The organism is Acinetobacter sp. NigerLNRRAM0016 (assembly GCF_054112845.1).
This window is the reverse complement of record NZ_JBSYVT010000007.1, coordinates 1-55,837: the sequence shown is the minus strand read 5'-3', so window position 1 is coordinate 55,837 and position 55,837 is coordinate 1. Positions and strand designations below refer to the sequence as shown.

Sequence of the window (55,837 nt, the reverse complement as noted above, 5' to 3'; positions counted from 1 at the left end):
GCAATGCTGTAATGGGGGTATAAGTTCTATTCAAGGATTGGTTATTCGTATTCTTTACCAGCCATATAGATCCTTCGCAATATGCAGCCAAAGGATGACTAAAAGATAGAAGTTTATCAGGCACAAAAATGACTGAGATGTTAGATGCAACAAATCAGTCAGATTATGCAGATTGGTGAATCGATATCCTTAAGCGTATTTTGAATTAGTTAAACTGATAGGTGTACGATAAAATTAAGCGTTCATCAGGATTGTTTAAATAGGTATTGTTATCCATCATGAAAGCCATGGCGTTGAATGAATGACGCTTTTGGACTAAATAACCCAGACCTAAACCAGCAAAGTAACCTTTATGGTTTTCACCTGCATCATTTTCTGAGCCATAGCTACCCACGGCAAAGCCCATCATCGTGAGCTCTGGGGTAAATGGTTTTAAAGCAAAAACACCTAAATAGCCGCTACTGCCAGAAACTTCCACCATGCTAAAGCCACTTTCTGCATTCGGCATGCTGGCTAAATCAGACAAATTAGCACACTCACCATTCGGGTTGGTACAGCGTGGGGATTCACCATCATTATAGGTATAACCTGCTGTAGGAAATATTTGAATCCCAGCAGGCTCAAAGCCAAAATAGCTTAAGGGCATAAATGTACCAATACTGTAATTGGTCTGGTTTGCGCCATTGATATATTCGCTTTTACCAAAGTTAAAATTCACAATACCAATTGGAAAGAGCCACGAGCCACCTATGCGCCATTCGCTGGCATCACTATTAATACGAGCATTGAGTTTTTTTGCCTGACCGATGGCATAAGAGCCAGAAAATGAATAATTATCATCATTAAAATCGAAATTGTTGGCATAGGAGACACCAAGTTTGGTAGTGACTTTGGTGGGGTCGTCCGCTAGTTTTTCAGTATTGCTATTTAGTGGTTGCTTCTGCTGCCATCACACTGCCTGCGAACATGAATATGGCGATGGCATAAAGGGGAGTTAATCTCATAAAAACCTCTAGTGTTATATCGTTATCGGGCTATTTATTGATTCTCATGCGGGATGAGAGTGTCATTTTTTATACTTAATGGAAATATACTACAGAATCAGGTTGTTGATGAATTCATCAAACTGCAAATTGCTAAAAACATTTTGATCCTAAAATGATGAAAAGATGCTGGATTACTTGCGCTTACGATTAGGGATTTTGGATTATGTAGCACTTTACGCGAGTGATTTTATTCAAACCTAGTGATTGCCTGCACTTGAATTGATGCTTATTGAAACGCTCATTAAAACATGGTTTAAAATTTTATTTTGTAGCTATGTATTGAACTGCATTCAATTCAAGATATTGATGTGGAAGCAGTGATTTAGCTTTTCGCGGGTCAGACACAATGGATGTTGTGTTGAATTGGATGATTAATCAAGAAAGATAAGCGTGTCCCTAAAAATCAAAACTTAAAATAACCCTGCCTGCAAGTCCACATAAGTAGCAATTAGTAGGGAAAAATTGTGTATAAGGCTTTACCCACTCCGCTTTTTTTAAGACAATAGTGCCTAGTTTTGAATGTGATATTCATCTTCTTTAAATTGTTTTAATTGGACTCTGATCTATGACAACCCCTTTGAACGAACGTCGTGTTGCAAATGCAATTCGTGTATTGGCTATGGATGCTGTGCAAAAAGCCAACTCAGGACATCCAGGTGCACCAATGGGGATGGCAGATATTGCAGACGTCGTTTGGCGCGAATTCCTAAACCATAATCCGACGAATCCACAATGGGCGAACCGTGACCGTTTTGTATTGTCGAATGGTCACGGCTCAATGCTTCAGTATGCATTGTTACATTTAACGGGTTATGAGCTTTCAATTGAAGATTTAAAAGCATTCCGTCAACTTCATTCAAAAACTCCAGGTCACCCTGAATTAGGCTATGCACCTGGTATTGAAACTACAACTGGTCCATTGGGTCAGGGTATTGCAAATGCTGTAGGCTTTGCATTGGCTGAAAAAACTTTAGCGGCGCAGTTCAACAAAGAAGACCTCACAGTTGTTGATCACTTCACTTACTGTTTCTTGGGTGATGGCTGTTTAATGGAAGGTGTTTCACACGAAGTGTGTTCACTTGCAGGTACTTTAGGTCTAGGTAAGTTAATTGCTTACTATGACGACAACGGCATTTCAATTGACGGTGAAGTAGAAGGCTGGTTCTCTGACGATACAGAACAACGTTTCAAATCTTACGGCTGGCAAGTGCTTCGCGTGGATGGTCATGATAACGATGCGATTCGCGCTGCAACTTTAGAAGCGAAAGCGGAAACTCAAAAACCGACCATCATTATTTGTAAAACAATTATTGGTTTAGGTTCGCCTAACAAGCAAGGTAAAGAAGACTGTCACGGTGCACCACTTGGTAATGATGAAATTGCATTAACACGTGAAGCATTAGGCTGGACTGAAGGTCCATTTGAAATTCCTGCTGATGTTTATGCAGCTTGGGATGCGAAAGCGAAAGGTGCTGAATCTGAAGCGGCTTGGGATGCGTTGTTTGCTCAATATGCAGCTAAATATCCAACTGAAGCAGCGGAGTTAAAACGTCGCCTTTCAGGTGAATTACCAGCTGAATTCCTTGCACAAGCAGATGCGTTCATTGCTGAAACCAATGCTAAAGCAGAAACAATTGCAACGCGTAAAGCAAGCCAAAACACTTTACAAGCATTTGGTCCATTATTGCCTGAATTATTGGGTGGTTCTGCTGACTTGGCGGGTTCTAACTTAACGCTTTGGAAAGGTTGCCAAGGTGTTCAAGATAACCCTGCTGGTAACTATGTACACTATGGCGTACGTGAATTCGGTATGACTGCAATGGCGAATGGCGTTGCTTTACACGGTGGTTTCATTCCTTACGTTGCAACATTCCTTATGTTTATGGAATATGCACGTAATGCGGTGCGCATGTCTGCACTCATGAAACAACGCGTAATTCATGTGTATACGCATGACTCAATTGGTTTAGGTGAAGATGGTCCAACGCACCAACCAGTTGAACAAATTGCATCTTTACGTGGTACACCAAACCTAAATACATGGCGTCCAGCAGACACTGTTGAAACTGCCGTTTCTTGGAAGTCTGCATTGTCTCGTCAAGAAGGTCCTTCGGCGTTAATCTTCTCTCGTCAAAACTTGCCATTCCAAACACGTACTCAAGCGCAAATTGAGAACGTGGCAAAAGGTGGTTATGTATTGGCTGAAGAAAAAGGTGAATTAAAAGCGATTATTATTGCAACAGGTTCTGAAGTATCTTTAGCGATGGAAGCTTACGCGCAATTAGAAGGTGTGCGTGTCGTTTCTATGCCATGTGCTGAAGAGTTCATAAAGCAAGATGCTGCGTACCGTGAAGCTGTTTTACCTGCTCATATCCGTGCACGTGTAGCGGTAGAAGCTGCGCATGTTGATTACTGGTGGAAATTTGTTGGTCTAGACGGCAAAGTGATCGGTATGACTACTTATGGTGAATCTGCACCTGCGAAAGACTTGTTCCAATTCTTCGGTATTACGACTGAAGCGGTTGTGAATGCGGTTAAAGAATTGACTGCTTAATCGGTCATTTCTAAATAAAAAAACGCCTCACAATGAGGCGTTTTTTTATGCGCTTAAAGTTTATAAATCATAACAATAAGAACAGATAAAACTTTATTAGAGATGGATCGCACTGCTAAAAGCCTTAGGGTTTTATATTTCTTAAAGTAAATAGTTCTAGCTTTATTGGAGAGATGCTGAATTGGCATGCAAGCGATTCATTTACTGTGTAATTTGTCACAATCGTTCTACTAAAATTGAGAATCATATTAATTCGTTAAACTGTTCTAAATTTGAAACATATCGTCTTATACATAACAGTGAATTATAATTTCAAAGGTATACACTAATAATCATTCTGAAACGAGATACAATCACATGAACTTAAAAACATTAACTTTGGGTTTGGCCGTTGCTTCAGTTGCAACATTCTCTATGGCAAAACCTGTTGCATATCAAATTGATCCAACACACACGGCAACTGTGTTCTCTTGGAGTCACTTTGGTTTCTCTACGCCATCTGCAAACTTTAGCGATATTCAAGGAACAATTAATGTTGACAATGACAAGCCAGCAAATTCTTCAGTAAATGTGACAATTCCATTGGCAAGCTTAAACACCAATGTAAAAGCATTAGATGAGCATTTGAAAAAAGCTGAATTCTTTGATGCCATCAATTATCCAAACATTACCTTCAAAAGTACGAAAGTAGAATCTTTAGGTAATAATCAATATAAAATTACAGGTAACTTAACGGTTAAAGATGTGACTAAACCTGTTGTGCTTGATGCGGTGATGAACAAGCAGGGTGAGCATCCGATGACTAAACTTCAGTCAATTGGCTTCAATGCGACGACTTCTTTTGACCGTTCAGCATTTGGTGTTGGTGCTTATGTACCGAATGTAGGTGACAAGATTACAGTCAATATTACGACTGAAGCATCAGTTCCTGCGAAGAAATAATCTCCCCACGATTTCTTCGGGAAAGTAAAAGGCACTCATTGGGAGTGCATTTTTTATATCCGTTACTTTTGGAGAAATATAGCGGATCGATCAGATTAAGCGTTCTTATTCAATATGTTGCATGAAAAACTGTAAGACTTGCGGGGAATGTTGTTCTAAGGTTGGTGCAAAGCGTTGGTTATCTGCACGTAGGCTAGGAATATCAATCTTGGCGTGGCGGAGTTCACTGGTATGCCCAATCAACCATTTTTCCATTGCATCTGCGGCAACCTCAATATGAAATTGTAATGCCAAAATGTTGTTACCCAGCTTAAATGCTTGATGTGGGTAAAGGTCAGAGCTTGCCAAAAGTTCAGCCTGTTCAGGTAAATCGAAGGTATCGCCGTGCCAGTGTAAAACTGGAGTCTCCTGAAGTGATGCAAGCGGGTTCTGGGCGACAGGTTTAATCTCCAAACTGCTCCAGCCTATTTCTTTTTGTGCGCCAGCATAGACTTTGGCACCGAGCGCATGCGCAATCAATTGTGCGCCTAAACAAATCCCGAGCGTGGGTAAATTACGCGCGAGTCGCTGCTTGAGCAGTTCAATCTCTTGGGTAAGAAATGGGTAGTCTGCCGTTTCATAGACTCCAATTGGACCGCCTAAAATGACCGTGAGCCCTTCATGTTCAAGTGCTTTACGTAAATCATCAACTCCTGCCTCTACGTAACGCACACGAAAGCCCAGTTGATAGAAAGTATCTTCTAATGCACCAAGGTCTTCAAAAGCAAGATGCTGAATGGCATAAATCGTTTCAGGGAAATCGGGAGCTGTTGTTTTCATACGCTTTAAATTGTGATGAATAAACGAAATAGTTTTGAATATATACCAAAATTATAACGCTTCGTAAGTAATTAAAGTTAAACCGTCAGACTTGCCTTCAAAAATACCTTGCTAGCCTCAATCACTTGTTTTTGTATATTTTCATCAGTCATACCGCGTGCGAGGGTTATTGCACCTACCAGTTGGCAAAGTACGCCCCATGCTTTGATTTCACAGCCTAAATGCTGAGTAAAAAGTGCATGACCCCGTAATAACTCTTGCTGATAAAGCTGTTTGACATCGTCTTCTGAGCGGGCAACTTCACTGGCAAGTGCAGGTAATATACAGCCCCGGTCGGCATGCTGAACATGAGACAGATTTAAATAACGATTCAACTCAAACTCAATCCAGTCCGCAGGATCATCATGCGGATTTTCTTGCCACATGGCCAAACTCTGTTGCAGTTCAGCTTCTACCAGTGCTTTTAACAGTTCATGTTTAGAAGAAAAATGCGAATAAAAGGCACCACTGGTCACGCCAGCCGCTTTCATAAAGCCATCAACACCAGTCGCAGCAAAGCCTTGTTGTTTGGCGAGTTGACCACTAATCTGAAGTAGTTCTTTGCGTTTTTCTTGTTTGTAGCCTGGCTTGTATCGCATAACGAGGACTCATGAATGAGGTTTGACGATTTGAAAATTATAACATAGTATTCGTTATGGTAACGATCGTTATTTAAAAAGAGAACTACAATGAGTCAAGGAAATGAACAGGGAAGCACACATAAAGGCGTCGCTTTAATCATTGGTGCAGGTGATGCAACAGGCGGTGAAATTGCCAAACGCTTTGCACGTGGCGGCTATATCGCATGTATGACCAGACGCAATGCGGCAAAGTTGCAGCCGTTAATTAATGAAATTGAGCAAAATGGCGGTACAGCATATGGTTTTGCTTCCGATGCACGAAAAGAAGAACAAGTGATCGCGCTGATTGAACAGATTGAAAGTCGCATAGGACCCATTGAAGTGATGGTCTTCAATATTGGGGCAAATGTGCCGTGTAGCATCTTAGAGGAAACTGCACGTAAATACTTTAAAATTTGGGAAATGGCATGCTTTAGTGCTTTTCTAGTCGGGCGTGAGGTTGCCAAACGTATGGTCCAACGCGAACGGGGCAGCATTATTTTTACAGGCGCTACCGCTGGCGTGCGCGGAGCTGCCAACTTTGCTGCGTTTGCAGGGGCGAAGCATGCTTTACGTGCATTGGCACAAAGTATGGCGCGTGAATTGGGGCCAAAGAATATTCATGTTGCACATGTGGTGGTGGATGGGGCAATTGATACCGATTTTATTGAAACGACCTTCCCTGAAATCTATGCGCTAAAAGAGCAGGATGGAATCTTAAATCCAGCCCACATCGCTGAAAATTATTGGCATCTGGCGCATCAGCCGCGTGATGCATGGACACATGAGTTAGATTTAAGACCATGGATTGAGCGTTGGTAATATTGGACTTTTAAAATGATAAAGAGGGAGTTTTTAATGCAAAGTATTGAGTTTTATTTTGATTTAGGCAGTCCATATAGTTATATGGGTTTTCATCGAATTCAGAAAATCGCAGCTGAAAAGCATGCCAAAATTATCTGGAAACCGATGCTTTTGGGTGGCGTATTTAAAGCAACAGGGAATAGTAGTCCAATGACGGTGCCTGCCAAGGCACAGTATGCTATGAATGATTTAAAGCGTTGGTCAAAACTCTGGCAAATTCCAATGCAGATGAATCCTTATTTTCCAATTAATACCCTGCAACTGATGCGTTTGGTGACGGCTGTACAGCGCTATCAACCAGATCAATTTCTGGCTGTACTGACTGGTGTGTTTGATGCCATGTTTGGCGAACCTTGTAATCTGAATGATCCGCATGAATTTAAACAACTGATGCTTGATTTAGGTTTGGATGTTGCACAAGTCCAAACATGGCTGGATGATGAGCAAGTGAAGCAGCAATTAAAGTCCGTCACCGAAGAAGCCGTGCAACGTGGAGTGTTTGGTGCGCCAACGTGGTTTAATCAAAATGAAATTTACTGGGGAATCGATCATCTGCACTTTTTAGAGCGGGCCTTAACTTCAGCTTAAATGATATGTATCTTTTAAAAACAATCTCTTGTATGAAAGTACGGGAGATTTTCTCTTAGAAATTTCTTCATAGCTAGCCCTTTTGAGCAGTAATACCTTTCTAAGATATAAAGTTTCAATTGCAATTTCATACTCATTTTTATAAATTAGGTAGATCGGTATACCTATTTAGATAATTGGCATGAGTAATAAGTCCGCAAAGGAAAAAATTTTAGATGCAGCAGCAACTTTGTTTTATAACGATGGAATTGCCAATACGGGGATCAATGCCATTACTGATCGGGCAGGTGTGGCTAAAATGTCACTCTACAATAATTTCCCGACCAAATCTGATTTGATTGCTACTTACATCCAAGCCAGACATCAGGAATGGCTAGACTTGTATGCCAAGCGTTTAGTGCATGCAGATACTCCATTTGAGCGGATTCTGGCAGTCTTTGATGCTTATCAAGACCATGCTGAATATGCCTACGAAAAAGGGTTTAGAGGCTGTGGTTTATTGAATGCAGCGGCAGAATTTCCTGCTGCAAGCCCAGAAAGACTGGCGGTGAAGCAACATAAAGATGAAGTTGAGCAGATTTTGGTAGAACATTTGAATGCAATGTTTCAGGAGCAAATTAAAGCCCAAGAATTGGCATTATTTATTTCCTTTGTTTTAGAAGGCTCGATTGCCCGTGCGGGTCTGGATGGTAATGGAACGAAGGTGCATGCCGCGAAACAAATGATAGAGCACCTGTTACAGCAGGAGTTAAATGGGTGAGTCAGAAATTAGATTTAAGTGCGTATTATGGTTTTATCGCGGTACTGATTGCCTCGGTATTATGGGGAACCACGGGTACGGCTGCTTCCTTTGCACCCAATTTAAGTCCATTGGCCATTGGGGCGCTGGCAATGGGTGGTGGCGGGCTATTACAAGCACTCTTAGCCAGAAAGAAAATTGCGAAGCATTTGAATGATATTCCACGCAACAAAGGTATCTTGTTGCTTGGTGCGCTTTCAGTTGCCATTTATCCCTTAGCATTTTATAGCTCTATGCATTTGGCAGGTATTACCATTGGTACGGTCATTTCTATTGGTACAGCACCGTTATTTACTGCCTTACTGGAGCGTTTCTTGGATCAGAAGCAATTATCTAAGCGTTGGTTTTTAAGTTGTTGCTTCGGTGTTTTAGGGGTGTTGTTACTTTCACTGGGTGAGTCACATGCAACCAGTCAGCTACAACAGCATTCAACCGATCAGAAAGTTTTAGGTGTCATTCTAGGCTTGGTTGCTGGACTAACCTATTCACTGTATTCATGGGCTGCCAAAAAGATGATTGACCGTGGGGTGGATGCCAAAGCCTCAATTGGTCTGATTTTTGGATTTGGGGCTATGTTATTGTTGCCGACTGCCTTGTATACGGGTAGTAATCTATTTGATGAGGCCATCCATGTCTATGTGGTGGGCTATATGATGCTCATCCCCATGTTTTTGGGCTATTTATTATTTGGCTATGGACTTAGAACTGTGCCTGCGAGTCGTGCAGTGACTTTAACCTTGTTTGAACCGTTTATGGCGGCTGTTTTTGCCATGCTGATCGTGGGTGAGCAATTGGATGGATTGGGCTGGCTGGGCATGGGACTTATTTTTGTGTGTTTGATAATTCTGTTTAAAGTTGAGGATCAACCCAAGACTGAAGCCGAAATGCTTCCAAGCACTGAAATTTAAAAAGCGGATCGCAAAAATACATTGTCAAAATAAATAAAAGATAAAAAGGAAAACAGCGAACCGAGGTTCGCTGTTTTCAGTTTTCTTGCAAAGGAAACAAGTTTCAAGAGAGGGAATTAGAAGAAACCTGCTGGTTTAGTTGAGTAGCTTACTAACAAGTTTTTAGTTTGTTGGTAGTGATCAAGCATCATTTTGTGGTTCTCACGTCCGATACCTGATTTTTTATAGCCACCGAATGCCGCATGTGCAGGGTATACGTGGTAACAGTTGGTCCAAACACGACCAGCTTCAATCGCGCGGCCAGCACGGTAAGAAGTATGTGCTGAACGAGACCAAACACCAGCACCTAGACCATAAATGGTGTCATTGGCAATTTTGATTGCTTCATCAAAATCTTTGAACGTTGTTACAGACAAGACTGGTCCAAAAATTTCTTCTTGGAAAATTTTCATGTCGTTGTTGCCTTTGAAGACAGTCGGTTCAATATAGAAACCGCTACCCACTTCTTGACGAGCACCACCGCCCATAAGTACTTCAGCACCTTCGCCACGACCTGTAGCAATACAGCTTAAGATTTTGTCTTGTTGCTCTTGCGAAGCTTGCGCACCAATCATGGTTTCTGTATCTAATGGGTGACCTGTCTTAATGCGTTTAACACGCTCAATTGCTTTTTCAAGGAATTTGTCTGCAATGCTTTCTTGAACAAGGGCACGTGAAGGGCAAGTACATACTTCACCTTGGTTCAAGGCAAACATGGCAAAACCTTCAAGCGCTTTTTCAAGGTAGTCATCTTCACGATCCATCACATCTTCAAAGAAAATGTTCGGAGATTTACCACCAAGTTCTAGCGTTACAGGAATAATGTTTTCAGTAGCATATTGCATAATCAACTGACCCACTTGCGTAGAGCCTGTGAATGCAATTTTTGCAATACGTGGACTAGTTGCCAGTGGACGACCCACTTCAGCCCCAAAACCGTTTACGATGTTCAAGATGCCTTCTGGCAGTAAGTCTTGAATGAGTTCAACTAATACGAGAATGCTGACAGGCGTTTGTTCAGCTGGTTTAAGCACGATACAGTTACCCGCAGCTAATGCTGGAGCAAGTTTCCATGCCGCCATAAGAATTGGGAAGTTCCATGGGATAATTTGACCCACAACACCCAATGGCTCATGGAAATGGTAAGCAATTGTGTCTTCGTCAATCTCAGAAATGCCACCTTCTTGTGCACGGATACAGCCTGCGAAATAACGGAAGTGATCGATGGCAAGCGGAATATCTGCTGCAAGGGTTTCACGGATCGGTTTACCGTTGTCCCAAGTTTCTGCAACTGCGAGTAATTCAAGGTTTTGTTCTAAACGATCTGCAATTTTAAGGAGCAGGTTTGAACGTGTAGTAGGAGAGGATTTGTTCCATTGAGCCTTAGCTTTGTGCGCTGCATCAAGCGCAAGTTCGATATCTTCAACCGTTGAGCGAGGAACTTTAGTGAATACTTTGCCATCGACAGGCGATAGGTTTTCAAAGTATTCTCCTTTAACAGGTGCTACCCATTGGCCACCGATAAAGTTTTCGTATTGAGCTTTAAATTGAACCTTAGAACCAGGTTGATTAGGATCGACGTAACGCATATATAATTTCCTTTGCTTGTTGTTTGTCTAAGCATCTACAGCTTTGGTATAAGGTACATGAGTACATTATTTGTTTAGCATAGCTAGCATAAGGTTGGAGAAAGGTTGGAATGTAGAAGGTTTACAACAGGACGACAAATGCTTACAAAAACAGTTAAGTACAGGACGTCAGATCATTAGTTTTGAGAGAAAGCAATGATGAATAAGCAGGCATTATTAGAAAAAAGACAAAGGATTGATCAGTTCCGCCAAAGTAGTAGTCTTTCGCCTTTACATGCAGAACAATTAGGGCAAAGTATTGCAAGCTCATGGCAACGTTCAGCTTCGGCAGCCATTCCTAAAGACCGTATGGCAGCACCGATCAATCATCAGCATCACCGTGGTCAGAACAGTGCATTAGAGCATGCCTTACAGCTCTGCACGGAAGATCTTAAACACATTGCCCAGCAATCCTCTATGGTGGTTGCGGTTGGTGATATTGGCAGTACCATCGTTTGGTCAGCATCGAGTCATCAAATGCAAAGTGCAGCAGAAAGTGTGCATTTTGTGGCAGGTGGTCAATGGCGTGAAGAATTGGTCGGAACCAATGCGCTGGCATTGTCCTTAAAAACCCAGCAATCCAGTTGTGTGTTCTCCAATGAGCATTACATGACCTCGATTCAGGATTGGGTCTGTTATGCGGCTCCGATTATTGATCCATATTCAAAACAAGTCTTAGGGGTGATTGATCTCTCGACTACGTGGAAAAATCACAACAGTTTGGGCTTATTGGCAGCGGAGCGCTGTTCTTCCATTATTCAAACCGCTTTATTAGAGCATCAGAAACAGCAGTTGTTTATTCGTGCTTTTGCCATTCCGCAAATTTTGTTTAATGGCAAGGTATTGGTGCTGACACCGCGTCAAATCGAAATTTTGGCGATCTTGGCACTTTGCCCGCAAGGTTTGACTTTAGATACCTTGCATCAAGCCTTATATGGTGAGCGTAAAGTCAGTATTGGGACTTTAAAAGCAGAAATGTCGCAGTTGCGTGATATTTTGGGTGGTATGCTCGGTTCACGACCATATCGTTTATTGGTCAATGTGGATGCAGATTTCTTACAAGCCGAACAGGCATTGGATGCAGGCTATCTGGAAACAGCGTTAAAGCTGTACACAGGCGTGTTTCTTGCCAAGACCGAAAGTCCGTTCTTGTGTGCATGGCGAGACTGTTTGGAATCACGCTTAAGTGACGCGATTTTTAAAGCCAACGAAACCGATGTATTGCTCAAGCATGTGGCACATTTCCCTGAAGCCATCGATGCTGTTGAGCGTTTGATTGAACTGATGCCGAAATCACATCCTGTGCATCAAACGCTACTCAAACTGAAAGACAGAGAGGATCTTTAATCAGATTCCTTTCTCTTTAATCCATGCGAACAGGGCATGATAAACCTGTTCGCGGGTTTTCTTGTTGGATAACACCAAATCATGCAAACCGTTTTCAAAACTTCGAATACGGACATCACCGTGTATTTTCTCAGCATTTTTCTGAATATCATCCACGTTTAAAATGACGTCACTGGTTTGTGCTTCAATTCCCCATTTTTTCGGGTTGGTGGTTTGATGCGAATGCATGACCAGCGTAGGTACCGTCACGGTTACACCTGCATGGATTTCTTTTTGTGCCTCATGAATTGCCCGTATAAAACTCAGTTTCACCATTGAGTATTTCGGTAATTTCCATTCCAGATTAAAGTTCCATTCGCCAGAATAGTGACAATGAATGCTCGGTACATACCATGGGTTGAGACCACTCGGCACGGGAAGGTTGGGCAAGAGGCGTCCGAGCTTGCTCAGTTGTGGCAGGGCTTTGTTTTTCTCAAATTCACTCATGTTGAAATCGTAAAACGGACTATTTAGCCATAAACCCTTAATCAGCGGATGCTGCGGATAATGTGCAGCATATAGGGTGCAAATCAGTCCACCTGTAGAATGACCACTCAATAATACCGCTTCATGTCCTTCTGCTTGAATGACCTCTAAGGCTTTGGTGATTTCGGCATCATATTCACGTAAGTCACGCACGTTATACAGTTGTTGATGCCCCAATCGTGAACGCCCGTATTTACGTAAATCGAGTGCATAAAAGTCGAAGCCATGCTGATTGAACTGGTCTGCCATTTCCGTTTGGAAGAAGTAATCAATAAAGCCATGGATATATAAAACAGCTTTGGTACTGGCTTGCGCTGCTTTTTTACGGACTAATGTGGCAATGACCTTACCTTCATAGTCATCAGGAAGTTCGAGTACAAGTTGCTGATAATCTGAACCCAATATATCGGCTTGATAGGTGTTTGGAATTTTAAGCGATGTCATTGTTATACTCATCAAGATTTATTATGTGTTTAATCCTTGATGATGTTGCTGCATTTGTCAAATTGAATTAAAAAATAGGCAAAAAAATGCAACCCAGTGCCTTCTTCTGTAGAGAATCTAGTGTGCAGTCACTGGTTAGTCAACAGTGACTGCACTCCATGCCTGATTCAGCCAGAACTGGGTTGCCAAAAGCAAAAAGTAAGAGATTGGAGAGACTTACACCGCTGCTTTAAAATCTACAACTGAGGCACCGCTTTTCAACGCTGCTTTGAAGATGTCGACCACTTGCGCATGAGTCGCTTTACGTGGGTTCGTCAACATGCAGGCATCTTTTTGCGCATTCTCAGACATAATACCGAGGTCTTGTTCTTTCACACCCAACTCAGCAAGGCTAGATGGGATACCAATTGACGCAGATAATTCACGAATCGCATCAATAGCAGCATAAGCAGCTTCAGTGACTGTTAAACCGTTGGTGTTCACACCCATTAACTCTGCAATGCGTGCATAGCGGTCAGGGCATGCAATTAAGTTGAACTCACACACGTGTGGCAGTAAGACTGCGTTACATACGCCGTGTGGCAGGTTGTAGAAACCGCCAAGTTGATGTGCCATGGCGTGGACATAACCTAATGATGCATTGTTAAATGCCATACCAGCAAGGTACTGTGCATAGCTCATGGCATCACGTGCTTCTAGGTTTTCACCGTTTGCTACTGCAGGGCTTAACCATTGGCTGATCATGGAAATTGCTTTTTCTGCACACGCATCTGTGATTGGGTTTGCTGCTGTAGAAACATAAGCTTCAACGGCATGTGTTAATGCATCCATACCTGTTGCAGCAGTTAAGCTTGCAGGTTTAGCAATCATCAGTTTAGGATCATCAATTGCAATGAGTGGAGTACAACGCCAGTCTACAATTGCCATTTTCACGTGAGTGTCTGTATTGGTAATAATACAGAAGCGCGTCATTTCAGAGGCAGTACCCGCAGTTGTGTTCACTGCAATAAGTGGTGTCATTGGTACAGAGCTTTTGTCGATACCTTCGTAATCACGAATATGACCACCGCCCGCAGTTACCAGACCAATACCTTTGGCACAGTCATGCGATGAACCACCACCAAGTGATACAATGAAGTCACAGCCTTCATCATTGTAGGCTTGTACACCATTATGTACGTTAACATCTGTTGGGTTTGGTTCTGCACCTGGGAAGATGTGGCTATCAACACCAGCATCTTTAAGATAACTTGCGATGGTGTCAGCTACGCCAAATTTGAATAAACCTGCATCGGTGACAATCAGTGCTTTCTTAGCACCTAAATTTTGAGCTTTGGTTCCAATTTCTTTGGCACAGCCTGGTCCAAAAAGTGAAACACATGGAATATAAAAACCGTTGGTTTGATCTGCAATATTTTTAAAAGCCATGGTGCGATTCCTTCTACCATTGTTATGTTCTGAGCGGTGACCCTCACCGTGGTTTGAGTATTGTATGAAGACAAAATTAAGCCTACCTACCAAATACCTACCATAGAATTGAAGGCATACTTTTTTTAAGACTTTTGATGGCAAGATAGCGGTTACAGTTTTTGGTATCTATAAGATAAATAAAAATAAAATGAACTAAACGGCAAAAGGTGATTTTTTTAAAAATTTGATTAAAATAATAAGTAGCATTATACAAAAGTAGAATGAGGGGCGCGTATGGAACAAGAACGTTTAATACCGCAACATCGTCAAATTGCTCAAATGATGTTGAGTTTTTCTCCTGACCTGACTGCCATGCAACAGCAACAATGGCAGATTTTGGGGAATTTGAATGCGCAAAATATGTTTCGCATAGACCAAGAAAAACATACGATTTTTATTATGAATGAGATGTTTTATCTCAGCTTCCATTTGGTTCAAAACAACAATACGCCCTTGTTACAGCATGATTTTAGCTATCAAGGGCAACATGCCGAATTACTTGAAGATTTCTTTTTGCATGATGTCGGTTTTCTGACAGATCATTTGAATGAACAGCACTCCCTATTTTTAAAAAATAAAGTGCAACAATTACGTGAAATTATTGCAAAGCAAGTTTATCAATGGGTGGGTGGACCAGCGCGTGTACTGGCTTTTTTGAATCAAATGACCTTGGCGCAAGCAGAATTATTAGATCGGCGTTTGATTGCGCTCGGTATGTTGAAATATGCCTGTTTTGTAGAAGCGCTACAAACGGGAGCGGCTTTAGATCCCGCATTAAAACAACACTTTAGTCAACTTTGTGCTTTGCATATCGTCAATGGAGAAGACTTTTTACCCTTACAGGGACTGATGGATAGCTATGACGAGCTTTGCCATAGCGCAGCGCAATTTCTACCGACCGCTTTGTATCGCATTGCGACCTTAACTTTTGAGCAAAAATTTAATTTGGATGAATTGCTGGATCATCAAGCAGATTTTGCTTTGTTACAGCCCTATGCCATACAACAAAGTCATGTTTTGTCCTTTGTTAGGTTGATGAATCGTGAGCTGTGGCATAAAGATGATTTATTGGCAAAGCAAAACTTTTTACAAGCGCACAGTCCAATCTGGCAAAAAAAAGTCGCCCGACTGCCGATATTTGATTACTCACGTACGGTGAATTGGCTATTTAAGCAAGATGCGATGGTGCTAGATTGGTTGAGTAGCCATATTCAACATAGCCATGTGCGTGTCGCGGTGACTGCGTTGAGTTTTGTCGATACCAGTCAAATTCACCCCAGTATCATATTACTGACCTTGCAGTATTTCCAGCATACTTGTGCGCGTATGTTTATTCAGAGTTGTGATATACACGCCACAGCAGAACAATGGTTTGAGCATCAAAATAATCAAACTGTAGTACTTAAAGGTCAACAACAGACTGCGGAAGATCAACGGATTGCCATCAGTCCTTCCATTTTGTATTTAGATGAATGGATGAATTTGCTGCGTAATGTCTCTAGTAAGAACGAAGCGACAGTCAAGCAGGTGTATAAAAAGATTAGTCGGGTGATGCAGGCTTACATGCTGCACTTACATCATATCGTGCAAGATCTGCCGCAAGAACTGTTAAGTTATGTCCATCCAAGTACCCATCAAAATCGGGGCTTTTATCGAACCTTACGCCGTCATCATGTGCCAGTAAATGAGTTTCGTGCCTTGTTCTATCTACGTTATCAAAATTTAAGGGTATCGGTCTTTGATGCCTATGTGCGCGATTACTTAATTTATTGTTTTAATGAAAATCGTGATATTGCGAAAAATACAACGTGGTTGGGCTTATTTCATCATGCAGTGGAATGGCATCGGCAGTTACATAAAGATGAAATTTTGGCGCGGCTGAAACAGAGTTTTGCGGTCAATACTTGGAATGCCGTTTCACCAGAGACGATTTTGCAATATTCGGGCTGGACTTTTGAAGAATTGCATCATATCGAACGCATTATTGAAGAGTCGAATATATTTCACCATTGTCTTGCGGTGAGTTATGCGGAACGGATTATGCAGGGCGAATATGTCGCTTTTCATATGTCTGCTCCACATTACACGCAGTCACTGACTTTGGGGTGTCATATTCAGGCAGGCAAGTTGTTGTTTGATCAATTGGAATATCCGAACAATCAAAAAGCCGAGCAGCTCTTGGTCACAATCGCAGAACAATTTATTCAATGGTTCAATGATAAATATTCACCCTAATTAAAAACAGACAGGTTTTTTGCTCGACAGATACAACTTAAAAATATTGAAGTGCTATTATTTTTTATGTTTTAAATTTTGCTGGAAATATATAATACAGATTATTGATATTCATTAATTTTTAGTAAAGATAAGTGGCAGTTAAGCGGCGAGATTTTGGGTCTGCGCTTAACTTTTCAGGCAAAAATCGTTAGGCTATAGCCGTTCTTTAATGGTTATCGGTCTTATGAAACAAGAAACTGCACTCAAGCTGCTCAAAGCGGGCGAAAATGTCTTCCTTACAGGTTCGGCTGGTGCGGGAAAAACCTATACCTTAAATCAGTACATCAATTACTTAAAAGCACGTAAAGTGCCTGTTGCCATTACCGCGTCAACAGGTATTGCTGCAACTCATATGAACGGCATGACCATTCACACTTGGGCGGGCATTGGCATTAAAGATAGCCTAAGCGATGATGATCTGAAGCGTATGAAAGAACGCAAATACCTGAAAGAGCATTTGGAAAATGCACAGGTATTGATCATAGATGAAATTTCAATGTTACATGCCAAGCAGCTGAATTTGGTCAATCAGGTGCTGAAATACTTTAAAGAAAGTGAGGATGCATTTGGCGGTATTCAGGTGATTGTGGCGGGGGATTTTTTCCAGTTACCGCCAGTCGGGAAAAAAGAAGAACAAAATCGGGATAAATTCTGCTTTATGTCTGAGGCTTGGGTTGAAGCCAAGTTCCGTGTTTGCTATCTCACCGAGCAACATCGTCAAGGCAATGATTATTTGAATGATATTTTGAATGCGATTCGTAGCCAGAGCATCACTCAAGAACATTTACATGCCTTAGAGCAGACCCGTACCCAAGATATCGGTGAAACCTTCACACGATTGTATACGCATAATATGGACGTTGATTCTATTAATTATCAACATTTGAATGCCATTGAGCAGCAAGGTCATGAATTTATGGCAGTCTGTGATGGGAATGATAAATTAATTGAAACCTTAAAATCGTCGGTACGTGCGCCCGAAGCTTTAACTCTCAAGAAAAATGCCAAAGTCATGTTTGTCAAAAATAACTTTGATATGGGGTATATCAATGGCAGCTTGGGTGAAGTGATTGGTTTTGAAGAAGATGATGATCATGGCATTCTGCCAAAAGTGAAACTCACTGATGGTTCGGTGTTGTTAGTCGAGCCTGAAACTTGGTCAGTCGATAATGAAGCGGGTAAGAGTATTGCCAGTTTGCAGCAGATTCCATTACGTTTGGCGTGGGCAATCACCATTCATAAATCACAAGGCATGACCTTGGCAGCGGCAGAAATCAACTTAAGCCATACCTTTGAAAAAGGGCAAGGTTATGTGGCATTGTCACGGTTAAAATCCTTACAAGGCTTAAAGCTGTTAGGTTTTAACATGCAAGCTTTAGAACTGGATAGTTTGGCTATTAAAGCCGATCGACGCTTCCAAGAGTTGTCGCAAGAAGCCGAGCACAATTTTGCAGATCAGGATTTAACAGTTCAACACAAAGCCTTTATTCGTCATTGTGGTGGAACGTTAAATGAAGTTGAAATTGAACGCAACGAAAAGAAAATTGCGCGTAATGCAGGCAAGCAAAACTATGCGTCTGCGACCCTAGATGAAACCCGTGAACTCTTTGAGTCAGGCTATGAGATTGAAGATATTGCAACTGAACGAGGTTTAACACCCGCCACGATCATTAATCATCTTGGACGTTTGCATAAAGAGCAAGGTTTGGATATTTCGGTTGCCCATCCTGGGGATGAAGTGGTCGAAGAAGTGCGTAAAATTTATAAACGTTTGCAAAAGCGGCAAAATTCAGATCATTTTGCAGATGATGGTGCCATTAAACTGCGTCCAATTGTGGAAGCCACCAACCCAAGAATGGGCTATGATCAAGTGCGTTTAGCTTTGCTTTATATCAAATAAAACTGTTGTAAAAGAGAAGCGTAGGCAAGTGCAATTCTTGCTTACTTTCTTAAAAACTTGCGCTACACTGCGATTTATCGGATAAGAATAAATTAGAAAAGCAATGAAATTTACGGCATGGTATACGCTACGCAAGTTTGTCTACAATAATTTGCACAATGATGATTATGAAACTCGGTTTAGTCGTGGGTTGAATATTTTTCTGATTGCATTAATTATGAGTAATGCGGCAGCGGTCTTAATTGAATCCATTCAAAAATACTATGTGCAGTACCACGATTTTTTTTACTATTTTGAGCTGTTCTCAATTTTTGTATTTACCTTAGAGTACATATTGCGCTTTTGGTCAATTGCTGAAGCGGATAGCTTTGAATCACCGTGGACAAACCGTATGAAGTGGGTGACCAGTGGTGGTGCGATTATTGATTTGCTTGCGATTTTACCTGCTTATCTGAATTTCTTTGTCCATTTCGACCTGCGTTTCCTCCGAATTGTACGATTACTCCGATTATTAAAACTGACCCGTTATTTTGTCTCACTGCAAATTCTGTTGCGTGTGATTGAGCGTGAAAAAGGCTCGTTCCAAGCTGTGATTTTTATCTTGGTGATTATGATCATCATGGCTGCGGCAGGTGTATATCTGATTGAAAGTCGGGTACAACCTGAGGTCTTTAGTTCTATTCCTGCCTCCATGTGGTGGGCAGTGGTGACACTGACCACGGTCGGTTATGGAGATGTGACGCCTGTAACCCCATTGGGACGTTTCCTTGGCGCCTTAATTACTATTTTGGGCGTGGGCTTGGCTGCTTTACCTGCGGGTATTTTGGCAAATGGTTTGGCGAATGAACTTGAATTACGTAAGCAAGAACTTGAACTCAGATTTCGCGAATTGATTCAAAATAGCGAGATCGATTTTGTTTTAGAAAAAGAGAAGATTGAGGAAATTCGTAAAGAGGTCGGACTGACCAATGAGCAAACCCAAGATATTATTCTGCAATTGATTCGCGAGCAAAAGGAAGAATCGCTGAAACAGGAACGGGATCAATATGCCTATTGTCCACATTGCGGTAAAAAGTTACCTGAATAAAGATTAAAAAAACATAAGTAAAAGCCCTAGAAGTTCGATGACTTTTAGGGCTTTTATTTGAAATGGATTAAAAATACCTAACTTGTTTCCTGACAGGTTTGACTATCCAGTTGCTGATTCTTTTCATGCTGAAAGGCGACTAAGAGAATGACTAATCCACCAAGACTTAAGAGTACACCCACCCAAATTGGCGCTAACCAGCCCATGCCATGACTGATGAGCCAACCCCCCAGAAAAGCACCAAGGGCATTGGCAATATTAAAAGCAGAATGATTCAGCGAAGCCGCCAAACTTTGCGCATCGCCAGCGACATCCATAAGCCGAGTTTGCAGTAATGGTCCTAAACCAGCAATACTAAAACTGACCAAGAATAATGCTGAAAAAGCGGTGCATAGATTCCCAATAAATAATGCACAAATTACATAAGAACAGGCATTGGACAGCAAGACCAAAATAATGGCTTTATTCAGATTTTTATCAGCAAAATGTCCTGCAACCAAGCCCCCAATGACCAGTCCCAGACCAATACTGGCAAGTGCAAAAGGCACAACCTGAATGCTGGCATGGGTGTATTCGGTCAGGATTGGGGAAACATAACTATAGACTGAGAATAGCCCGCCAAAACCAATGGCTCCCACTGCAAGAGTGAGCCACATTTGGGTGTTCTTTAAGCCACGTAATTCATTTTGAATACTGGCCGTTTGCTTTTGCTGCATTTGTGGTACAAAAAAGCAAATCGTCACAACGGTTAATAATGCGATGGATGCGGAGAACTCAAAGCCCGCACGCCAGCCATAGTTTTGCCCTAGCCATGTTGCAAAAGGCACGCCTATCACGGTTGCGACATTTAAACCCATCATCAATTTTGCCACAGCAGAAGCACGCTTTTGTTTCCCTGCAAATTCAGCAACAACTAAGGCAGCAATCCCGAAATAGGCGCCGTGTGGTAATCCTGCAATAAAGCGTGAAATCAACATACTCTCATAAGTATGGGTGAGTGCTGTTACACCATTGGCTATGCCATAAAATAGCATCAGCCCAATCAACAGGGTTTTACGAGGTACTTTCGCTGCAAGGATCGCAATAATCGGTGCGCCAATGGTGACACCTAATGCGTAGGCACTAATGAAATGCCCAGCCACAGGAATGCTGACATGAAGATTATGAGAAATTTCCTGAATTAGCCCCATAGCGACAAATTCAGTCGTACCAATACAAAAGCCTCCAACCGCGAGGGCTAAAATCACCCAAAATAAGGAATAAGCAGGCTTTGCATCGATAGAATAATTGGAATTCATAGATGTCATTTTAATAGAGATAAGTTGGTGTGGGAGAGCTAGTTATTATATGTGAAAGATCTAAAAATTAAGCAGAGCAAATCACTCTGGATTGGATTTTTTTTGTAAATTAATATGGGAATGATCACATAATTTATGACTTGTGAATATGAAGAATTCTTCATGCTCAATGTGAATTATTTACCAGATTCGGAAGCTGAAGTTAGTGTAAGGGTTCACTAACTTCACAGTCAATTGCTGCTAAAGCGGTGATGCAGTCATCATGCCCATGCCTGCAATCCATTCTTGAATCGGTTCGTAATATTGAATTTCTGCATCATATTCGCCAAAAGCGGAAAGTGCAGCAAAAGCAGCCATCCATGCACGAATTTCCTGACCGCCACGTCCTCCGTCACGACGAATTTCTTCACTGCTCATTGCAGCTAAATAATTAAAATCTGCATGTTTAAAGCGCTGGAGTAAGTCTTTGTCCCATTCTGGGTTTAAGGGTAATGCAGCACTCATATCGCCATTGGCAAGACGTTGACCAACCGCAATTACTTTAGACTGACGGATATTTCGCGCTTCAACGGTGGGATTACGTCCTGCAATCAAGAATTCCTGCACTTCGGCTGGTGCTGTTTGAATTTGCGGGGTTGGAGGATCATGTGATAATCCACCAGAACCAATAATCAGAATACGTTCATCCAAAGTTTTAAGATATTCACCAATGACTCTCCCCATCTGAATGACGCGTTTGGTACGCGGCATTGGGTTGGCAGCACCATTAATAAAAATTGGGATAACAGGGTAACGGTCCAATTGACCATCGCAAAATAAATCGAGCGGTTGGGTAATCCCGTGGTCGGCTTGCATACGGTAGGAGTAGGAAAGATCAATATCATGCTCTAAGCAATATTCAATCAGACCAAGCGCTTTTTCTTCAGGAACATTAAGTGATGCAGGTCCATAGTTCCAGTCACCTGCAGCGGTTGCGCGGACACCCACACAAAAGCTTGGCATCAGATCATAAAAAAAACCATTAAAGTGGTCAGGACCAAAGGAGATAATTAGAGTCGGGTCATACGCTTTGACTTGCTGCGCAAGTTGAGCAAAAGCTGCGCGGGCAGAAGCTTCAATTTCTGGTGGTGGGGAGGCAAAACCCAAGAGAGGGGTGTGTGAAACACAAATTAATTTAACGGGCATGTTTACACTCAAAGTCCAGTTTGATGATCTGAGCATAAAATGAAGTCATTCTAGGAATACAATATTTATCTGCAATGGAATGATAGTTAAAAGATTGTGGTGAATTATAAGTAAATTACTATGCATTATTTAAATTAATAAAATTAGTGGCTTATAGTTTTTTGTAAACTTTAAAATTGAACTGGGAGGAAATTTCCGCTGATCAAATGAATATATTATTCAGCAAACTCGACCAAAGTTCGAAATGGTTATTGGCTAAATATATGTTTGGATGAAGCCGTTAAATTCCTTGAATGAATGCTTCACATACTTATTTTGATATTTCACTGATTCTATCAGTGTATTTTCGTTTCAATCTAGTGATGTGGTTTGAGCACCATTTGGGTTGAATGATAAACGTGTAGCGATAAGAGTCTGTAATTATTCTCGCTTTGTGTAAATCCTTCGTAATTGATCCTAAAAACATCCTAATAATCAGGGTGTTTAATGATTACTCAGATGAATGGTCTTCAACTCAATGAGTATTTAAATCAATCATTAGTGAAAAAAACAGAAGCTTATTAGATCAGAGAAGAGAATTTTTTGCTTCCATGAATTAGAGTTCAACTTCGGTAGAAGTCGATGGAATATTTAAACGGTATATTTCAAAGCTAATCTTTTGATTGTTGAATTATATTCACTTAAATAGAAAAGAATGAAATAAAACTAAAAATGAAACTCACTAATGAATTTAATGATAGAATGAGTAGGTTTCATTTTGTGGATTGAAGTCAATTCACATGAATCATCTTTGATATTGCTCGTACAGATTTAATGATGTTGAGATTTTCTCCAGATATCGGGTTAAGCGCTTAGTCGCTTGAAATCATCAAATTCTGATGGGCTATAAGGTTTGACCTTTGCGGATTCATAATAAATATGCTTGAAATTAGACACTTAAAAACATTACTTGCGCTACGTGAACATGGCTCTTTAGTTGCTGCTGCCAATGACCTCTGTTTAACCCCTTCAGCGATTTCACATCAGTTGAAAGAATTAGACCATTGGTATGGGGTAGAGGTGGTAAATCGCCGTAGCCGTCCTGTGACATTTTCGAATGTGGGGCAGCGCTTACTCAAACTTGCGGATGATGTATTGCCACAAATTCAAATTGCGCAAACAGATATCACACGCATTGTGCATGGACAGACAGGAAGGATTATTTTTTCTTCTGAATGTCACAGTTGCTTTGATTGGTTAATGCCGCTTTTAAATCAATATCGTCAGCAGTATCCAGATGTCGATTTAGATTTTGCTTCAGGCTTCGAGTCTAATCCGCATGAGTTATTGCAGAATGCTGAGTTTGATTTATTAATTACCGCAGATCCTATCGCATTAAAAGGGATTGATTACTTTCCGATTTTTGAATATGAATCCCGTTTAGTGTTGTCAAATACGCATCCTTTGGTGCGTGCCGAGCGTATTACCGTACAAGAATTGGCTGAAGAAACCTTAATTACCTATCCAGTTGATAAACACCGTTTAGACATTATGTCGAAGTTGTTTATTCCTGCGAATATTCAACCCAAGCAAATCCGAACAACGGATTTAACTCAAATGTTAATTCAGTTGGTGGCAAGTGGTCGTGGTATTGCTGCCTTACCAGATTGGGTGGTGAATGAATATGAACAAAAGGGCTGGGTCACTTCGCGCCGTTTAGATTGTGTGTCTGAAAAAGGCTTACGTCGTACTTTATACGCGGGTTATCGGACTGAAGAAAAAGAGAAGAACTATTTTGAAGGTTTCCTCAAACAATTGGAAAAGTTCTCTCAAAAACGTCATCAATATTATTTGTCTTAATAACGTTCAAATATCAAATTGTGATGATGTAGTTCATCGACTACATCATCACAATTCGCTTTTGTTTATTGAACTAAGATTGACCAATAAATAAAGAAAGCACACCCGCAGCAATCAGTGGACCGACAGGTACACCGCGTAAGAGTGCAACGCCAGCAACAGTTCCAATTAATAATCCAGCCACGACATTTGGTTGATGCGTCATTAACTTGACTCCGCGTCCACCCAGCCAAGCCACAAACAAGCCGATAGCAATCGCCAATAATGATTTCCAGCTTAAAAAGGATTTAAGAATGGCTTCCCCTGGAATTTTACCACTGGCAATTGGCGTTAAAACTCCGATGGTTAAAATCACGATACCCACATTTAAGCCGTGTTGCTGTAAGAGTGGGAAAAACTCACTTAAAGGGGTAATTTTAAAAACGATCAATACCCCAGCTGCAATGGTAACAGCAGTGTTATGGCTGAAAATTCCGCAGGCCAATAAAACCAGCAGGGCAATCAGATTCAGATCTAGATTAGACATGAGATATAGGGAGAATGTGTGAAAATGCAACTATTGTAGCGATTTTTGACACATAACAGCGAGAAAATCAGCGTGTAATTGGAAAATTGTTTAAAATGCAGCAGTCTGATGATGGGTCACTAATTATGTTCTTGGAAAAAATGTTGCAGTCTCAAGGTTTTGGTTCGCGTAAGCATTGCCAGCAATTAATTAAATCAGGCGCTGTCAGTATTGACCAAGACATCATGCAAAATCCAAAGCAGAAATTAAACTTAGAAAATTTGGTTTTTGAAGTGTATGGACAAAGTTATCAATATCGGGAAAACATCTATATTGCTTTAAATAAGCCTGCTGGATATGAGTGCTCCCATCAGGCAACCCATCATTTTAGTGTGTTTGATCTGTTTGATGATGTGCTGCTGAATCGTGGCTTACAATGCGTAGGTCGGCTAGATCAAGACACTACTGGCTTATTATTGCTTACGGACGATGGTCAATTTTTACAAGCGTTGACCCATCCGAAAAAGCATGTGGCTAAAGTCTACCGTATGCAAACTGCCGACCCTGTTTCTCCTGAGCAGATTCAGCAACTCGAAACTGGTGTTGAATTACGCAATGAACAGGGCATATTTGCAGCGACAGATGTGCAACAGTTAGCAGAATGCGAATTGCAAATGACCATTCATCAAGGTGTGTACCATCAGGTGAAAAGAATGCTGGCTGCGGTGGGCAATAAAGTTGAGCAATTGCATCGCGTGCAAATTGGGGCTTTACAATGTCTAGACTTAAAAGAGGGTGAATGGATCTATTTAACGCCTGAGCAAATTGAACTGGCACGCACCCGAGCGTCTATTTAAGAAAGCAGTGGTACGTCCTAAACTCGCTATCTGGAATAAAGCCCATCGTTTCATAAAGTCGATGTGATTCACGATTGGTCTTTTGCGTTTCAAGACTAATCCGCAGTGCATTTTCATGTCGAGCAAATAAAATTGCGGTATCGATCAGTTGCTTCGCAGAGCCTTGTCGGCGAAATTGCGGAGTGACATAGACATCATCTAAAATATAATAGGTTGAACAAGCGACAGAAGAAAAACCCAAATAAAGTAAAATAAAACCTGTCAATACATCGTCTTTGACATGAACAAAAATGACACTTTCTTGATTTTCAAAGCGTTGTTTTAAGAATTGTTGGGATAAATTTAAATTAGAAGAAGCACCATAAAACTGACGGTATTCATCAAATAAAACAGCAAGTTGATTCAGATCCTCAAGAGAGGCTTTTCTTACAATCATCAATTGCTCCATGCATTTGTATTGTCCTTGCATGAAGCATACCTAAGTTTTTAAATGAAAAAATTAAAATTATGTATAAAAATGCAACAGGACTAATTTTTGTCGCTTTCACCCAAAATAGCATTCAATTCTTCAAATAAATCTAGATGATCATCATCCATGAGAAACTCATCATTGTGCTGAGTGCTAGTCGCAGTGTCATCACTTTCTAGCGTAGCTGTCGCGGTTTTCTGCTCTTGTTTCAGACGTCTTAATTTAATCAATTGCTCTAAATTGATATTCTGATTTTCGATAGAGAAGGGGATAGACTTTGTCAGTACAACTTGTTTAAAAAAAAGGCGTACCGCTTGGGCTGGTGTAATCCCCAATTGTTTAAAGACAGCAAAAGCCTGTTTCTTTTCCTGTGAATCGAGACGAATTTGATAAACTTCGGTTTTTCTCATGATTTTTATAAATTTGAAGATTAAACTTTTAGCCTTCATTTTAAACAATTTCATTGTAATTTCAATATTGTTCAACTGAAAACTTAAGTTTTATGTAATGACAATCGTATTACAGTGTCAATTCAAAATTAGATGAAAAGTCCATAGACTCCCCTGTAACAGGGTCTTGAAATTGAATCCGCTTCGCTAATAACTGTAATGGATTGGAAAAATCATTATCAGGTTTGTGTTGCACATTGGGATAGAACGGATCATTTTTAATGGCAATCCCTAAATAATTCAGATGTACGCGTAATTGATGTTGTTTGCCTGTTTCTGGTTTAAGTAGATATTTAGCCCAATCCGCGTTGTGTTCTAAAATTTCAATGTGTGTTTCGCTGTTCGGTTCACCTTCCATAATATGCATGGTGTAAAACGGCTGCCCCTTATCCATCCTCAAGCGAAGTGTTTGTGGCAGTTGGAGTAAAGGTTGGTAGCCAGCAATTGCGTGATAGGTTTTTTGAACTTCACGTTTGGCGAACATTTGCTGATAAATGCCACGAGTTTCTGGACGCTTGGAAAATAAAACCAAACCTGCTGTTTCGCGGTCTAAACGATGGATCGGGGTCAAATCAGCATTTCCTGTTTGGTTCTTTAATCGAACCAAGAGTGTTTCTTGAACGTACTGACCAGTTGGACTCATGGTCAGGAAATGTGGTTTATCGACAATGTATAAATCATCTGTTTCATACAGAATTTGATGCTGAAACGGCACATGAATTTCGTGTGCTAAAAAACGGTAGTAATAGATATGTTGATTGGCTAGATAAACACTATCTAAATTTAAAATCGTACCGTCGGCTGCATAAATCAGTTGGTCTTGAAAACGCTGTTGCCACTCTTGTGCTGAAATGTGAGCAAATTGCTGACACAGATAATCATATAAGCGCTGTGGTGCAGGCTGTAAAGTAGGTAAGAACAGTTTGCTAGCGGTAACCCCACGAATCATGGGAGGTGTGAATTTATCGCATATATTTGTTTTTTCTAAATTATTATCTAAAACAATATTATGCGTGTCTTTCATGGTCGTGGAATACCCAGTAATAGCTGTTAATAATTGCGAATATCTGCATTTTGTGCAACTGTATTGCAACCACAAATTTGAAGTTGCAACCATATGGGCACAATAACAAAGAGGGTAACTACTAAAGGTGAAGTACGTTACAGAGCACTGATTCAGATACGCAAGCAGGATGTGAATTTTAGCGAATCTAAGACGTTTAGTAAAAAGGTCTTAGCAGAAGCCTGGATAAAAAAAAGAGAATCAGAAATTGAATTAGACCCTGGTATTTTGACTGGAGAAGTTCAGGCACTCTCTCCACTTTTGTCTGAAATAATAGATAGATATATAAATGAAGTTCAAGACATTGGGCAAACAAAACACTATAAGTTGAAATATTTTAAAAAACAGGATTTTGCTAATTTACGATTGGATCAGTTAGATCGAGAGGTATTTGCATCATACGTAATAAAACGTAGAAATGGAGATGACGGGTATTCAGTTACTTCAAAGTCTACTTTAGAGCAGGATTTGTACTATTTTAAGTCTGTATTAAATTATGCAGAGTACGTACTTAATTTTGAAAGTAATGCTCTGTCAGAGTTAGAGCATGCAATGAAAGGTTTAAGAGCGGCTCGGCAGATTGAAACTTCTCAAACAAGGGATAGATTGCCTACACGGCAAGAACTTATAGACCTGACGAATCACTTTTATGCATTATGGCAAAGACCAGTGAATACTATGCCTGTTCATTTGATTATGTGGCTTGCAATATATACGGCAAGAAGGCGTGGTGAGCTCTATAACTTGAATATTAAGGATTATGACCGTGAGCATGGTGTCTGGCTTGTTCGAGATGTTAAAAATCCTAAAGGTTCTAAAGGTAACCATAAGCGTTTTAAAGTATCTGATAAGGCTAAAGCGATTATTGAGCAGTTGTTAGATCCTAAAGTTAGAAAGAAAATGATGCGTCTAGGTGGTGATCCAAATCTTTTGATTCCACTTAAGGCTGGGCCAACAACTAAAAAATTTACTGAAGCTTGCCATATTTATGGGATTGAGGATTTTAGGTGGCATGACCTCCGACATGAAGGTGCTACTCGGTTGGCTGAACAAGGTATGTCTATTCCACAAATTCAGCAATACACTTTGCACGACAGTTGGGGGAGTTTACAGCGCTATGTGAACTTGGATTTGCTTAGAAAAAATGTTCTAGAATTTGATGAAGCTATGAGCTATGCAGAAAAATATGTAGAGCAGTTATAATTTGGCAAAAATTAAGCCTCTAATGAATAGAGGCTTTAAATCAGAATTGCTTCATAGAACTATGTTGAAAATCGATTGCCATGCATTTCTTTAAAGTCTTGTTCGGCAACTTTACTTTGACGGTCTAAGTAAGCGGCAAATTGTGCAATATTGACAAACCATTTTGCCTTTTTAGTCTCTTCGCTTTTGAAAACTGGGAAAGGTAGTTCCATTTTATTGGCTCTACGATTGGCTTCTTCAATTTTCATATGTGTGAAGTAGTCATTCACAATGGTTTCTAATGGAACCACTGGGGATGAATAGCGGATCATGAGTACATGAAATGAATTAAGTTGAGTTACGGCATTCATTCTATTTTTCACCTTCCTTTTCCTGGTTAACTTCATCAAGCAGCTTGGCAAGTATCACAATGCCTACTCGCACACGATTAGCCAATTTAGTGACTTTTGCATCATCATAATGCGTCATGTTGTTGCGAATAATTGGCAGTGGTGGACTTAAACCTGCTTTTAAATATTCACTGTTCACATGGGCAATTAACTTATTTTCTAAACGTTGCTTAATTTTTGGATCTTGGAGCATTTCGATATAAGTCATTAATTCTCTCCAGCTCCGCAATGCAAGCAATGCGTATAGGTTCCCAATCCCTCATCTTCAAAATCAGGGCAAAAATTTTCTGGAATTTCACCAGTGAATTCAGTGGTGCCAATAATTTCTGATTTATGTGTATGGGGTGCTAAGCCATAATATGGGTAAACAGATTCACCGTTTCCATCATCACAGAATTCGCAAACTTGATTGATTTCACTCATGACTTTGCTCCAGATAACCTATAGCCTGCTTTAACTTCGGCATTAGTTGCGATGCGTAGTTCATTAGCAAAAGCATTTGCTGATCCACTTGGTAACTCAACAGTTACCATTTCCATGCCGCTACTTTTGTATGTGCCACGTTTTACGTTCATGACTAAGTTGTTTGGAGTATGTTCGCTGATGAAAACTACTTTGTTATTTGCTTTAAACTTTGTATTTGAATTAGTCATGACTTTGCTCCTGTGCTTCAACCAGTGCCTTTGTTTCATCATTAAATACGCGAATAAAATCCTCACCGTGTTTTATCGCCAGAATTAAAAATTTAAATAAAAAAAATGATTGTTCATCTTCTGCTTTTTTCGGTATATCAAAACCAAGATTTCTATATATTTGCGCAACATTGATAAAATCAAAGCATTGGTAACTTAAAGCAGTTTTTATAGCTTGAGTCGGCGCCACGGGAAGTAGAACAAACCCCTCAGGCACCGCTTGGGATTTTGCATCACCTTGTGCACATAGCTCACCAAATTTAATGGATTTAGTGATTAGGAGTTCTAGTTGTTCTTCCTGATCTGGAGTCATGAAATTACCTTCAGTTATTTCTTGCTGAAGTTCTTCAATTTCTGCATATAGGCAATCAATATTATTTTGAATATCCATCCCGTCACCCATTTATTTATTAAAATAGTAAATTGCATTGAATTTTGAGCCTACTTTGCTATTTAAATAGAGAAGTGGCTTAAGCTGCATTATCTGGCTTGCCATCACACAGCTTCCTTCTGAATTTCACTCAATACATACTCTGCAGTCTTAGGATCTACTGTCACTGGAACTGTATGTGGCCCAAGTGTATGAATGCCGAGAGTGACGTTTTTCTCATCAGATCTACGCACATGCACGTGCACCAAATTTTCCAATTTAAAAAAATGTTCAACATTTTGGTTGTCAAAGAATTTGAGCATGTTCACGCTCCTGATCTTCAGTATTCAATTGAAGTGCTTTGGCTTCATTCGTCAGATGGATATAGGTTTCGTATGTCTGCAAAAATGCCCATACCACTCCAGCAATTAGGGCAGTACTGAGTAAAACGGCAAAAATAATGACAATGGCTTGAGCTAATGTAATCATCACGGCACCTCATCAATTGAAATTAGTGCTGCGATGTAGTGTTTATCCTCATCTGACATGCAGCTTAGATATTCCTCATCAATTTCTTTAAGCATGCATTCGCAGCATTTTGTTGGGTGGTGTTCACATCCTTCTTGTTCGGGAATAATGCTATCAAGGTGTGGACTAGGATTCATGCGTAGTCCTCAACAAGTTGAATATGAAGAACAGCAGCCATTTCATCGATCCAAGCTGCCTTCTCTGCAAGATTGATAAACTCGTAATCCAGTGCAGCATTAATAAATGCATTCGCTTGAGCTGTTGCAGTGGTGAAATCATGTTGATTGGTTGCATTGCGCATAGCAGAAATAGCACCGCCAATTTGATTTACAGCACGGTTTTTATAGAACAGCAAATCCTGCAATTGGGGTTGTCCGAAGTCGTCTGAAAGCAAACGACTAAGAACGATTTGATCAAGTTGGTCGTTAGATTTTGCAATTACTTTTTTCATAATGTTTCCTAACTAAAGTTAATTTTCATATATAAACTAACTTTGGTTAGGTTTTAAGTCAACATATAAAACTAATAAAAATTAGTTTTAATTGGTTGCACAAAAAAAAGCTCAGAATAATCTGAGCTTTAAATGATCGTAGAAAATCAGGTTTAGATAAATTTTTTGCTTGGAGTAAATTTGCCTACATATTTGCCTTTATACTCTGAATTTTCTTTTAAAGGTATGATATTTGGTTGGAAATTCTCATTTAAAGCTTTCAAGTACATAGAGTTGAATTCACGAATCAGGGCTTTAAATGTAGCTTCATCATCTTGACATACAACAATCATCTCACCAGTTTGAACAGAAGAGAAATCGACATCAGGATCGATACAGATGAAGTCACCATCGTTAAAATGAGGGGAATTACTAATTCCTTGTGCGATTAGATAATAGCTGTTTTTACCTGCTTCTGGTGGTGAAGGTAGCCATTGATCAATTTCATGTGCTGATATCGAGCGAACGTTTGTCATTGAGCCACATTGTACATATGTGAGAACAGGTAACATTCTGGTTACTGGTCTAAAGTCCTTAACATTCTCATTAGATTCAGTTTTTCCATACATAATGTAGTCAATGGTAGTATTAAGAGTAGGTGCTAAAATATTGAGATGTTCAAGTTTTGGCGTATTAACATCTTTTTCCCAATGAACAACAGCAGCGTCAGATACTCCTAAAATTTTAGCAATATCTTTTTGAGTTAGTTTTTTTTCTTTTCTCAATTCTCGGATTCGAGACCCGATTGTGCTGATTGTATCTTCCATAACTAAATCTCAATAATAACTAACTTATATTAGTTCTTGACGGGCTAATTTAAATCGTATCTAATAAACTAACTTAAGTTAGTTTATGGAAATGTAATGACTAGAGACGAAGCTACTCAATTGTTGAATTGCACTTTATCCGAGCTTGCAGATTCTCTTGGTATAAGCACGGCTGCCGTAGCTAAATGGAATAAAGACCAGATTCCACGTTTACGTGAGTATGAGATCAGAGATATTGCTTTAAAACGGGTACAACCTACGACACCTGATACACATCAAAATGTAGCCCAAACAAATAACTAAAAAAATGAATGAATTAGGGATTTTTAAACATGAAGCTAACGAATACTCAACGTAGAGAATGCACAGTAATGTCATTAGCTATGGCACTGAAGGCTGCGGTATATCGTCAAAATGATGATTCTTTAATGGCAACTATTGCTGATAAAAATGGATTCAATATCAACACATTTCGCAGTTCTCTTAACCCCACAACGCCAACACATAAAGCCAATATTTATCATCTGGAAGCGGTTTTATCTGAAACCCAAGACAGTCGCATTATGGACAGCATTTGTGCCATTCATGGCAATGCAGGTTGGTATGAATTACCAGAAATTTCAGATTTAAGTGCAGTAGATTTTGTTAAAAAAATTGGAAGTTTAGCTAAAGAGCAAGGCGATCTAGCCCAGTCTATTGCAGAAGCAATTTCTGATAATCGTATCAGCCATGATGAACATAGCATCATTCAAAAGGATGTCATGGATCTTATTCGAGTGGCAGTAACCCTATTGGCAATGGTCGAAAAGCAGCATGACCAGGAGGGGAGATGAAACAAGCAAAAATCCAAGTAGAGGATATTAAGCATGCGGCTCAAGGTAAATGGGCTGATCTAATTTTTCCTAGTTTTGGTATTGAGGTACAACGGAAAAAGAAAACTCCATGCCCCGCATGTGGTGGGCGTGACCGCTTTTGGTATGACGACAAAAATGGCAATGGGGATTACTTTTGCCAGCAATGTGGACCAGGCGATGGCTTGAGCCTAATCGAGAAAACCTGCACCCGTTTCACCTTTCCTCAAGTTGTATCAGAAGTCGCATCCGTACTTGGCCTCAGTGCGAGTTCAACTATCACTGATGAAGATCGGGCGCGTTGGGCGAAAGAACGCGAAATACGAAAAAAAGAGCAATTAGAACGTGAACGCAAACGCCAGGAACAAATTGCTCGTAAAGCGGAAGGCATGTTTCGGAGTGCATATCAAGGTGAATTCAGTCAGTATCTTAAAAGTAAACAAGTTGATAAGGACCCAAAAATTAAAATCAGCCATGACGGGAACTTGCTGATCCCTGCCATAGATTTTATGGATGGCAAAATTTGGAATTTACAGACTATTGAGCCTGACGGTACTAAATACTTTATCAAGGGCGACACCAATGATTCAGGGGAATGGGAAACTGGTGGCGGTCGTATGGGGGGCTTGGGCTTCATGATCGGTGAAGTACAACCAGATCTTTATCGTCCGCATTACATCGGTTTAGCTGAAGGGTATTCAACTGGTATGTCAACTTATATGGCTTCAGCAATTCCTGTTGCGATTGCATTCGTAGCAAACAATCTACCAAAGGTTGCAGTAGTGCTTAAGGCCAAGTACCCAAATGCATTTTTTATACACTATGCAGATGATGACAGTGCTAAAGCAAACACGGGCTTAAAGTATGCCCAAGAAGCGCAGGCTATTACTGGAGGCATCATTGTATTGCCACAATTTAAGCAACATCAGGAGTCTATTACATGAGTTCTACCAGTTTCACAGACTTCAACGATTTGCATGTTTCTTGTGGATTGGAAGAGGTAGCAAGACAGATCCAAACTGCTATTTCTACCCTTAAGTTTTCCCCCGAACCCCCTAAAAAATCAACCAACAATTTTCAGGGTCAAACATCGGAAATTGCAGAAAATCCTGTTGTTGAACCCAAAGGGGAGGCGGGTATTTCACAGGAAAATACTACTCAAGCAGAGCCTTCACCTGAAGAGCAAATGGAAAAATGGATTGCCCGTTTCTGTTTAATTGAAGGTGAAACCAATGTTTGGGATGACTACGGCAAAAAGATTTGGAAAAAAACAGCCTTTCAAACCATGCTGGGCGGTAAAAAAGTTTTTGATGCATGGAACTCTCACCCGAAACGTAAAACCATATCTTCAGATGATGCCAATGGCCGTGCCACTGGTGAAAGCCATGTCAAAGCCAAAGAGATGATCGACCGATTCATCATGCTTGAAGGTAAAAAATCCTGTTGGGATACATTTCGTCGGGAAATGGTGAGCACCGATGTTATGAAGGATAACTGGGCAGGTGCATATGAAATGTGGGCGAAAGCACGTGATAAACGCATGATCTGGCATGAAGATTTAGTTTTTGTACCATCCATGCATATTCGTGAAGGTCAGATCAATACCTATGACGGTATGGAAATCTCACCCATCATGGATGCAAAAAATCAGATTGTTCCACAGTCTGAAGCGTTAGAGCTGTGTAGCCCAATCATTAACTTGGTCAAATTCTTGTGTGGTAAAGAGGATGCTGCTTATGACTGGCTGATGAAATGGCTGGCTTATCCTCTCCAGCACCCGGGCGCAAAAATGAATACCTCAGTTTTGCTGTGTAGTGCTGTACAAGGTTCGGGTAAATCCTTGTTCTTTGAAAAAATCATGACACGGATTTATGGTGAAAAATACTCTGTCACTTTGGGGCAAAATGGTCTTGAATCCATTTATACCGACTGGGCTGAGCGTAAGCTGTACTGCTTATTTGAAGAAATATTTAACAATAAATCTAAGTTCGGCATGATGGGTCTGATCAAACACATGATCACTGGGGAGAAGATCCGTATCGAGAAAAAGTTTATGTCGGGTTATAGCCAAAATAACCACATCAACTGCGTATTTCTTTCCAATGAAGTTCAGCCCTTAGCAATTGAAGAACGTGATCGTCGTTTCCTTGTGCTCGAACCCAATAAGAAATTGGGTGATGATCTTAAAGGACTAATCGAAAACTGTCTTGAGCCTGATAGCAAAGCAATCAGTGCGTTTTATACCTACCTGTTGTCGCAGGATCTAACCGACTTTACCCCTTATACAGAACCACCAATGACTACAGCTAAACAGAAAATCATTCAGTTCGGTTTACCTGGCTGGAAGTTGTTCTTGGATGACTGGCGTGCGGGGGTATTGGACAATCCTTTTTTTTGCTGTTTGTCGGATGATTTGTATATGGCATACCGCCAGTGGTGCCATAAGAACGGTGAAAAGACCATTCCATCCAATAAATTTCTGAGTCTCATTGCTTCGGAACGTGTAGTTGCGAAAGGTACTGGGCGTATTTATGAAGATGTAGTTACTGGCAGAGGGTATCAAGAGGAAAGGAAAATTGTTCAGCGACGGATGATTTTTACTGCCAATCCACCAGAAGGTGCAAATCGTGTTGATTGGTTGTCTTCCCAAGTAAAGCAATTCCGTGATAAGTTAAAAGGAGATCATGATGTACCGCCTGTACTATAAAAATATAACTAAAAATGTTACGGGTGTTACGGGTCTGTTACGGGCTTTTTCGCCACCCCGTAACACTGTCTACGCCTTACCACACAAGACTTTCAGCCTACCTGTTACAGGTGTTACGGGCTTATGCACGCGCGCGCACGCGAGAAAAAATTCAATAGTTCATTACTTACTAAATTTAACAACCCTTAAATATTTTCCCGCGCGAGGAAAACTACCCGTAACACTCGTCACACCCGTAACAGCAATTGATTTTAAATAACTTTTTAATAGCAATACCCGTAACAACCCCGTAACAAACAGGGGATAGCCCGTAACATTGACTAAAAATCCAACAAGGATAATGATCATGGAAAAATTTATACGCTTACTTAGTCCTAAAACCACAAACTTCGATGCTATCGGTGGGGGAAATCATGGTGCACTTACAGCCCAGGATGTATGCATTGCCATGAGTTATGCCAAACTCACACCATTTCAAGACAATTTAGTGCGCTTGAAGTGTTTAGGTGCCAATACACCAGACAATGTTGAGTTGCTTGGAAAGCGTTTGGTGCTGAAGTACAGTGAATTGTTCGTTATGAAAAATGTCTCACTCGAATATCATGAGCCTGTGATCCGTACTGCTTTGGTTGAGTTCTGCATGGTTCCAGCCAGCTATAAGAGCTCTACTCGTAATCGCGGACTATTGGCAGGGGTTCACCATTTGGTGGTACATCGTTACTTGAATGATTCAATTACAGCGGTGTTTGAAGACCTCGAAAGAGAGTTTGCTATTGCAAATGACAAGCTCTTTTTTCAGCTCAATAAAACTAATTAAAATTAGTATTTGACACTGAAACAAATTTAAGTTAGTTTTTCTCACAATGAGAAACTATATCAAAACGCTGTAGTTATCCTCTGAAGAGCCTAAAAGGCTCTTTTTTTATGGCTGCATGTCACGATTGAGCGTTCGACATGCAGCTCTTTTTAATTTGGAGATTGGTTATGCAGGCAACGCAAATTGTTCAGGTCAAGGTCAAGTTATCCAAACCTAAGATTATTCTGGCTTATGCACTGGGTGCAGTTGGCGCGGTAGCACAAGTACTTTCCAAAAAATTAATTAAGAGTTCAGTCACAACGCAAGTGGTTCCAGTTCATGACAAACAAAGCACCGCAGAAGGCTAAACGCGGATGTCTGGTGGGCATATGTAAAGACTATGCAACCAACCAAGGCTACTGCGATGCACACCAAGACCATATCAAAAAGAAAGATCGTGAACGTGGTACCGCACATCAGCGCGGCTATGATTCCCGATGGGAAAAAGCGCGCGATTTATTTATCGCAGCACACCCCTTGTGTTGTTATTGTAGCAAGACGGGGTACATCAACCCTGCTACCGTGGTCGATCACATCATTCCACATAAGGGCGATAAGGTTCTGTTCTGGGATGAAACGAATTGGCAACCGCTTTGCGAGACACACCACAACATCAAAACCGCTACCGAGGATCGGGGCAGTTGGTCTCCAGTGGCAAAGCAAACCAAGGCGAACAAGGACAGCAAGAACGAATTCAAGATCAGTGACCGCTTACTGGTTGCCACTGAGTACGCGCAAGAATGTTTGATGTGCGATGACAAGACAGTCTTCACTGTGCTTGAAGTCCACGACAAGACAGTGTTCGTACAAGATGACAATGGCAACGGTGGTCGGCTGCATCACTCACACTTCAAGGCGGTGCCAGCATGAGTGAAGTTATCTTGCTGGGTGATCCAGTCGTTTACCGTGATGACATCAAAGGATTCGATGATGTCGGTGTGGTGACTGAGCCATGCATCAACAACTTTAAAGTTATGTGGAATGGTGAAACCCATTCACGTACTGAGATATACGAGCGTCTGCGTCCTGCAAGACTTGATGAAGTTGATGCTCAGTGTCGAATGATTCGAGGTGCAGACTATGAATGATATTCCAAATCCACCACGACCACCTGAACCAACGAATGTATATGGCAATAGTTTTATTCCGAAACGTCCAGTACCACCAGAGGTTATTCCTCCGCGACCAGTGACGGTTCCAAGCTATGTCGAGGATGAGAGCTTTGAACTTTATCCTTGGGTTATGTTTTTAATAGGGTTCTTTGCTGGGCTGATTATTATGAAATTTATCTGTTAGGGGATATGGGGTCAAAAGTCAAAACCGACCTCTCAGAAAAGACCGCCCCCCCATCAAATTTCCACGTGGTCAAAAGTCCATAGGGGGGTATACCTCCGATATTTAAAAGATTTTTAAAATTTGGAGGTTCTTATGTCAAATATGGGACGACCTCCTAAATCCTTGCAGGAAAAAATATTGAGCGGATCTCGAATCCGTGATGATCGGGATGAAGAATCCCAAGTTGCAAATGCTGCAGTGGATTTAGGTATGCCACCTTGCCCAGTCTGGTTAAACAAAGAAGCCAAAAAGCACTGGGATACCTTGGGTCCAGTCTTGGTTCAGGCAGGTTTACTTTCTGTGGTGGATGGCGATGTGTTTGGGCTGCATTGTGACAATGTGGCTGCCTACGGCAAAGCTATGGCGAAGTTAGAGGAATTAGATTCTTGGGTTGAGAAAACACCCAATGGATTTCAAGTGCAAGCAGCTTGGCTCCAAATCCGCAATAAACTGCAAGAGCAAATGATTAAAACTGCCCGTGAATTTGGGCTTACACCTGCAGCACGTTCTGGCGTGAAGGTGAATAAACAGCAGCAGCTCAATTTGTTGAATGCTGATGCTGTAACGAATCCTGAAAATGACACGTATGACAATTACGGCATACGTCAAAGTTGATAGCGAGTTTTTATGCGTGATTATTTCAAGATTACGCTCCAGTACTGCCTTGATGTACGATCTGGAGAGCGTACTGCGGGGCAGCTGGAGAAACTAGCTGTAAAACGGTTTTTAACAGATTTAAGCAAATCCAATTTTGATGCAGCACAGGTTGATGATGAAACCCAAGAGTTACTGCAAAAATTAAAATACAAGCCCGAGCCTGATTTAGATTTTGAGTATGAATTAGATTTAGATAGAGCGCACCATGCGCTCTTTTTTATTGAGACATGCCCACACGTAAAAGGGGACTTGGCAAAGATTCGACCGAATGGCACACGCCAGTCATTAATTTTGGAGCCTTGGCAGGTGTTTGCCACGCTCAATATTTTTGGCTGGATTGGGCAGGATGGGAAAAGGCGGTTTTTGTATGTTTATATCGAGGTCGCAAAGAAAAATGGTAAATCTACTTGGCTGGCTGCCATTGCGTTATATCTCTGTTTTATCGATGGTGAAATGGGGGCAGAAGTTTATACAGCTGCAACTTCAGCTGAACAAGCGAAAATCGTATTTAACGATGCAAGCAAAATGGTCGAATACTCGCCAAAAATGCGTGCGCACTTCGGTATTGAATATTCTAAATTTGCTGTGTTTCAGACCGAAACAAACAGCATGCTTAAAGCGTTATCACAAGATCGGGGCGGAACAAAAGACGGTCTGAATGTACACGCAGCCATCATTGATGAATTGCATGCGCATAAAACCGCAGATATGTACGACATTGTGGCCAACGGTATTGCAGCTCGAAGTGAGCCATTAATTTTAGCGATTACAACGGCTGGGGACGATACCACCAGTAAATGCTACCAAGAACGTCAGGTCGTGGTCGATATTTTGAAAGGCAAAGCCAAGCATGATCAGTATTTTGGCATGGTGTTTTGTCTTGATCGTGGTGATGACTGGTTAGATCCAAAGGTGTGGGCCAAAGCCAACCCAAATTATGGCGTGTCTGTGAATGAAAAATACCTGCATTCGGTGTTTGAAAAGGTCAAGGTCAGTCCAAAACTTGAGGGTATTACCCGGCAAAAACACCTGAATGAATGGGTCGGGTCAATGGATGGCTGGATTTCTCCAACCATTTGGGCAAATTGCTACTCTGATGTGAAATATCACGACCTTAATGGGCAAATTCGTTTTGGTGGCTATGATTTGGCAAGTCGTTTGGACTTGGCAAGTTGGGGCGAATTGATTCCTCGTTTTGAAAGTGATGGAAAAATTCATTGGTATGCATTTTCTCATTCATACATTAATGAGCATGTCATTGAAACCAAAACAGCAATCAACGGTGAAAAACGACCTGATGAATACCCTGTATGGCGTGATCAAGGTTATCTGATTGCGACTCCTGGTGAATCAACAGACTACAAGCGAATTCAGCGTGATATTGAAGATTCTCATATCAAAAATCCGTTTTATGAGCTTGGGCATGACCGATACCATGCGGAACAACTTACAGCAAATTTGTTGGAAGAAGGGATAAATGTCATTGAGATTCCTCAAGTTGCAGAACATTTAAGCCCTGCAATGCGTTGGATTGAAGTTTTATTGGTTGAAGGTCGCTTCCATCATTGTGGTGATCCTGTTTTGACTTGGTGTGCACTCAATGTCTTGGTCAAGCCTGATGCCAAGGAAAATATTTTTCCACGCAAAGGTTCTCCAGCTAAGAAAATTGATGCCATGGTTGGGATTATCAATGCTGCAGCACGTGCTCGATATTGGGATGATGAATCTGTTTTTGATTTGGTACCTGGTGAAGACGATGGAAATATTGATGATTGGTTAAATGACATGATTAAGGTGAAAAAGCGATGAGTAAAAAGCGCGATAAAGTGAAAAATCGTGATAAAAGAAATCGCGATCAGCTTAAGGTTCGTGGCACTGGACCAATACAAGACAAAACGGGGACGACCATTATTGATCGTCCCCGTTCTGGTTTTAAGACCGCAAAACCTGTGTCATTTGACAGTGCAATGACCCTGAGTGCTGTTTTTGCCTGTGTCAAAATTCTGACCGAATCGGTGGCAACCCTACCACTGCAAATGTACCAATTAAAGTCCGATGGAACCCGTGTTCAAATCAAAGATCATGATGTGATTCGACTGCTTTACAACAAACCGAACCGCTATCAAACCCGGGTAGAGTTTTTTGAACAGCTCATGCTGAATTTGGTCGCGGGGAATGCCTACATAAAGAAGGATTATGTTGGTAAAAAGCTGGTCAGTTTGCAGGTTATTAACTCAGGTTCAGTAGATCCGAGCATTCTGGACAACGGAACGCCACAATATAAGTGTCGATTGGGTAGTAAAACGGTCGAATATACGGATAAAGAAATTTGGCATATCAAACTGTTTGGCACTGGTTTTGTGGGGATGTCGCCCATTGCATACGGTGCACAGTCGATTGGTATTGGTTTGGCTGGGAGTGATAAAACTTCGCGCTTAATGTCCAATGGTGCTAAGCCGACAGGGGCAATTTTAACCCCTAAATGGCTTAAAAAAGAGCAACGTGACGAAGTCCGTAATGAAATGGACATTCTGGTCAATGGTGATGATGGCGATATGCCAGTGCTCGAAGGTGATATGAAGTTTGAGCAAATCAGTTTGACACCTGAAGACTTAGAATTGATTGAAATTCGAAAATTAGCTGTTGAAGAAGCCTGTCGTTTCTTCGGGGTGAATCCAATCCTAATTTTCAGTACAGATTCCAGTACGACATGGGGCAGTGGTATTGAACAGTTGGTCGATGGCTTTCATAAGTTCGGTTTGCGTCCATATTTGGAGCGAATTGAAGAAAGTGCCCGAATTCACCTATTGCAGCGACATGAATGGGATGAATATGAATTCGAATTTAAGACTAAAGACCTGTTGCGGGCATCGTATCTTGAACGGGTTAAATCGAATAAAGACCGCATTTTGTCAGGGCAAGCGAGTCCTTATCAAGTCCAAATGGAAGAAGGTGAAATACCTGATCCGAACTCTAACTTTATATTGGTGCCAGTCAACATGACCACGGCTGAACGAATGATAAAAGGCAATTATGGAGCGAAAGCTGATGAAACAACCCCTGCAGGTGCGTGAAAAAGCACTGCCAAATCTGCCGAAAGTTCAGTGTCGGCGTATGCCTGTTGCAGAAACTGAGTTTCGTTTTAAAAAAGATGAAAAGACAGGTGTAATTACTATTCGTGGTTATGCTGTTAAGTGGGATTCAGTCAATTACTACGGTGAGAAATTCATACGTGGTGCCTTTGCTGAAGTATGTGCAGCCTTTGCAGCAGGCAACAAAAAAGTCCATGCCTATTACAACCATGGTTGGCGTATGTACTGGGTTGATGCACTTATGGCATTGCGAATTGGTAAATATAAGGTTCTAAAAGAGGACGATGTTGGTCTGTATTTAGAGCTTGAATTTACACCAGGGCTTTATTGGGCACAGCAAGTTGCAGCAATGGTCGAACATGAAACTGTAGATGGTTTCTCGATTGCCTTTTATCCACCGAGTCCAATGGACATGGAGGATAAAGGTACGCACGTTGAAATTAAACGTGCAGATCTGTACGAAATTAGTGTGGTCGATGAGCCAGCAGATAATGCAGCTCGTGTCATTTCTGAGGATTCAATCAATGGACTTGAATCGTCGAGTGATGCAGCGGAGTTGTTACGTTCACTTGGTTTGCATGGCGATTATGCCGATAAATTAATGGCACGCTTGAGTGAATTTGGCAAGCCACAAGAAACACCCGCACCTGAACCGAAAGAAGATCCTTTTGCATTCCTAGATTCGTCTGGTGTGTAAATCAAAATTCAAATATTGACCCGCTTTAAGCGGGTTTTTCATTTTCTATGCATGGAAAAATTAGTATGAAAGCACTTCAACAACAAGCTCTTGTAATTGCGATGTCAGGTATGTCTACTCAAACAGGAAGCCCTTTGAGTGGTTTGCTAGCACGTGATGCTCCTCCAACTCCTGCTGAATTAGACCAATTAGCAATTAACTTGCGTAATCGTGTAACTCAGATTGATAGTTTGCTTGAACGTTATAAAGATAAGTTATCTGCATTAGATGGCTTGCCTGAAGATTTAACGAAAGACCTTGAAGAACGCTCCAAAGAAGTTGCGAAACTTGCGGGTGAAATTGAAGAACTTCAGCAACAACTGGTCGATGGTGTTCATGAGCGTAGCAAGCAAGAGCAAGACACAATTGCTGCTGCTCTGATTCGTAACAAAGATGCTGTCGAATTTGCAAAAACGATGGCAACACGTTCAGGTAAGAAAAAAGAGTCGGTCGTTTTTGAAGGTCTAAGTGCGCGTAATGTCATCACTTTGGCTGGTATGGGTGCAAATGCTTCATTAGCAAAAAATGATGTTTCACGCACAAGCTTCCAAGCGCCATTATCGATCATCGATATGATCAATTGGGGTTCAGCAGATGGAGATGTAGCCATCTTCTTGCGTGAATCAGCTTTTGAGATTATGGCTGATATTGCACCTGAAAATACGGAAAAGCCTGAATCAGAATTAGAATTTGGCCCAGTATCATTAAATATTGGAACAATCGCTCACTGGATTCGCGCATCTAAGCAAGTATTGGCTGATATGACTTGGCTTGCAAACTACATCGAAACTCGAATGACTTATGGTGTGCGTTTGAAACTCGAATATTTTGTCGTAAATGGTCATACCGCGACTTCTGGTAATCCTAAATGTTTTAGTGGCTTACTGGAAGCGGCTAACTTTGTGACAGTGACTCCAGATGCTGATGACACAGCCATTGATGTACTTAACCAAGCAAAATACAAAGCAGCAGATTCTTATCTTTTACCTGACAGCATTATTTTGAACCCTGAAGACTGGGGCAAAATCGAACGCATTAAAGGTACAGATGGACATTATATTTTTGGTTCTCCTGGTGCAGCGGTTCAGCCAGTACTTTGGGGTGTTCCAGTCGTATTCGCAGCTTCAATGCCAAAGGGTAAATACTGGGTCGGCAACTTAGCTATTGGTTTTGACGGTCTGATCCGTGAAGATGTTGCGGTTACTGTTTCGACTGAAGATGGAAGCAACGTCACTAAAAACTTAGTCACTATTTTGGCTGAAATGCGCGCTTCAGGTGCGGTTGTATTGCCTGATGCATGTGTTGCAGGTGATTTACCAGTTATTCCAGCAGGTCCTTAATAAATTTGAAAATGAAAGCAGTCCTACGGGGCTGCTTTTTTTTACCTCTTTTTCTGTCACAAAAGGCTATTTTTATGAGTGATTACAACATTACATTAGAAAAACTGAAGCAATACTTGAGTGTTGTTCACAGTCGTGATGACCATTTCATTGAATCACTTATCAAAGTAGCTATTGAAGATGTTCAGAACTGCATTGATAGACGTTTTGATGATCCTACGACATGGGGAAATATTACTTTAGTTGATCCTGGCAATAATATCCCTGCACCGCTCGAAGCTGCTGTAAAAATGGTGGTCGATGATCTTTATCACAACCGATCTACGCAGTTTGATAAATCCTTGTTTGATAACAAAACATTTACCCGATTGTTTTCTCCATATCGAAAAATGGGGGTGTGAAATGTACGAAGCATACATTGATCGAAAGTACTACATGAATCGAGTTTGCAGATCAACTAAAAACCCAGATCAGAAGATGGTTGTGAAAAGGGTCTTACATCCGACTTCTATGAAGCATCCGAATAAATTCATTCTTCAAGCACTGGGAAATAAATCAACGTCGACAGATGTAGTGCCTTATTTTCAAATTGAATTTCGGGTCGATGGCCGTTGGGTTCCTGCCCAGTATTTGTTCGAACATCGAATTAATGAATTGGAGGCAGGTGCATTATGCAATCAGGTCAATTAGATACGTTGTTTGATGTCCTCGAAAGAACAAGTCAAAAAAACTCAGGTGGGCAAACAAAACAAGAATGGGTTCCAATTGGTCAATTCTTTGGTGGTATTGAGCCTATAAGTATTCAAACATATGTCCAATCTGGTGTGCAGGGTTCGGCACTGAATTGTCGGGTTGTCATGCGTCCAGAGGATTTTCCTCAACTTCAGGCTAAACACATGATTAAAAATGTGGATACCAATGATGTTTATGTCATTGATGGCATATTGCCAGTCAATAAAGGTAAATGGAGTTTGATGTGTAAAATTGGAGCACTCTGATGGATATATCAACCAAAATTGAAGGTGTTCAGGATTTAACAAGTCAACTCGAAAAGCTTGAATCCCTAGCAAAACAGGAGCGTCTAACACAGAACGCTCTTTTTTTTGCGTCCAAGCCGATGGTGGATGAGATCAAGCTGAAGGCTCCAGTCGCAGATAAGGAATATTACCGCTATTACCGTGGATCTGCTCGATCACGTCGTAAAGGGAATCCCCAAAATAGTCGTAAGTTAATTACACCCGGAACATTAAAAAAGAGTGTGGCCAGAAAGCGGTTACGCTTAGAACGTAGTGTTGGTGTAGGGATTTATATCAAAAATAAAGCCTTTTACTGGCGATTTATCGAAAATGGCACACCAAATTTTGTGGCAGTTCCCTTCATTCGACCTGCTTTCGATAAGAACAAAGAAAAGTCGTTGGAGCGATTTAAGCAACGATATCGAAAATATATCGATGCCATTGTGCAACGAAAAGCTCTGGAGAGCCTGAATGTTAGCGAGTGAGTTGGTTTATCAAGTTTTAGGGCCTTTATTTAGTGATCGTGTAGGTCCTCATCCGTTGCCTGAAGGTTTTGATAAGTCCAGTACTTATTTGACTTATCAAGGCATTTCGAATGTGGCTTTGACAACAGTTAAAGGTTGGACTGGCCATGACCAGGTTCGAATTCAGGTCAACGTTTATAACCATGACAATATCCAATGTGAAAAAGATGCCATTCAAGCTAAATGGGCGATGGGTGAGCAAAAGATATTGTCATGTGAAGTAATTGGGCAAAGTGATGGCGGTTTAGATGAAGAAACACAACTTTATTGCCAGCAAATTGATTTTTACATATGGCAAACCGCCTGTAATTAAGTGAGGTTTATATGGGTGAATGTGTACAAGGGCTTGTTGATTCACAACAGGTCATTTTTGCAATTAAAGAAAGCTCTGCAACAACATGGGAAGAGTTTTTATATCTAACAGCAATTCCTTTACCGATGGGTGAACGAACATCAGATGATGTGACTACTGTTAAGGACTTGTTTAAACGTGAAGTTGCAGCAGGTGTAGTTTCCTATGCAGCCTTAGAGCTTGAAGGTTTATATACATCATCTGGTGCAGGTCAGGTACAACGTGTCAAATTGACCCGTTATTTCAATCAAGGGACATGTATTGATTGGATGATTATTCTGCCTGATGCGGAAAAAACCTCTTACGATGGTTGTGGCACTTTGGCAAGTCTTGGACCAGTTCGAGATGCCAATAAAAAGAACCGCATCAAAGCGAAACTCACAATTTCAGGAGAAGTTAAAGAGCGTCAAGATGGTGCAAATGTTTTAGACCCAACAGACACCATTACGTTCCCAGTTCTTTAACTCTATCTTCAATTCATATGAGCACTGTTTAACAGTGCTTTTTTTATTCAAAAAATATTTAAATTTAGGATGAAAATCATGTCGAAAAATGCAATTGCTACAGCTTTATTATCTGTTCTAGTCCCTGAAAATGCGATTGAAAAATTAAATGTCGAAGGGCTTGGTGATATTGGCATTAAGCTGTTTACTGCTGGTGAGCGCTCTGAACTCTACACTGCAAATAAAGATTTGAAGGGTGTACCATTTTATGCTGTTGTGATGAAAGCAACTGTAGTTGATCCTGAAACTGGGGAATTAGCATTGAATGATTTAAGTTTTGATGATCTGGCACGTTTGCCACCGACTGTCATGGATGATTTCGTTGCAAAGACTTTCCATTTAAATGGCTTTGTAAAGCGTGAGAAATCTCAGGCGGAAGAAGACCTAAAAAACTAAAAGACCGTCCCGAGTTAATGTTCAAGTTTAAACTTGCATTACGCTTGGGGCGGACTGTTTCTGAACTTGACCGCACAATGTCTGCACGTGAATTGGATATGTGGCAGGCATTCAATTATTTCGAACCAATTGGCATTAGCCGTGAAGATGCACTTGCTGCAAATATTGCCTACACAATTGCAAGATCGCAGGGTGTATCTGATATTTCGCTTTCAGAATTTATGCTCTTCAGAAATATTCCTGAGCTTATAGATGCTGATTCAGAGGAATTGGACCAAGGGGCAACTAAAGCTGAAATTGAAGATATGTGCGTGAATATGAAGGCGATGTTTTCAAAAGTAGTTTGAAGCATTTATAGTCTAATCTTTGTAAATCATGGGGGTTAGACTATTGAAGAAAATTGTTATTCTGTGTTCCATATTTTTAAGTACTTTAAGCTGGGCAACTACAAAAGAGTCTGAAAAAGAAAGTGCATGTAACTTGTACGATCAAATTGCTGAAAAGGTGATGACTTATAGGCAAACTGGAGCTCCAATGTCAGCTATGTATGGTAAGGATTTTGGCACACCCGATAGAAATAAACTTGTCAGGGGCATGCTAGAGGAAGCATATAAATCACCCAAATATCAAAGTGAGCAAGTTAAGCAGAATGAAGTTAATGAATTTAGGAATCGAAAATTTTTAGAATGTATTCGACTCTATAAGTAGATTCTACAAATTAGTTGACCACCCAGAAGGGTGGTTTTTTTACGTCTGGAGAAAAGTGAATGTCTGACATTTTAAGCCGTGTGCAAATTTTGCTAGATGCAGATACAGCACGATTTGAGCAGAAAATGAAAGAAGCTCCAGTCGTTGCAACCAAAAGTTTTGACAAAATTTCTTCCAGTGCAAAAGTCATGGCGGGAATTGTAGCCACTGCTGCAATGGCTGGTGCAGGCGCACTTATTACCTACACCAATGAACAAGTTAAAGCAACTCAAGAGCTGCAACGCTTTGCATATTTGGCTCAGTCTACTCCCCAAGAATTCCAGAAAATGGCAGTGGGTGCCGAGATGATGGGCATTGAGCAAGACAAGCTCAGTGACATTATGAAGGATTGGAATGAGCGATCTGGAGATTTTCTAACGTCTGGTGCTGGTCCATTAGTCGATTTTATGGAGCAAGTAGCAGTTAAGACAGAAAAGGGTGCTAATGGTGCGCATAAGCTTGCCAAAGAACTCTCTGATTTGTCAGGCCCAGCTTCAATGGGTCTATATGTAGAAAAAATGGAAGAGGCAAATTTGTCTCAAGACCAGATGTCATTCTTAATGGAAAGTATGGCTTCTGATTCTACACAGTTATTGCCAATTCTTAAAAATAATGCAGAAGGTATGCGTTTATGGGGTGAAGCAGCAGAAGATGCAGGCATTATTTTAGATGATAAAACCATCGTTGCTGCTCAGCAAATGCAAGTTCAATCCAAAATGTTGGACATGCAGCTTCAAGGTTTAAAGAATCAACTTACATCGGCAATTTTACCTGCATTGGTGGATGTCGCAGATGCCTTCCAGACTGGTGATGACAAAGCCATGGGCATGGCAAATGCTGGTGATGTATTGGCAACAAGTTTACGTGGTGTAGCTGCAGTAGCAATCGGAGTTTATGCGACAGTTAATTTAGTGGCTAATAGTATGGCTGGTGTTACTAAGTCGGCCAATGACTCAATAAATTTAGCAAATCAGGCTGCGGAAAATGGAGGGTTTTTCAGTAAATTACCAGGTGTAAAGCTATTTAAGTCGGGCATTAATTTTTTTACAACAGCACAAGTTGATAACTCAGGCATTGGTATGGCCATGAAGGACAATGCCCAAGTTATTGAAGATTCTGCAAACTCGATTAATTCTCTTTTTGACAATACTGTATCTGATGCAGTGGCAAAGTTGGCAGCTCTACAAGGGCAAGCAACATCTACCACAACGGCAACTACCCAAGGCACCCAAGACTGGCTGGATAAGCAGAATAAGGTCAATGAAGCTGTTGCAAAAGCAGCGAAAGCTCAAGAAGATTTGAAACGTTTGCAGGAACAGCAATACCAAGAGCGAGTACAGATCCACCATCAATATGCTGACAAATTACATCAGATTGATTTGGATTTGGAGACTGAAACTAAGCGTATTCGAGATGCTGCATTCTCTCCGGAGATGACATCACGATACATTGAAGCCGCTAAATCCCGTGCAGACACGCAAAAAGAGCTTTTCAAATCTGAACAAGAATTTGAACTGAATGAGCACAAGTACACTGAACTGCAAAAGCTTGAAGCTGAGTTTGAGCTGAATTTCTTGCGTATTTCAGCAAACAATGACTTAACCCAAGAAATGACAGAGGCTCAGTATAAAGCTTTGGCTGAACGTCATGATCGTGCAATTGCTTGGTTGAAGTTGGAGCGTGAACAGGAAGCATTTGATGCAGGTGAAAGCCTTCGTACTGATTTGCAAAATATGGAGATCAGATTCGATTTAGAGCGTCGTCGAATTCTTGAAAATGCTCGACTTTCACAAGATGAACAAACACGTTTAATTCAATTATCGGAAGCTGCTCAGGGTGAAGAAAAACGCCAAAACTTAAATGACGCTGTAGCGAATTGGGGCGGTACTTTCTCTGATATTACAAATACCAGTGAACAGTACCAGCTAGATCAAACCCGATTCTCAAGAGCTGATGAATCTCAGGCACTTTTCGATGCTCAGATGGCTTTGGCTGATACTGCAGCGCAACGTGAAGAAATTTGGAAAGCACATCATGAGCGTATGCGTTTTATTGAATCATCATATCAACAAGATTCAATAAATATGCATTTGTCAAGCGCTGGATCAGTTACAGGTGCAATGTCAAATATGTTTGAAACAATACTAGGTAAATCTTCGTCAACTTATCAGGCAATGTTTTTTGCTCAAAGATCATTTTATCTTGCGCAAGCAGGAATGAATGTGTGGAAGGCTGCATCTGATGCTTATGCAAATGAACCAGGTACGGTTTGGCAAAAAATGGGTGCAGCAGCTTTAGCAACCATTGAATCAGGATCATTTGTTTCACTCATTGAAGCTGCTACACCTGTAGGTATGGCTCATGAAGGTATTGATAATGTACCAAATGAAGGCACATGGCTTTTAGATAAAGGTGAACGTGTTGTTGATAGCAGAACCAATACTGATTTGAAGAATTTTTTGTCTAATCAACAGAATAGTAGTTCAAATGGATCTGTTTCTATTCAAGTAAATGTTACTGATTCTGGTGTAAGCACTTCTGGTGCAAATACCCAAGATCAGAAGCAACTCGGGCAGATGATTGGAAATGCAGTGAGGAACGTAATTCGACAAGAACAAAGGCAAGGGGGATTGTTGGCTAAATGAGCAACTTAATTTTCACTTGGGATAATGACTTATCTGGCAATTCAGGAACGCATCAATTTAATACTCTCAGTAGTAGTTTTGGTGATGGCTATGAACAAAATGTTTCGGTAGGTATAAATAACCGAAAAGGGACATGGCCAATAACCAAGACTGCAGAACAAGGTGTTATTCAATCGATCAAGCAGTTTCTTGATTCACATAACGGAGCAGATTCATTTTTGTGGGAATCTCCATTGGATGGCCAAGTTCGAGTAAAAGCGGGTGAGTATCAAATTGTTTATCGTGGTTCAGGTTTATATCGCCTGACCACCACCTTCACCCAAGTCTTTTACCCTTAAATCTTATTCAATTTCATGCCCTGCTTAGTCAGGGCTTTTTAGTGAGCAAATTATGACTAAGCAAACAGTTAGTTTGGGTACAGCGCCAACTGGAGCAGGCGGGGATACATTCCGATCTGCTGCTTCAAAATTACAAGCAAATGATAATGAACTCTATGCAGCTTTAGGTGGTGCGTCTGGTACTTTGCCTTCAGCATTACCAATTGCAAATGGCGGTACAGGGGCGACTACAGCACCAGCAGCGAGAACAGCACTAAATCTAGGAACTGCCGCAACAGCAACAATGACTGTATCAGGGAAAGACACTACATCAGGGCGCGTAATAAAAGTAGGTGATTTCGGACTCGGAATAAGTCTTTCTATTGATGACTTAGGCCTAGGCACAGCCATGCCGTCAGGATTTTACGCAGGAGGAAGTGTATCGGCGAATGATACGGCTAACTCGATTGGCACATTCTCTGCTTTTATTCATACCACACGTCGTCAGGAGAGTACGCAACAAGAGCACTCATGGCAGTTCGGCAAAAATCAAACAGTCAACGATATGAAATATAGATTTAATGCTACTGGTACGTGGAGTTCATGGTATACCTTCAATACCACAAGAAATACGACTATAGACGCGAATGGATTTATTAAGGCCGCTTCCCCAATTGTTCAGCTATTTGCTGACAGAATTGAGCTGAATGATGAAGCACAGCTTCAAGAAATTACCTTTGAAAAATTAGCAGTAGGTGATTATTTAATCGGTGGTACAAGTGGTTTTTCGCAAGAAGGCTGGTATGTAGAAACCCCAAAAGATGCCAATGGTAATGTCCTGTTTTCGGTGATTTATGACACATTGGAAAATGGCGATATTTCAGTAAAAACCTATAAGAAGAAATTCGATCTTGAGACAGCTTCAATTGTGGCTGATCTGAGTCAACCTGTAGATATTACACCAGGACGCTGGATCGATTTACGACTGCAGGAAATACCATTAGAAGAGCTGGAGTTATTTGAATCTAGTACACCTCCTGATTTTCAACCAACCAATTTGAGTCAGGCAGTGGCTGAAGCAATGGTGACTTACGATGGCACTGAATAGTGATTTTCAAAAGCTCTATGTCGATGGATTAATTACACTGTATGAACTAGATGCCAGCCAATTAGGGGCTGGCATTTTACGTTTTCATGGCCATATTTCTTATCAAGATTGGGAACGTATATATACATCAATTGGATCAGCAGGATTAATTGGTGCAGATACAGTAGGGATCGGCAAAGTCTTTGATGTAGGTTCTGAAAAAGTTTGGAATCGGAATATTATTTGGCAAGGTCAGAGCTTTGAACCCTTACCGCTTGAAGTGACAGGGTTGGAAATGCGTTCAGATGGTAAAGCATCGGCTCCGTCCTTAACGATGGCCAACAATATTGCTGGGGTACAGAATGCCGTTTCTGCATATTGCCTGCAGTTCAATGATTTTGCAGGTGCCAAACTGAAGGTCATTCGAACTTTAGCGAAATACCTGGATGCGGAGAACTTTAGTGCGGGCAACAGCAGTGCCTCGAATGAATCCAATGAGCAGCTTTGGTATATCGAACAAAAGACTTCAGAAAGTTCAGCACAAGTATCTTTTGAACTCTCCAATCCGATTGATTTTGAGGGGCAAAGAATTCCAGTCCGTCAAATTACCAATATATGCCATTGGTGTGTTATGGGGAATTATCGTGGCGAAGAATGTGGCTATACAGGGGCTGCAATGTTCACTGACAAAGATGAGCCAACAGATAATCCTGCATTAGATAAATGTAGCGGGCGTTTAAGTTCCTGCAAGTTACGCTTTGGCTCTAATCCATTACCAATTGGGGGTTATCCAGCAGCCAATTTAATTGGGTGAATTATGCAATTATCAACAACCATCAAGCATGCCGTCATAGAGCATGCTGCACAGGTGTATCCGCAAGAATGCTGCGGTGTCATCGTAAGTGGAATTTATCTCCCTTGTCGGAATGTCGCTGGTGAATTAAATCAATTTAAAATTCATCATGAAGACTTGGCAAATGCTGAAGACATGGGGGAAATACAAGCCTATGTCCATTCACATCCGAATGCCAGTGCTCGAGCATCTGAACTGGATTTAATCCAAATTGAGTTACACCAAAAGCCTTGGGTAATTTGTGCATATCCAGAAGTTGAATTTCAGATGTATGAACCCTTTGGCTATCAACCTGCTTTGGTCGGGCGTAATTATTACCATGGCTGGCAGGATTGTTATGCCTTGATCCGTGATTACTATCAGCGCGAACACAATATCACGATCCCTGATTTCGAACGTATAGATCGTTGGTGGGAAGATCCAGCGCATGCATCACTGTATTTAGACAATTTTACAAAAGCAGGCTTTTATGAAGTGGATACTTTACAGCGCGGTGATGTGCTTATTTGCCGCGTGGGTCGTACTGAACACCCTAATCATGCTGCTGTGTATCTTGCTGATGATGGCCAGCTGCAGTCGGAACAAAACGAACCCTGCATCGGATCTGCTCTAATTCTGCATCATCCTTATGGGCGCAAGTCTGTACGAGAAATCTACGGGGCACAGTGGCAGGAACGTGTGGTTAAGATTGTGAGGCATCAAGATGTTAAAAACCATTAAGTTGTACGGCATCCTCGGGAAGAAATTTGGCAAACAATTCAAGCTGGATGTGGCCAACACGCGCGAAGCAATGCGTGCATTATCGGCACAAGTTCCTGGCTTTGAAAAGTTCATGCTTCATGCCCATGAGCAAGGCTTGGGCTTTGCGGTATACCAGGACAAACATAATATTTCAGAACAAGAAATTGATATGTCGACAGAGGCAGCAGTCATCAAGATTGTGCCTAAAGTCATGGGCGCTGGTGGTGATAGTGGCGTATTACAGATCGTACTTGGAGTGGTCCTCGTTGTAGCGGGTTACTTTACATTCGGTGCAACCTCTGTCTATGGGATGGCCTTAATTGGTGCAGGTGCAGGGATGATCGTTGGTGGTGTTGCACAGATGTTGATGCCGAAAGTGAGCGATACACAAGACAATAATCAGGATGGCAATAAATCCAATATGGGTTTTGGTGGTGCTGTGACAACAGTTGCCCAAGGGAATCCAGTACCCGTATTGCGAGGTCGTCGTGAAGTTGGCGGTTTTATTGTTTCAGCAGGGCAATATCCAGAAGATCAAATGTAAATAATCTTATTTTATGGGCGCGTTAAGCGCCTTTTTTAATGCTTGGGTAGGCGTATGAATCGAGTGGTGCAAGGTGCAAAAGCGGGCAGCGGTGAAGCAAGAAAGTCTGTCATTGCTACAGACTCGGCACAATCCAAAACCTTTATTAAAATTCTCTATGGTTTATCCGAAGGACCAATCAAAGGCTTGGTTGATGGCATACGTTCTATTTATCTGGACGATACCCCTTTGCAAGATGCAAATGGAATTTGGAACTTTGAAAATGTAACGGTTGATTCGCGTCTAGGCACCAATGACCAAACCTATATCGAAGGCTTTCCTGATATCTCGTCAGAAACGGGTATTGGAGTCGAGCTTAAATCCAGTGCTGCATGGGTCAAGAGTTATACCAATCTTGAACTTGATGCACTCCGTATCCGATTACGCTGGGGACCATTGCGTGAACAGAATATGGAAAATGGGGATGTCAGTGGAATCACCATACTCTACGCAATCGATTTACAAACTGATGGCGGGACGTGGACCGAAGTTTTAAATACCAAAATTTCAGATAAAACCTCTGCCAATTATGAGCGTTCACACCGAATTGATTTACCTAAAGCCAATTTTGGGTGGCAGGTGCGGGTCCGTCGCATAACCCCAAATTCAAATTCAGAATCAGTCAGTGACAAGATGTATGTGCAGGCGATCACTGAAGTGATTGATGCCAAATTACGTTACCCCAATACAGCCTTATTGGGTTTGCAATACGATGCTGAGACATTTTCCAATGTGGCGAAGATGGCAGTTGAATGCGAAGGCGTAGAGATTCTACTTCCGAGCAACTATAATCCCGTCAGCCGTGTTTACACGGGATTATGGGATGGTACATTCAAACGAGCTTACAGCAATAACCCTGCTTGGCATTTTTATGATGCATGTATCAGCAAACGCTATGCGTTGGGTGAGCGTATTAATTCAAGCATGATTGATAAATGGTCAATCTATCGCTTGGGTCAATACTGTGATCAATTGGTTCCAGATGGAAAGGGTGGACAGGAACCGCGTTTCACTTTGAATGTCTACGAGCAATCTCAGGATGATGCCTGGTCTATTCTCTCAAAAATGGCAGGGGCATTTCGTGCTTACATCTATTGGGATGGTCAGGCCATTGTTTGTGATGCGGACATTCCACAAGATACCTATTTCACCTATACCGCAGCCAATGTCCTTGATGGGCATTTTGAGTATTCAGGCACACGTGCACGTGATCGCCACACGGTTGCAAAAGTAGCATGGGATAATCCAAACAACCGTTATAAAACTGAATATGTTTTTGTTCGGGATGAAGCAGCAATTGCCCGACTTGGTATTCGAATTGCTGATATTTCTGCTTATGGTTGTACCAGTGAAGCACAGGCACAACGTGCAGGACATTGGGCACTTAAATCCGAACAATATGAAACGCGCACAGTGACCTTCAAAGTCGGACTTGATGGATTTATTCCGCGCCCTGGTAAAGTCATTGAGGTTGCAGATGAGCTGTTTGCAGGTCGTGCCAATGGTGGTCGTATTGCTGCAGTCAGTGCAGACCTAAAACGAATTACTTTAGACCGTGATGGAGTGATCTGTCAGCCTGGTGATCGCTTGGTGGTGAATGGTGAAAACGGTACAGCACAGGCACGTATTGTTCAATCCATGACAGGGCGAGTAATTACGGTTGCATCGGCATTTGAATCAGTCGCTGTGCAAAATGTTTGGGTTGTAGATGCACAAGATCTGGCCACAATGAAGTTCCGTGTAATTTCAATTACACAGGATGATCGCCATCAATTTACGATTAATGCTCTTCAATACAATGCATCAAAATATGATGCCATTGATAACGGGGCTTTTATTGATGAACGCCCAATTTCGATAATCAATCCGAAACTGCAAAATCCTGTTGCTTCAGTGACGATCAGTTCTGAACAAATGGTGCAGCAAGGTTTAACTGTTGCAACCATGATCATTACTTGGCCACAAGCTGAAGGTGCGGTTAAGTACCAAGTCGAGTGGCGTAAAGATGATGGTTCCTGGTTAAAGTTGCCGATCACTGGGAATAACTCTATTGAGGTGCAAGGGATTTACACGGGCAACTATCAGGCGCGAGTTGTTGCAATTAATGCCTTTGATATTGCTTCACTGGCCACCTATTCAACGCTGACAGCACTGAAAGGAAAGCTGGGTAATCCACCTAAACTGGCGTTCATTACTGCGACAGGCATCTTGTTTGGTATGCATTTGAAGTGGGGCTTTCCTGCGGTGGGTGCTTTGGATACGGCCTATACGGAAATTCAGGTTTCACCTGATGGGATCAGTAATATTGCACAGCTTGGATTGTTCTCATATCCGACCACAACCCATACGATCCAAGGATTACAGCCAAACTTAACCCAGTTCTATCGGGGACGTTTGATTGACCGCATTGGAAATATTGGGGATTGGTCGAACTGGACCAATGCAACAACCTCTGCAGATGCATCGGATGTCCTGGATATTCTGTCTGGAAAGATCACG

The 55,837-nt window shown here is 41.2% G+C and carries 65 protein-coding genes; 43 read left to right on the top strand and 22 right to left on the bottom strand.

The window, feature by feature from the left end; genetic code table 11:
- Positions 1-205: 205 nt before the first annotated feature.
- Positions 206-718, bottom strand: a complete 513-nt coding sequence (locus tag ACWQ4X_RS06720; protein WP_457903170.1) for a hypothetical protein — start codon at positions 716-718, stop codon at positions 206-208.
- Positions 719-1,611: 893 nt separating this feature from the next.
- Here ACWQ4X_RS06720 and tkt point away from each other — a divergent pair.
- Entirely contained in the window at positions 1,612-3,600 is a 1,989-nt protein-coding gene (tkt, locus tag ACWQ4X_RS06715; RefSeq protein ID WP_457903169.1) for a transketolase, read from the top strand.
- A 357-nt stretch (positions 3,601-3,957) separates the two neighbouring features.
- On the top strand, positions 3,958-4,542 hold the full coding sequence (locus ACWQ4X_RS06710) for a YceI family protein (RefSeq protein ID WP_100242380.1): 585 nt from the start codon (positions 3,958-3,960) through the stop codon (positions 4,540-4,542).
- A gap of 105 nt (positions 4,543-4,647) precedes the next feature.
- Here ACWQ4X_RS06710 and ACWQ4X_RS06705 read toward each other — a convergent pair whose 3' ends face one another.
- Positions 4,648-5,361, bottom strand: a complete 714-nt coding sequence (locus ACWQ4X_RS06705; protein ID WP_457903168.1) for a glutamine amidotransferase — start codon at positions 5,359-5,361, stop codon at positions 4,648-4,650.
- Positions 5,362-5,438: 77 nt separating this feature from the next.
- Positions 5,439-5,999, bottom strand: a complete 561-nt coding sequence (locus tag ACWQ4X_RS06700) for a TetR/AcrR family transcriptional regulator (protein WP_457903167.1) — start codon at positions 5,997-5,999, stop codon at positions 5,439-5,441.
- A gap of 90 nt (positions 6,000-6,089) precedes the next feature.
- On the opposite strand from ACWQ4X_RS06700, the gene ACWQ4X_RS06695 reads away from it, so the two are divergent.
- From ACWQ4X_RS06695 to ACWQ4X_RS06680, 4 genes are all read left to right on the top strand, one after another.
- Positions 6,090-6,842 (top strand): SDR family oxidoreductase, encoded by a 753-nt coding sequence (locus tag ACWQ4X_RS06695; RefSeq protein ID WP_457903166.1) that lies wholly within the window; start codon positions 6,090-6,092, stop codon positions 6,840-6,842.
- A gap of 36 nt (positions 6,843-6,878) precedes the next feature.
- Positions 6,879-7,472 carry a DsbA family protein gene (locus ACWQ4X_RS06690; RefSeq protein ID WP_457903165.1) on the top strand — a complete coding sequence of 198 codons (594 nt, stop codon included), beginning with the start codon at positions 6,879-6,881 and terminating at the stop codon, positions 7,470-7,472.
- Between the two features lie 181 nt (positions 7,473-7,653).
- Entirely contained in the window at positions 7,654-8,232 is a 579-nt protein-coding gene (locus ACWQ4X_RS06685) for a TetR/AcrR family transcriptional regulator (RefSeq protein WP_457903164.1), read from the top strand.
- Positions 8,229-9,179 (top strand): DMT family transporter, encoded by a 951-nt coding sequence (locus ACWQ4X_RS06680; protein ID WP_457903163.1) that lies wholly within the window; start codon positions 8,229-8,231, stop codon positions 9,177-9,179. The genes ACWQ4X_RS06685 and ACWQ4X_RS06680 overlap by 4 nt, the downstream gene beginning before the upstream one ends.
- Before the next feature lie 116 nt (positions 9,180-9,295).
- Here the strand turns inward: ACWQ4X_RS06680 and exaC are convergent, their stop codons facing one another.
- The gene (gene exaC, locus ACWQ4X_RS06675) at positions 9,296-10,807 is read right to left on the bottom strand and encodes an acetaldehyde dehydrogenase ExaC (RefSeq protein ID WP_100242387.1); all 1,512 of its coding nucleotides are present in this window, start codon (positions 10,805-10,807) and stop codon (positions 9,296-9,298) included.
- Between the two features lie 195 nt (positions 10,808-11,002).
- On the opposite strand from exaC, the gene ACWQ4X_RS06670 reads away from it, so the two are divergent.
- Positions 11,003-12,193 (top strand): transcriptional regulator, encoded by a 1,191-nt coding sequence (locus ACWQ4X_RS06670; RefSeq protein WP_100242388.1) that lies wholly within the window; start codon positions 11,003-11,005, stop codon positions 12,191-12,193.
- Here the strand turns inward: ACWQ4X_RS06670 and ACWQ4X_RS06665 are convergent, their stop codons facing one another.
- Together ACWQ4X_RS06665 and mdh are read right to left on the bottom strand one after the other, a co-directional pair.
- Positions 12,194-13,162: an alpha/beta hydrolase gene (locus ACWQ4X_RS06665; protein ID WP_457903162.1), complete on the bottom strand. Its 969-nt coding sequence runs from the start codon at positions 13,160-13,162 to the stop codon at positions 12,194-12,196.
- 216 nt (positions 13,163-13,378) lie between these two features.
- Positions 13,379-14,590, bottom strand: coding sequence for an iron-dependent methanol dehydrogenase (gene mdh, locus ACWQ4X_RS06660; RefSeq protein WP_100242390.1), 1,212 nt, complete (start codon positions 14,588-14,590; stop codon positions 13,379-13,381).
- 276 nt (positions 14,591-14,866) lie between these two features.
- Between mdh and ACWQ4X_RS06655 the strand changes: the two genes are divergently transcribed.
- The 3 genes from ACWQ4X_RS06655 to ACWQ4X_RS06645 all read left to right on the top strand — a co-directional run bounded on the left by ACWQ4X_RS06655 (position 14,867) and on the right by ACWQ4X_RS06645 (position 19,896).
- Complete coding sequence (locus ACWQ4X_RS06655; RefSeq protein WP_457903161.1) at positions 14,867-16,867, top strand: hypothetical protein; 2,001 nt, start codon at positions 14,867-14,869, stop codon at positions 16,865-16,867.
- Positions 16,868-17,093: 226 nt separating this feature from the next.
- Positions 17,094-18,809: an AAA family ATPase gene (locus ACWQ4X_RS06650; protein WP_457903160.1), complete on the top strand. Its 1,716-nt coding sequence runs from the start codon at positions 17,094-17,096 to the stop codon at positions 18,807-18,809.
- A 103-nt stretch (positions 18,810-18,912) separates the two neighbouring features.
- Positions 18,913-19,896: an ion transporter gene (locus ACWQ4X_RS06645; protein ID WP_457903159.1), complete on the top strand. Its 984-nt coding sequence runs from the start codon at positions 18,913-18,915 to the stop codon at positions 19,894-19,896.
- Between the two features lie 77 nt (positions 19,897-19,973).
- Here ACWQ4X_RS06645 and ACWQ4X_RS06640 read toward each other — a convergent pair whose 3' ends face one another.
- Both ACWQ4X_RS06640 and ACWQ4X_RS06635 read right to left on the bottom strand, forming a co-directional pair.
- A complete protein-coding gene (locus ACWQ4X_RS06640; RefSeq protein ID WP_457903158.1) occupies positions 19,974-21,194 on the bottom strand; it encodes an MFS transporter in 1,221 nt (406 codons plus the stop codon).
- Positions 21,195-21,434: 240 nt separating this feature from the next.
- Positions 21,435-22,379 (bottom strand): 3-carboxyethylcatechol 2,3-dioxygenase, encoded by a 945-nt coding sequence (locus ACWQ4X_RS06635; RefSeq protein WP_457903157.1) that lies wholly within the window; start codon positions 22,377-22,379, stop codon positions 21,435-21,437.
- A 918-nt stretch (positions 22,380-23,297) separates the two neighbouring features.
- Here ACWQ4X_RS06635 and ACWQ4X_RS06630 point away from each other — a divergent pair.
- Positions 23,298-24,218, top strand: coding sequence for a LysR family transcriptional regulator (locus ACWQ4X_RS06630; protein ID WP_100242396.1), 921 nt, complete (start codon positions 23,298-23,300; stop codon positions 24,216-24,218).
- Between the two features lie 73 nt (positions 24,219-24,291).
- Here ACWQ4X_RS06630 and ACWQ4X_RS06625 read toward each other — a convergent pair whose 3' ends face one another.
- Positions 24,292-24,744, bottom strand: coding sequence for a DUF441 domain-containing protein (locus ACWQ4X_RS06625; protein WP_100242397.1), 453 nt, complete (start codon positions 24,742-24,744; stop codon positions 24,292-24,294).
- 125 nt (positions 24,745-24,869) lie between these two features.
- Here ACWQ4X_RS06625 and ACWQ4X_RS06620 point away from each other — a divergent pair, with 125 nt between their 5' ends.
- Positions 24,870-25,580, top strand: a complete 711-nt coding sequence (locus ACWQ4X_RS06620) for a pseudouridine synthase (RefSeq protein WP_457903218.1) — start codon at positions 24,870-24,872, stop codon at positions 25,578-25,580.
- On the opposite strand, the gene ACWQ4X_RS06615 is transcribed toward ACWQ4X_RS06620, so the two are convergent.
- The 3 genes from ACWQ4X_RS06615 to ACWQ4X_RS06605 all read right to left on the bottom strand — a co-directional run bounded on the left by ACWQ4X_RS06615 (position 25,573) and on the right by ACWQ4X_RS06605 (position 27,522).
- The gene (locus ACWQ4X_RS06615) at positions 25,573-26,016 is read right to left on the bottom strand and encodes a GNAT family N-acetyltransferase (protein ID WP_100242470.1); all 444 of its coding nucleotides are present in this window, start codon (positions 26,014-26,016) and stop codon (positions 25,573-25,575) included. The genes ACWQ4X_RS06620 and ACWQ4X_RS06615 overlap by 8 nt on opposite strands.
- Before the next feature lie 92 nt (positions 26,017-26,108).
- The gene (locus ACWQ4X_RS06610; protein WP_161934140.1) at positions 26,109-26,459 is read right to left on the bottom strand and encodes a type II toxin-antitoxin system RelB/DinJ family antitoxin; all 351 of its coding nucleotides are present in this window, start codon (positions 26,457-26,459) and stop codon (positions 26,109-26,111) included.
- A 109-nt stretch (positions 26,460-26,568) separates the two neighbouring features.
- Positions 26,569-27,522: an RluA family pseudouridine synthase gene (locus tag ACWQ4X_RS06605; RefSeq protein WP_457903156.1), complete on the bottom strand. Its 954-nt coding sequence runs from the start codon at positions 27,520-27,522 to the stop codon at positions 26,569-26,571.
- 93 nt (positions 27,523-27,615) lie between these two features.
- Here ACWQ4X_RS06605 and ACWQ4X_RS06600 point away from each other — a divergent pair, with 93 nt between their 5' ends.
- Positions 27,616-28,764 (top strand): tyrosine-type recombinase/integrase, encoded by a 1,149-nt coding sequence (locus ACWQ4X_RS06600; RefSeq protein ID WP_457903155.1) that lies wholly within the window; start codon positions 27,616-27,618, stop codon positions 28,762-28,764.
- A gap of 59 nt (positions 28,765-28,823) precedes the next feature.
- Here ACWQ4X_RS06600 and ACWQ4X_RS06595 read toward each other — a convergent pair whose 3' ends face one another.
- The 10 genes from ACWQ4X_RS06595 to ACWQ4X_RS06550 all read right to left on the bottom strand — a co-directional run bounded on the left by ACWQ4X_RS06595 (position 28,824) and on the right by ACWQ4X_RS06550 (position 32,000).
- Entirely contained in the window at positions 28,824-29,114 is a 291-nt protein-coding gene (locus ACWQ4X_RS06595) for a pyocin activator PrtN family protein (RefSeq protein WP_457903154.1), read from the bottom strand.
- Between the two features lies 1 nt (position 29,115).
- Positions 29,116-29,361 (bottom strand): hypothetical protein, encoded by a 246-nt coding sequence (locus ACWQ4X_RS06590; protein ID WP_457903153.1) that lies wholly within the window; start codon positions 29,359-29,361, stop codon positions 29,116-29,118.
- On the bottom strand, positions 29,361-29,576 hold the full coding sequence (locus tag ACWQ4X_RS06585; protein WP_457903152.1) for a hypothetical protein: 216 nt from the start codon (positions 29,574-29,576) through the stop codon (positions 29,361-29,363). The genes ACWQ4X_RS06590 and ACWQ4X_RS06585 overlap by 1 nt, the downstream gene beginning before the upstream one ends.
- A complete protein-coding gene (locus ACWQ4X_RS06580) occupies positions 29,573-29,806 on the bottom strand; it encodes a hypothetical protein (RefSeq protein WP_457903151.1) in 234 nt (77 codons plus the stop codon). The genes ACWQ4X_RS06585 and ACWQ4X_RS06580 overlap by 4 nt, the downstream gene beginning before the upstream one ends.
- On the bottom strand, positions 29,799-30,236 hold the full coding sequence (locus tag ACWQ4X_RS06575) for a hypothetical protein (RefSeq protein WP_457903150.1): 438 nt from the start codon (positions 30,234-30,236) through the stop codon (positions 29,799-29,801). The genes ACWQ4X_RS06580 and ACWQ4X_RS06575 overlap by 8 nt, the downstream gene beginning before the upstream one ends.
- 104 nt (positions 30,237-30,340) lie before the next feature.
- A complete protein-coding gene (locus tag ACWQ4X_RS06570; protein ID WP_457903149.1) occupies positions 30,341-30,538 on the bottom strand; it encodes a hypothetical protein in 198 nt (65 codons plus the stop codon).
- The gene (locus tag ACWQ4X_RS06565; RefSeq protein ID WP_457903148.1) at positions 30,522-30,704 is read right to left on the bottom strand and encodes a hypothetical protein; all 183 of its coding nucleotides are present in this window, start codon (positions 30,702-30,704) and stop codon (positions 30,522-30,524) included. Before ACWQ4X_RS06565 ends, ACWQ4X_RS06570 begins: the two co-directional genes overlap by 17 nt.
- On the bottom strand, positions 30,704-30,880 hold the full coding sequence (locus tag ACWQ4X_RS06560) for a hypothetical protein (protein WP_457903147.1): 177 nt from the start codon (positions 30,878-30,880) through the stop codon (positions 30,704-30,706). Before ACWQ4X_RS06560 ends, ACWQ4X_RS06565 begins: the two co-directional genes overlap by 1 nt.
- Positions 30,877-31,194, bottom strand: coding sequence for a hypothetical protein (locus ACWQ4X_RS06555; RefSeq protein ID WP_457903146.1), 318 nt, complete (start codon positions 31,192-31,194; stop codon positions 30,877-30,879). The genes ACWQ4X_RS06560 and ACWQ4X_RS06555 overlap by 4 nt, the downstream gene beginning before the upstream one ends.
- A gap of 152 nt (positions 31,195-31,346) precedes the next feature.
- Positions 31,347-32,000, bottom strand: a complete 654-nt coding sequence (locus tag ACWQ4X_RS06550) for a LexA family protein (protein ID WP_457903145.1) — start codon at positions 31,998-32,000, stop codon at positions 31,347-31,349.
- A 96-nt stretch (positions 32,001-32,096) separates the two neighbouring features.
- Here ACWQ4X_RS06550 and ACWQ4X_RS06545 point away from each other — a divergent pair, with 96 nt between their 5' ends.
- The 30 genes from ACWQ4X_RS06545 to ACWQ4X_RS06400 form a co-directional block, all read left to right on the top strand.
- The gene (locus ACWQ4X_RS06545) at positions 32,097-32,303 is read left to right on the top strand and encodes a ribonuclease D (protein ID WP_457903144.1); all 207 of its coding nucleotides are present in this window, start codon (positions 32,097-32,099) and stop codon (positions 32,301-32,303) included.
- A gap of 29 nt (positions 32,304-32,332) precedes the next feature.
- A complete protein-coding gene (locus ACWQ4X_RS06540) occupies positions 32,333-32,833 on the top strand; it encodes a phage regulatory CII family protein (protein WP_457903143.1) in 501 nt (166 codons plus the stop codon).
- A complete protein-coding gene (locus tag ACWQ4X_RS06535) occupies positions 32,830-33,795 on the top strand; it encodes a primase-helicase zinc-binding domain-containing protein (protein WP_457903142.1) in 966 nt (321 codons plus the stop codon). The genes ACWQ4X_RS06540 and ACWQ4X_RS06535 overlap by 4 nt, the downstream gene beginning before the upstream one ends.
- A complete protein-coding gene (locus ACWQ4X_RS06530) occupies positions 33,792-35,558 on the top strand; it encodes a DUF5906 domain-containing protein (protein WP_457903141.1) in 1,767 nt (588 codons plus the stop codon). The genes ACWQ4X_RS06535 and ACWQ4X_RS06530 overlap by 4 nt, the downstream gene beginning before the upstream one ends.
- A gap of 346 nt (positions 35,559-35,904) precedes the next feature.
- A complete protein-coding gene (locus ACWQ4X_RS06525) occupies positions 35,905-36,375 on the top strand; it encodes a hypothetical protein (RefSeq protein WP_457903140.1) in 471 nt (156 codons plus the stop codon).
- A 167-nt stretch (positions 36,376-36,542) separates the two neighbouring features.
- A complete protein-coding gene (locus ACWQ4X_RS06520; protein ID WP_457903139.1) occupies positions 36,543-36,722 on the top strand; it encodes a hypothetical protein in 180 nt (59 codons plus the stop codon).
- Positions 36,694-37,284: an HNH endonuclease gene (locus ACWQ4X_RS06515; protein WP_457903138.1), complete on the top strand. Its 591-nt coding sequence runs from the start codon at positions 36,694-36,696 to the stop codon at positions 37,282-37,284. Before ACWQ4X_RS06520 ends, ACWQ4X_RS06515 begins: the two co-directional genes overlap by 29 nt.
- Positions 37,281-37,502, top strand: coding sequence for a phosphohistidine phosphatase (locus ACWQ4X_RS06510; RefSeq protein ID WP_457903137.1), 222 nt, complete (start codon positions 37,281-37,283; stop codon positions 37,500-37,502). Before ACWQ4X_RS06515 ends, ACWQ4X_RS06510 begins: the two co-directional genes overlap by 4 nt.
- A complete protein-coding gene (locus ACWQ4X_RS06505) occupies positions 37,495-37,710 on the top strand; it encodes a hypothetical protein (RefSeq protein ID WP_457903217.1) in 216 nt (71 codons plus the stop codon). Before ACWQ4X_RS06510 ends, ACWQ4X_RS06505 begins: the two co-directional genes overlap by 8 nt.
- 132 nt (positions 37,711-37,842) lie before the next feature.
- The gene (locus tag ACWQ4X_RS06500) at positions 37,843-38,364 is read left to right on the top strand and encodes a P27 family phage terminase small subunit (protein WP_457903136.1); all 522 of its coding nucleotides are present in this window, start codon (positions 37,843-37,845) and stop codon (positions 38,362-38,364) included.
- Positions 38,365-38,376: 12 nt separating this feature from the next.
- Positions 38,377-40,215 (top strand): terminase large subunit, encoded by a 1,839-nt coding sequence (locus ACWQ4X_RS06495; RefSeq protein ID WP_457903135.1) that lies wholly within the window; start codon positions 38,377-38,379, stop codon positions 40,213-40,215.
- Entirely contained in the window at positions 40,212-41,480 is a 1,269-nt protein-coding gene (locus tag ACWQ4X_RS06490) for a phage portal protein (RefSeq protein ID WP_457903134.1), read from the top strand. Before ACWQ4X_RS06495 ends, ACWQ4X_RS06490 begins: the two co-directional genes overlap by 4 nt.
- Entirely contained in the window at positions 41,455-42,195 is a 741-nt protein-coding gene (locus ACWQ4X_RS06485) for an HK97 family phage prohead protease (RefSeq protein ID WP_457903133.1), read from the top strand. The genes ACWQ4X_RS06490 and ACWQ4X_RS06485 overlap by 26 nt, the downstream gene beginning before the upstream one ends.
- A gap of 65 nt (positions 42,196-42,260) precedes the next feature.
- Positions 42,261-43,574, top strand: a complete 1,314-nt coding sequence (locus tag ACWQ4X_RS06480) for a phage major capsid protein (protein ID WP_457903132.1) — start codon at positions 42,261-42,263, stop codon at positions 43,572-43,574.
- Positions 43,575-43,648: 74 nt separating this feature from the next.
- Positions 43,649-43,975, top strand: coding sequence for a head-tail connector protein (locus tag ACWQ4X_RS06475; protein WP_457903131.1), 327 nt, complete (start codon positions 43,649-43,651; stop codon positions 43,973-43,975).
- 1 nt (position 43,976) lies between these two features.
- Positions 43,977-44,264: a hypothetical protein gene (locus ACWQ4X_RS06470; protein WP_457903130.1), complete on the top strand. Its 288-nt coding sequence runs from the start codon at positions 43,977-43,979 to the stop codon at positions 44,262-44,264.
- Positions 44,246-44,572: a phage head completion protein gene (locus ACWQ4X_RS06465; RefSeq protein ID WP_457903129.1), complete on the top strand. Its 327-nt coding sequence runs from the start codon at positions 44,246-44,248 to the stop codon at positions 44,570-44,572. The genes ACWQ4X_RS06470 and ACWQ4X_RS06465 overlap by 19 nt, the downstream gene beginning before the upstream one ends.
- Complete coding sequence (locus ACWQ4X_RS06460) at positions 44,572-45,075, top strand: HK97-gp10 family putative phage morphogenesis protein (RefSeq protein WP_457903128.1); 504 nt, start codon at positions 44,572-44,574, stop codon at positions 45,073-45,075. The genes ACWQ4X_RS06465 and ACWQ4X_RS06460 overlap by 1 nt, the downstream gene beginning before the upstream one ends.
- Entirely contained in the window at positions 45,062-45,427 is a 366-nt protein-coding gene (locus ACWQ4X_RS06455) for a hypothetical protein (protein WP_457903127.1), read from the top strand. The genes ACWQ4X_RS06460 and ACWQ4X_RS06455 overlap by 14 nt, the downstream gene beginning before the upstream one ends.
- Before the next feature lie 11 nt (positions 45,428-45,438).
- Complete coding sequence (locus ACWQ4X_RS06450; protein ID WP_457903126.1) at positions 45,439-45,930, top strand: hypothetical protein; 492 nt, start codon at positions 45,439-45,441, stop codon at positions 45,928-45,930.
- Between the two features lie 78 nt (positions 45,931-46,008).
- The gene (locus ACWQ4X_RS06445; protein ID WP_457903125.1) at positions 46,009-46,365 is read left to right on the top strand and encodes a hypothetical protein; all 357 of its coding nucleotides are present in this window, start codon (positions 46,009-46,011) and stop codon (positions 46,363-46,365) included.
- Between the two features lie 77 nt (positions 46,366-46,442).
- On the top strand, positions 46,443-46,712 hold the full coding sequence (locus ACWQ4X_RS06440) for a phage tail assembly protein T (protein ID WP_457903124.1): 270 nt from the start codon (positions 46,443-46,445) through the stop codon (positions 46,710-46,712).
- Between the two features lie 43 nt (positions 46,713-46,755).
- A complete protein-coding gene (locus tag ACWQ4X_RS06435; RefSeq protein ID WP_457903123.1) occupies positions 46,756-47,073 on the top strand; it encodes a hypothetical protein in 318 nt (105 codons plus the stop codon).
- Between the two features lie 59 nt (positions 47,074-47,132).
- Positions 47,133-49,757 (top strand): hypothetical protein, encoded by a 2,625-nt coding sequence (locus ACWQ4X_RS06430; RefSeq protein ID WP_457903122.1) that lies wholly within the window; start codon positions 47,133-47,135, stop codon positions 49,755-49,757.
- Positions 49,754-50,095 (top strand): phage tail protein, encoded by a 342-nt coding sequence (locus tag ACWQ4X_RS06425; protein WP_457903121.1) that lies wholly within the window; start codon positions 49,754-49,756, stop codon positions 50,093-50,095. The genes ACWQ4X_RS06430 and ACWQ4X_RS06425 overlap by 4 nt, the downstream gene beginning before the upstream one ends.
- 52 nt (positions 50,096-50,147) lie before the next feature.
- Positions 50,148-51,182 (top strand): phage tail fiber protein, encoded by a 1,035-nt coding sequence (locus ACWQ4X_RS06420; protein WP_457903120.1) that lies wholly within the window; start codon positions 50,148-50,150, stop codon positions 51,180-51,182.
- Positions 51,169-51,975 carry a phage minor tail protein L gene (locus ACWQ4X_RS06415; protein WP_457903119.1) on the top strand — a complete coding sequence of 269 codons (807 nt, stop codon included), beginning with the start codon at positions 51,169-51,171 and terminating at the stop codon, positions 51,973-51,975. The genes ACWQ4X_RS06420 and ACWQ4X_RS06415 overlap by 14 nt, the downstream gene beginning before the upstream one ends.
- 3 nt (positions 51,976-51,978) lie before the next feature.
- Complete coding sequence (locus ACWQ4X_RS06410) at positions 51,979-52,734, top strand: C40 family peptidase (protein WP_457903118.1); 756 nt, start codon at positions 51,979-51,981, stop codon at positions 52,732-52,734.
- Positions 52,718-53,299 (top strand): tail assembly protein, encoded by a 582-nt coding sequence (locus ACWQ4X_RS06405; protein ID WP_457903117.1) that lies wholly within the window; start codon positions 52,718-52,720, stop codon positions 53,297-53,299. The genes ACWQ4X_RS06410 and ACWQ4X_RS06405 overlap by 17 nt, the downstream gene beginning before the upstream one ends.
- A 54-nt stretch (positions 53,300-53,353) precedes the next feature.
- The coding region (locus ACWQ4X_RS06400) for a host specificity protein J (protein WP_457903116.1) at positions 53,354-55,837 on the top strand (2,484 nt) is incomplete at its 3' end.

Excerpts from the sequence above, each read along its gene's own strand:
- tkt (WP_457903169.1), top strand. The coding sequence starts at position 1,612 with ATGACAACCCCTTTGAACGAACGTCGTGTTGCAAATGCAATTCGTGTA.
- ACWQ4X_RS06710 (WP_100242380.1), top strand. The coding sequence starts at position 3,958 with ATGAACTTAAAAACATTAACTTTGGGTTTGGCCGTTGCTTCAGTTGCA.
- ACWQ4X_RS06705 (WP_457903168.1), bottom strand. The coding sequence starts at position 5,361 with ATGAAAACAACAGCTCCCGATTTCCCTGAAACGATTTATGCCATTCAG.
- ACWQ4X_RS06700 (WP_457903167.1), bottom strand. The coding sequence starts at position 5,999 with ATGCGATACAAGCCAGGCTACAAACAAGAAAAACGCAAAGAACTACTT.
- ACWQ4X_RS06695 (WP_457903166.1), top strand. The coding sequence starts at position 6,090 with ATGAGTCAAGGAAATGAACAGGGAAGCACACATAAAGGCGTCGCTTTA.
- ACWQ4X_RS06690 (WP_457903165.1), top strand. The coding sequence starts at position 6,879 with ATGCAAAGTATTGAGTTTTATTTTGATTTAGGCAGTCCATATAGTTAT.
- ACWQ4X_RS06685 (WP_457903164.1), top strand. The coding sequence starts at position 7,654 with ATGAGTAATAAGTCCGCAAAGGAAAAAATTTTAGATGCAGCAGCAACT.
- exaC (WP_100242387.1), bottom strand. The coding sequence starts at position 10,807 with ATGCGTTACGTCGATCCTAATCAACCTGGTTCTAAGGTTCAATTTAAA.
- ACWQ4X_RS06670 (WP_100242388.1), top strand. The coding sequence starts at position 11,003 with ATGATGAATAAGCAGGCATTATTAGAAAAAAGACAAAGGATTGATCAG.
- ACWQ4X_RS06665 (WP_457903162.1), bottom strand. The coding sequence starts at position 13,162 with ATGACATCGCTTAAAATTCCAAACACCTATCAAGCCGATATATTGGGT.
- mdh (WP_100242390.1), bottom strand. The coding sequence starts at position 14,590 with ATGGCTTTTAAAAATATTGCAGATCAAACCAACGGTTTTTATATTCCA.
- ACWQ4X_RS06655 (WP_457903161.1), top strand. The coding sequence starts at position 14,867 with ATGGAACAAGAACGTTTAATACCGCAACATCGTCAAATTGCTCAAATG.
- ACWQ4X_RS06650 (WP_457903160.1), top strand. The coding sequence starts at position 17,094 with ATGAAACAAGAAACTGCACTCAAGCTGCTCAAAGCGGGCGAAAATGTC.
- ACWQ4X_RS06645 (WP_457903159.1), top strand. The coding sequence starts at position 18,913 with ATGAAATTTACGGCATGGTATACGCTACGCAAGTTTGTCTACAATAAT.
- ACWQ4X_RS06640 (WP_457903158.1), bottom strand. The coding sequence starts at position 21,194 with ATGAATTCCAATTATTCTATCGATGCAAAGCCTGCTTATTCCTTATTT.
- ACWQ4X_RS06635 (WP_457903157.1), bottom strand. The coding sequence starts at position 22,379 with ATGCCCGTTAAATTAATTTGTGTTTCACACACCCCTCTCTTGGGTTTT.
- ACWQ4X_RS06630 (WP_100242396.1), top strand. The coding sequence starts at position 23,298 with ATGCTTGAAATTAGACACTTAAAAACATTACTTGCGCTACGTGAACAT.
- ACWQ4X_RS06625 (WP_100242397.1), bottom strand. The coding sequence starts at position 24,744 with ATGTCTAATCTAGATCTGAATCTGATTGCCCTGCTGGTTTTATTGGCC.
- ACWQ4X_RS06620 (WP_457903218.1), top strand. The coding sequence starts at position 24,870 with ATGTTCTTGGAAAAAATGTTGCAGTCTCAAGGTTTTGGTTCGCGTAAG.
- ACWQ4X_RS06615 (WP_100242470.1), bottom strand. The coding sequence starts at position 26,016 with ATGATTGTAAGAAAAGCCTCTCTTGAGGATCTGAATCAACTTGCTGTT.
- ACWQ4X_RS06610 (WP_161934140.1), bottom strand. The coding sequence starts at position 26,459 with ATGAGAAAAACCGAAGTTTATCAAATTCGTCTCGATTCACAGGAAAAG.
- ACWQ4X_RS06605 (WP_457903156.1), bottom strand. The coding sequence starts at position 27,522 with ATGAAAGACACGCATAATATTGTTTTAGATAATAATTTAGAAAAAACA.
- ACWQ4X_RS06600 (WP_457903155.1), top strand. The coding sequence starts at position 27,616 with ATGGGCACAATAACAAAGAGGGTAACTACTAAAGGTGAAGTACGTTAC.
- ACWQ4X_RS06595 (WP_457903154.1), bottom strand. The coding sequence starts at position 29,114 with ATGAATGCCGTAACTCAACTTAATTCATTTCATGTACTCATGATCCGC.
- ACWQ4X_RS06590 (WP_457903153.1), bottom strand. The coding sequence starts at position 29,361 with ATGACTTATATCGAAATGCTCCAAGATCCAAAAATTAAGCAACGTTTA.
- ACWQ4X_RS06585 (WP_457903152.1), bottom strand. The coding sequence starts at position 29,576 with ATGAGTGAAATCAATCAAGTTTGCGAATTCTGTGATGATGGAAACGGT.
- ACWQ4X_RS06580 (WP_457903151.1), bottom strand. The coding sequence starts at position 29,806 with ATGACTAATTCAAATACAAAGTTTAAAGCAAATAACAAAGTAGTTTTC.
- ACWQ4X_RS06575 (WP_457903150.1), bottom strand. The coding sequence starts at position 30,236 with ATGGATATTCAAAATAATATTGATTGCCTATATGCAGAAATTGAAGAA.
- ACWQ4X_RS06570 (WP_457903149.1), bottom strand. The coding sequence starts at position 30,538 with ATGCTCAAATTCTTTGACAACCAAAATGTTGAACATTTTTTTAAATTG.
- ACWQ4X_RS06565 (WP_457903148.1), bottom strand. The coding sequence starts at position 30,704 with ATGATTACATTAGCTCAAGCCATTGTCATTATTTTTGCCGTTTTACTC.
- ACWQ4X_RS06560 (WP_457903147.1), bottom strand. The coding sequence starts at position 30,880 with ATGAATCCTAGTCCACACCTTGATAGCATTATTCCCGAACAAGAAGGA.
- ACWQ4X_RS06555 (WP_457903146.1), bottom strand. The coding sequence starts at position 31,194 with ATGAAAAAAGTAATTGCAAAATCTAACGACCAACTTGATCAAATCGTT.
- ACWQ4X_RS06550 (WP_457903145.1), bottom strand. The coding sequence starts at position 32,000 with ATGGAAGATACAATCAGCACAATCGGGTCTCGAATCCGAGAATTGAGA.
- ACWQ4X_RS06545 (WP_457903144.1), top strand. The coding sequence starts at position 32,097 with ATGACTAGAGACGAAGCTACTCAATTGTTGAATTGCACTTTATCCGAG.
- ACWQ4X_RS06540 (WP_457903143.1), top strand. The coding sequence starts at position 32,333 with ATGAAGCTAACGAATACTCAACGTAGAGAATGCACAGTAATGTCATTA.
- ACWQ4X_RS06535 (WP_457903142.1), top strand. The coding sequence starts at position 32,830 with ATGAAACAAGCAAAAATCCAAGTAGAGGATATTAAGCATGCGGCTCAA.
- ACWQ4X_RS06530 (WP_457903141.1), top strand. The coding sequence starts at position 33,792 with ATGAGTTCTACCAGTTTCACAGACTTCAACGATTTGCATGTTTCTTGT.
- ACWQ4X_RS06525 (WP_457903140.1), top strand. The coding sequence starts at position 35,905 with ATGGAAAAATTTATACGCTTACTTAGTCCTAAAACCACAAACTTCGAT.
- ACWQ4X_RS06520 (WP_457903139.1), top strand. The coding sequence starts at position 36,543 with ATGCAGGCAACGCAAATTGTTCAGGTCAAGGTCAAGTTATCCAAACCT.
- ACWQ4X_RS06515 (WP_457903138.1), top strand. The coding sequence starts at position 36,694 with ATGACAAACAAAGCACCGCAGAAGGCTAAACGCGGATGTCTGGTGGGC.
- ACWQ4X_RS06510 (WP_457903137.1), top strand. The coding sequence starts at position 37,281 with ATGAGTGAAGTTATCTTGCTGGGTGATCCAGTCGTTTACCGTGATGAC.
- ACWQ4X_RS06505 (WP_457903217.1), top strand. The coding sequence starts at position 37,495 with ATGAATGATATTCCAAATCCACCACGACCACCTGAACCAACGAATGTA.
- ACWQ4X_RS06500 (WP_457903136.1), top strand. The coding sequence starts at position 37,843 with ATGTCAAATATGGGACGACCTCCTAAATCCTTGCAGGAAAAAATATTG.
- ACWQ4X_RS06495 (WP_457903135.1), top strand. The coding sequence starts at position 38,377 with ATGCGTGATTATTTCAAGATTACGCTCCAGTACTGCCTTGATGTACGA.
- ACWQ4X_RS06490 (WP_457903134.1), top strand. The coding sequence starts at position 40,212 with ATGAGTAAAAAGCGCGATAAAGTGAAAAATCGTGATAAAAGAAATCGC.
- ACWQ4X_RS06485 (WP_457903133.1), top strand. The coding sequence starts at position 41,455 with ATGAAACAACCCCTGCAGGTGCGTGAAAAAGCACTGCCAAATCTGCCG.
- ACWQ4X_RS06480 (WP_457903132.1), top strand. The coding sequence starts at position 42,261 with ATGAAAGCACTTCAACAACAAGCTCTTGTAATTGCGATGTCAGGTATG.
- ACWQ4X_RS06475 (WP_457903131.1), top strand. The coding sequence starts at position 43,649 with ATGAGTGATTACAACATTACATTAGAAAAACTGAAGCAATACTTGAGT.
- ACWQ4X_RS06470 (WP_457903130.1), top strand. The coding sequence starts at position 43,977 with ATGTACGAAGCATACATTGATCGAAAGTACTACATGAATCGAGTTTGC.
- ACWQ4X_RS06465 (WP_457903129.1), top strand. The coding sequence starts at position 44,246 with ATGCAATCAGGTCAATTAGATACGTTGTTTGATGTCCTCGAAAGAACA.
- ACWQ4X_RS06460 (WP_457903128.1), top strand. The coding sequence starts at position 44,572 with ATGGATATATCAACCAAAATTGAAGGTGTTCAGGATTTAACAAGTCAA.
- ACWQ4X_RS06455 (WP_457903127.1), top strand. The coding sequence starts at position 45,062 with ATGTTAGCGAGTGAGTTGGTTTATCAAGTTTTAGGGCCTTTATTTAGT.
- ACWQ4X_RS06450 (WP_457903126.1), top strand. The coding sequence starts at position 45,439 with ATGGGTGAATGTGTACAAGGGCTTGTTGATTCACAACAGGTCATTTTT.
- ACWQ4X_RS06445 (WP_457903125.1), top strand. The coding sequence starts at position 46,009 with ATGTCGAAAAATGCAATTGCTACAGCTTTATTATCTGTTCTAGTCCCT.
- ACWQ4X_RS06440 (WP_457903124.1), top strand. The coding sequence starts at position 46,443 with ATGTCTGCACGTGAATTGGATATGTGGCAGGCATTCAATTATTTCGAA.
- ACWQ4X_RS06430 (WP_457903122.1), top strand. The coding sequence starts at position 47,133 with ATGTCTGACATTTTAAGCCGTGTGCAAATTTTGCTAGATGCAGATACA.
- ACWQ4X_RS06425 (WP_457903121.1), top strand. The coding sequence starts at position 49,754 with ATGAGCAACTTAATTTTCACTTGGGATAATGACTTATCTGGCAATTCA.
- ACWQ4X_RS06420 (WP_457903120.1), top strand. The coding sequence starts at position 50,148 with ATGACTAAGCAAACAGTTAGTTTGGGTACAGCGCCAACTGGAGCAGGC.
- ACWQ4X_RS06415 (WP_457903119.1), top strand. The coding sequence starts at position 51,169 with ATGGCACTGAATAGTGATTTTCAAAAGCTCTATGTCGATGGATTAATT.
- ACWQ4X_RS06410 (WP_457903118.1), top strand. The coding sequence starts at position 51,979 with ATGCAATTATCAACAACCATCAAGCATGCCGTCATAGAGCATGCTGCA.
- ACWQ4X_RS06405 (WP_457903117.1), top strand. The coding sequence starts at position 52,718 with ATGTTAAAAACCATTAAGTTGTACGGCATCCTCGGGAAGAAATTTGGC.